This window comes from Pseudomonas sp. LRF_L74 (genome assembly GCF_965644255.1).
GTDB lineage: Bacteria > Pseudomonadota > Gammaproteobacteria > Pseudomonadales > Pseudomonadaceae > Aquipseudomonas.
Map to the genome: position 1 here is coordinate 173,015 of NZ_CBFFRH010000010.1, position 45,344 is coordinate 218,358.

Annotated in this window: 31 protein-coding genes, 7 pseudogenes and 1 other annotated feature; of the genes and pseudogenes, 17 read left to right on the forward strand and 21 right to left on the reverse strand. The window is 56.2% G+C overall.

Annotated elements, in window-relative coordinates; all coding sequences use genetic code 11:
* Positions 1-132 precede the first annotated feature (132 nt).
* Positions 133-1,455, reverse strand: a complete 1,323-nt coding sequence (locus tag ACSZPK_RS22675; RefSeq protein ID WP_437883860.1) for an LLM class flavin-dependent oxidoreductase — start codon at positions 1,453-1,455, stop codon at positions 133-135.
* A gap of 176 nt (positions 1,456-1,631) precedes the next feature.
* Positions 1,632-3,227, reverse strand: a complete 1,596-nt coding sequence (locus tag ACSZPK_RS22680) for an inorganic phosphate transporter (RefSeq protein WP_437883861.1) — start codon at positions 3,225-3,227, stop codon at positions 1,632-1,634.
* Between the two features lie 162 nt (positions 3,228-3,389).
* Here ACSZPK_RS22680 and ACSZPK_RS22685 point away from each other — a divergent pair, with 162 nt between their 5' ends.
* Complete coding sequence (locus ACSZPK_RS22685) at positions 3,390-4,598, forward strand: MFS transporter (protein ID WP_437883862.1); 1,209 nt, start codon at positions 3,390-3,392, stop codon at positions 4,596-4,598.
* On the opposite strand, the gene ACSZPK_RS22690 is transcribed toward ACSZPK_RS22685, so the two are convergent.
* Positions 4,595-5,512, reverse strand: coding sequence for a LysR substrate-binding domain-containing protein (locus ACSZPK_RS22690; protein WP_437883863.1), 918 nt, complete (start codon positions 5,510-5,512; stop codon positions 4,595-4,597). The two genes, ACSZPK_RS22685 and ACSZPK_RS22690, sit on opposite strands and share 4 nt — an antisense overlap.
* Before the next feature lie 126 nt (positions 5,513-5,638).
* Between ACSZPK_RS22690 and ACSZPK_RS22695 the strand changes: the two genes are divergently transcribed.
* Complete coding sequence (locus ACSZPK_RS22695; RefSeq protein ID WP_437883864.1) at positions 5,639-6,031, forward strand: RidA family protein; 393 nt, start codon at positions 5,639-5,641, stop codon at positions 6,029-6,031.
* Positions 6,032-6,090: 59 nt separating this feature from the next.
* Here the strand turns inward: ACSZPK_RS22695 and ACSZPK_RS22700 are convergent, their stop codons facing one another.
* The 4 genes from ACSZPK_RS22700 to ACSZPK_RS22715 all read right to left on the reverse strand — a co-directional run bounded on the left by ACSZPK_RS22700 (position 6,091) and on the right by ACSZPK_RS22715 (position 11,851).
* Positions 6,091-7,485: a nucleotide disphospho-sugar-binding domain-containing protein gene (locus tag ACSZPK_RS22700; RefSeq protein WP_437883865.1), complete on the reverse strand. Its 1,395-nt coding sequence runs from the start codon at positions 7,483-7,485 to the stop codon at positions 6,091-6,093.
* A gap of 3 nt (positions 7,486-7,488) precedes the next feature.
* Positions 7,489-8,919 carry a nucleotide disphospho-sugar-binding domain-containing protein gene (locus ACSZPK_RS22705; RefSeq protein ID WP_437883866.1) on the reverse strand — a complete coding sequence of 477 codons (1,431 nt, stop codon included), beginning with the start codon at positions 8,917-8,919 and terminating at the stop codon, positions 7,489-7,491.
* Between the two features lie 75 nt (positions 8,920-8,994).
* Positions 8,995-11,226 carry a bifunctional acylase PvdQ gene (gene pvdQ / locus ACSZPK_RS22710; protein WP_437883867.1) on the reverse strand — a complete coding sequence of 744 codons (2,232 nt, stop codon included), beginning with the start codon at positions 11,224-11,226 and terminating at the stop codon, positions 8,995-8,997.
* Positions 11,227-11,302: 76 nt separating this feature from the next.
* Positions 11,303-11,851 (reverse strand): sigma-70 family RNA polymerase sigma factor, encoded by a 549-nt coding sequence (locus ACSZPK_RS22715; protein ID WP_437883868.1) that lies wholly within the window; start codon positions 11,849-11,851, stop codon positions 11,303-11,305.
* Positions 11,852-12,007: 156 nt separating this feature from the next.
* On the opposite strand from ACSZPK_RS22715, the pseudogene ACSZPK_RS22720 reads away from it, so the two are divergent.
* Both ACSZPK_RS22720 and ACSZPK_RS22725 read left to right on the forward strand, forming a co-directional pair.
* Positions 12,008-13,004: pseudogene (locus ACSZPK_RS22720) on the forward strand (FecR family protein).
* A gap of 84 nt (positions 13,005-13,088) precedes the next feature.
* The gene (locus tag ACSZPK_RS22725) at positions 13,089-14,747 is read left to right on the forward strand and encodes a cyclic peptide export ABC transporter (RefSeq protein WP_437883869.1); all 1,659 of its coding nucleotides are present in this window, start codon (positions 13,089-13,091) and stop codon (positions 14,745-14,747) included.
* A gap of 230 nt (positions 14,748-14,977) precedes the next feature.
* Here the strand turns inward: ACSZPK_RS22725 and ACSZPK_RS22730 are convergent, their stop codons facing one another.
* The 4 genes from ACSZPK_RS22730 to ACSZPK_RS22745 all read right to left on the reverse strand — a co-directional run bounded on the left by ACSZPK_RS22730 (position 14,978) and on the right by ACSZPK_RS22745 (position 21,042).
* Positions 14,978-16,120: a cupin-like domain-containing protein gene (locus tag ACSZPK_RS22730; RefSeq protein ID WP_437883870.1), complete on the reverse strand. Its 1,143-nt coding sequence runs from the start codon at positions 16,118-16,120 to the stop codon at positions 14,978-14,980.
* Positions 16,121-16,137: 17 nt separating this feature from the next.
* Positions 16,138-17,748: a pyoverdine maturation tyrosinase PvdP gene (gene pvdP, locus ACSZPK_RS22735; RefSeq protein ID WP_437883871.1), complete on the reverse strand. Its 1,611-nt coding sequence runs from the start codon at positions 17,746-17,748 to the stop codon at positions 16,138-16,140.
* Between the two features lie 157 nt (positions 17,749-17,905).
* Complete coding sequence (locus tag ACSZPK_RS22740; protein ID WP_437883872.1) at positions 17,906-19,864, reverse strand: ABC transporter permease; 1,959 nt, start codon at positions 19,862-19,864, stop codon at positions 17,906-17,908.
* Positions 19,861-21,042 carry an efflux RND transporter periplasmic adaptor subunit gene (locus ACSZPK_RS22745; protein WP_437883873.1) on the reverse strand — a complete coding sequence of 394 codons (1,182 nt, stop codon included), beginning with the start codon at positions 21,040-21,042 and terminating at the stop codon, positions 19,861-19,863. Before ACSZPK_RS22745 ends, ACSZPK_RS22740 begins: the two co-directional genes overlap by 4 nt.
* Positions 21,043-21,251: 209 nt before the next feature.
* On the opposite strand from ACSZPK_RS22745, the gene ACSZPK_RS22750 reads away from it, so the two are divergent.
* The 10 genes from ACSZPK_RS22750 (at position 21,252) to rfbD (ending at position 31,871) form a co-directional block, all read left to right on the forward strand.
* On the forward strand, positions 21,252-22,589 hold the full coding sequence (locus ACSZPK_RS22750; RefSeq protein WP_437883874.1) for a dipeptidase: 1,338 nt from the start codon (positions 21,252-21,254) through the stop codon (positions 22,587-22,589).
* Positions 22,590-22,622: 33 nt separating this feature from the next.
* Positions 22,623-23,726 carry a pyoverdine biosynthesis transaminase PtaA gene (ptaA, locus tag ACSZPK_RS22755; protein WP_437883875.1) on the forward strand — a complete coding sequence of 368 codons (1,104 nt, stop codon included), beginning with the start codon at positions 22,623-22,625 and terminating at the stop codon, positions 23,724-23,726.
* Positions 23,727-23,815: 89 nt separating this feature from the next.
* A complete protein-coding gene (locus ACSZPK_RS22760) occupies positions 23,816-25,003 on the forward strand; it encodes a hypothetical protein (RefSeq protein ID WP_437883876.1) in 1,188 nt (395 codons plus the stop codon).
* Positions 25,004-25,035: 32 nt separating this feature from the next.
* Positions 25,036-25,884 carry a dihydropyoverdine dehydrogenase gene (gene pvdO / locus ACSZPK_RS22765; protein WP_437883877.1) on the forward strand — a complete coding sequence of 283 codons (849 nt, stop codon included), beginning with the start codon at positions 25,036-25,038 and terminating at the stop codon, positions 25,882-25,884.
* 30 nt (positions 25,885-25,914) lie between these two features.
* Positions 25,915-26,772: a N(5)-hydroxyornithine transformylase PvdF gene (locus ACSZPK_RS22770; RefSeq protein WP_437883878.1), complete on the forward strand. Its 858-nt coding sequence runs from the start codon at positions 25,915-25,917 to the stop codon at positions 26,770-26,772.
* Positions 26,773-26,947: 175 nt separating this feature from the next.
* Positions 26,948-28,273: a lysine N(6)-hydroxylase/L-ornithine N(5)-oxygenase family protein gene (locus ACSZPK_RS22775; RefSeq protein WP_437883879.1), complete on the forward strand. Its 1,326-nt coding sequence runs from the start codon at positions 26,948-26,950 to the stop codon at positions 28,271-28,273.
* Positions 28,274-28,502: 229 nt separating this feature from the next.
* Entirely contained in the window at positions 28,503-29,579 is a 1,077-nt protein-coding gene (gene rfbB, locus ACSZPK_RS22780) for a dTDP-glucose 4,6-dehydratase (RefSeq protein ID WP_437883880.1), read from the forward strand.
* Positions 29,576-30,448: a glucose-1-phosphate thymidylyltransferase RfbA gene (gene rfbA, locus ACSZPK_RS22785; RefSeq protein WP_437883881.1), complete on the forward strand. Its 873-nt coding sequence runs from the start codon at positions 29,576-29,578 to the stop codon at positions 30,446-30,448. Before rfbB ends, rfbA begins: the two co-directional genes overlap by 4 nt.
* The gene (rfbC, locus tag ACSZPK_RS22790) at positions 30,445-30,990 is read left to right on the forward strand and encodes a dTDP-4-dehydrorhamnose 3,5-epimerase (protein WP_437879420.1); all 546 of its coding nucleotides are present in this window, start codon (positions 30,445-30,447) and stop codon (positions 30,988-30,990) included. The genes rfbA and rfbC overlap by 4 nt, the downstream gene beginning before the upstream one ends.
* The gene (gene rfbD / locus ACSZPK_RS22795; protein ID WP_437883882.1) at positions 30,987-31,871 is read left to right on the forward strand and encodes a dTDP-4-dehydrorhamnose reductase; all 885 of its coding nucleotides are present in this window, start codon (positions 30,987-30,989) and stop codon (positions 31,869-31,871) included. The genes rfbC and rfbD overlap by 4 nt, the downstream gene beginning before the upstream one ends.
* Before the next feature lie 32 nt (positions 31,872-31,903).
* Here rfbD and ACSZPK_RS22800 read toward each other — a convergent pair whose 3' ends face one another.
* A complete protein-coding gene (locus ACSZPK_RS22800; RefSeq protein WP_437883883.1) occupies positions 31,904-33,094 on the reverse strand; it encodes an ISL3 family transposase in 1,191 nt (396 codons plus the stop codon).
* Between the two features lie 199 nt (positions 33,095-33,293).
* A complete protein-coding gene (locus tag ACSZPK_RS22805; RefSeq protein ID WP_437883884.1) occupies positions 33,294-34,112 on the reverse strand; it encodes a glycosyltransferase family 2 protein in 819 nt (272 codons plus the stop codon).
* Positions 34,113-34,849: 737 nt separating this feature from the next.
* Between ACSZPK_RS22805 and ACSZPK_RS22810 the strand changes: the two genes are divergently transcribed.
* Positions 34,850-35,773 (forward strand): glycosyltransferase, encoded by a 924-nt coding sequence (locus tag ACSZPK_RS22810; protein WP_437883885.1) that lies wholly within the window; start codon positions 34,850-34,852, stop codon positions 35,771-35,773.
* 72 nt (positions 35,774-35,845) lie between these two features.
* On the opposite strand, the pseudogene ACSZPK_RS22815 reads toward ACSZPK_RS22810, so the two are convergent.
* From ACSZPK_RS22815 to ACSZPK_RS22830, 4 genes and pseudogenes are all read right to left on the reverse strand, one after another.
* Positions 35,846-36,343 (reverse strand): annotated as a pseudogene (locus tag ACSZPK_RS22815) (IS3 family transposase); the annotation flags it as partial.
* Between the two features lie 67 nt (positions 36,344-36,410).
* On the reverse strand, positions 36,411-37,652 hold the full coding sequence (gene ltrA, locus ACSZPK_RS22820; RefSeq protein ID WP_437883886.1) for a group II intron reverse transcriptase/maturase: 1,242 nt from the start codon (positions 37,650-37,652) through the stop codon (positions 36,411-36,413).
* Positions 37,653-38,144: 492 nt separating this feature from the next.
* A complete protein-coding gene (locus ACSZPK_RS22825; RefSeq protein WP_437883889.1) occupies positions 38,145-38,426 on the reverse strand; it encodes an IS3 family transposase in 282 nt (93 codons plus the stop codon).
* Between the two features lie 81 nt (positions 38,427-38,507).
* Positions 38,508-38,624: a sequence feature (AL1L pseudoknot), on the reverse strand.
* A gap of 80 nt (positions 38,625-38,704) precedes the next feature.
* Positions 38,705-38,890: pseudogene (locus tag ACSZPK_RS22830) on the reverse strand (IS3 family transposase); the annotation flags it as partial.
* A 56-nt stretch (positions 38,891-38,946) separates the two neighbouring features.
* On the opposite strand from ACSZPK_RS22830, the pseudogene ACSZPK_RS22835 reads away from it, so the two are divergent.
* Positions 38,947-39,300, forward strand: a pseudogene (locus ACSZPK_RS22835) (IS3 family transposase); the annotation flags it as partial.
* Positions 39,301-39,317: 17 nt separating this feature from the next.
* Positions 39,318-39,491, forward strand: a pseudogene (locus ACSZPK_RS22840) (IS3 family transposase); the annotation flags it as partial.
* Positions 39,492-39,709: 218 nt separating this feature from the next.
* Here the strand turns inward: ACSZPK_RS22840 and ACSZPK_RS22845 are convergent.
* The 4 genes and pseudogenes from ACSZPK_RS22845 to ACSZPK_RS22860 form a co-directional block, all read right to left on the reverse strand.
* Complete coding sequence (locus tag ACSZPK_RS22845) at positions 39,710-42,184, reverse strand: TonB-dependent siderophore receptor (RefSeq protein ID WP_437883887.1); 2,475 nt, start codon at positions 42,182-42,184, stop codon at positions 39,710-39,712.
* Positions 42,185-42,360: 176 nt separating this feature from the next.
* A pseudogene (locus ACSZPK_RS22850) lies at positions 42,361-42,816 on the reverse strand (IS3 family transposase); the annotation flags it as partial.
* 287 nt (positions 42,817-43,103) lie between these two features.
* Positions 43,104-43,779 (reverse strand): annotated as a pseudogene (locus tag ACSZPK_RS22855) (IS3 family transposase); the annotation flags it as partial.
* 532 nt (positions 43,780-44,311) lie between these two features.
* The gene (locus tag ACSZPK_RS22860; RefSeq protein ID WP_437883890.1) at positions 44,312-45,310 is read right to left on the reverse strand and encodes a thioesterase domain-containing protein; all 999 of its coding nucleotides are present in this window, start codon (positions 45,308-45,310) and stop codon (positions 44,312-44,314) included.
* Between the last annotated feature and the right edge of the window lie 34 nt (positions 45,311-45,344).

Below are 45,344 nucleotides of genomic sequence, written 5' to 3' on the forward strand. Positions count from 1 at the left end.
CGAGTGCCCGCCTATGCTGAGCCTATTCGCCGACCAGGAATGCGAAGCGGAACTCGATGGATTGGGCGATCTGCCAGGGTCTATTGCCGCTTCGTCGCACGCTGCGCTGCCGCGACGAAACGGCAACGAATCCTAGAAAAAACGGTTGCCCGGACGCGGCAGGCCAAGGTGTTCGCGCAGCGTAGTACCCTCGTACTCGCGGCGGAACAGTCCACGTCGCTGCAGCTCGGGCACGACCCGCTCGGTAAAGGCATACAGCCCGCCAGGCAACCAGGGGAACATGATGTTGAAGCCGTCGCTGCCGTCCTCGTACAGCCACTGCTCCATCTCATCGGCGATGCTCTGCGCGGTACCGACGAACGCCAGGCCGGCGTAGCCACCCAGGCGCTGGGCCAGCTGGCGCACGGTGAGCTTCTCGCGCTCGGCAATGCCCAAGACCCGCTCGCGCGACGACTTGCTCTGGTTGGTATCCGGCACCTCGGGCAGGAAGCCATCCGGGTCGAAGCGACTGGCATCCACACCCAGGGCGATGCTCAGGGAGGCAATGGCGCTCTCGTAGTGCACCAGGCTGTCGAGGCGCGCGCGAATGCGCCTGGCCTCTTCCAGCGTATCGCCGACCACGACGAAGGCGCCCGGCAGGATCTTCAGATGCTCGGGATTGCGTCCCAGGCGCTGCATCCGGCCCTTCACGTCGGCAAAAAACGCCTTGCCCTCGTCCAGCGTCGTGTGGCCGGCGAACACCACCTCGGCGGTTTCCGCCGCGAGTTGGCGGCCTGGCTCGGAAGCGCCAGCCTGGACGATCACCGGCCAGCCCTGGGGCGGCCGGGCGATATGCAGCGGACCGCGCACCGACAGGTACTCGCCCTTGTGATCCAGGGTATGCAGCTTGTCCGGGTCGAAATACGTGCCGCTGTCGACGTCGCGCACGAACGCATCATCGGCCCAACTGTCCCACAGGCCGGTGACCACCTCATAGAACTCCCGGGCCCGCGCATAGCGCTGGCCGTGATCGAGATGTTCTTCGAGGCCGAAATTCAGCGCCGCATCGGGGTTGGCGGTGGTCACGATATTCCAGCCCGCACGCCCTTCGCTGAGATGATCCAGCGAAGCGAAACGCCGGGCGATATGGAACGGATCGTCGAAGCTGGTGGACGCCGTCGCCACCAGGCCGATGCGTTCGGTGGCCTGGCTCAGGGCGGAAAGCAGCGTGAAGGGTTCGAACGAAGTGGCGGTGTGGCTACGCTTGAGCGCCTCGCGCGGCATGTTCAGCAGCGCCAGGTGGTCGGCCATGAAGAAGGCATCGAACTTCGCCGCCTCCAGTGCCTGGGCCAGGGTGCGGATGTGACGGAAATTGAAGTTGGCGTCTGGCCAGGCGCCCGGGTAACGCCAGGCACCGGTATGAATGCTGATCGGGCGCATGAAGGCGCCGAGCTTGAGCTGCCGTTGGGTACTCATGACGAACCTTGCTTGACCAGGGAGCGCTCAAGCATCGGCCTTGCCGGCTCGCGGTACAAATAACCTTGGGTTATGCCTTATGCCGTTTCGGATGCGGTGCATCCCCGTTAGAGACTGAACGTCTGGCAGGCACGTTAAAGCCTGAAGGTACATCCAGGCTTTAACGTTTTTACCTCTCAAGCCAACCGCGAGAACAGCCAATAGAGAATCGCCGACAGCACGATGGCCACCGGCAGCGTCAGCACCCAGGCCATGACCAGGTTACGGATGGTGCGCATCTGCAGGCCAGAGCCATTGGCCGCCATGGTCCCGGCCACCCCGGACGACAGTACGTGCGTGGTCGAGACCGGCAGGCCATAGACATCCGCCGCACCGATGGTGGCCATGGCGACCAATTCAGCCGAAGCGCCTTGGGCATAAGTCAGGTGCGTCTTGCCGATGCGCTCGCCAACGGTCACCACGATCCGCCGCCAACCGACCATGGTGCCCAGGCCAAGAGCGATGGCCACGATGACTTTCACCCAGGTCGGAATGAAGCGCGTCGCATCGTCGAGGTACCCCTTGAAGGCTTGCAGCCGAGCCGTGGTCTCTTCGTTGAAGTTGCCAACGCCCTGCTTGCCCATCATCCGAATCGTCTCGGCGGTCAGGTACATATCGTTGCGTACGTTGCGCATCGCCTCGGCCGGCACCCGAGACAGCGAGCCATAGCCGCCGACGTCATCCGCCAGGCTCCCCGCCATGGCCGCCAGGGCAGGAACCAGCTCAGGCGTAGCCTCTTGCGAGGACAGGAAGCCCGCGAGCACCGCACGCGGATCGGCGGGTGCCGCCTGGGGCGCAATCGCAGCCAGGGATTGCTGGGTCACCTGGGCCACCGCGATGAACTGCTGGGTCTGCGACTCGGGAATGGCCCGGTTCAGCGAGTAGGCCATCGGCAAGGTGCCGATCAGGATCAGCATGATCAGGCCCATGCCCTTCTGCCCGTCGTTGGAACCGTGGGCGAACGAGACCCCGGTGCAGGTCATGATCAGCAGGCTGCGAATCCAGAACGGCGGCGGCGCGTCGCCCTTCGGCGCGGAGTAGAGTTCGCGGTTCTTCACCAGCGCCCTCAGGGCGAGCAGCAGCAAGGCGGCGCAGATAAAACCGATCAGCGGCGACAGCAGCAAGGCGTAGCCGACCTTGAGGACTTGCGACCAGTCCACGCCGCTGGTGCCGTCGTGTCCGGTCATCAATGCGTTGGCGATACCAACGCCGATGATCGAGCCGATCAGGGTATGCGAGGACGAGGCCGGCAAGCCCAGCCACCAGGTACCAAGGTTCCAGAGGATGGCGGAAATCAGCAGGGCGAAGACCATGGCAAAGCCATTGGTCGACCCCACCTGCAGGATCAACTCCACCGGTAACAAAGCGATGATGCCGAATGCCACCGCTCCGCTCGACAGCAGCACACCGAGGAAGTTGAAGGCACCGGACCAGACCACCGCGACGTGAGCCGGCAGCGAGTGGGTATAGATGACCGTGGCCACCGCGTTGGCGGTGTCATGGAAACCGTTGACGAACTCGAAGCCCAGGGCGATCAGCAAAGCGACGCCCAGCAGCAGGAACGGTGTCCAGGTCGTCGTCGCAGTCGGGCTGGTATCCACGTCATGGGCCAGGTTCCAGATGGCATAGGTGAAGCCAGCAGCGATGATGCAGAAAAACACCAGCCGGGACAGCCGGCCAGACTTGCGATCCAGCGCCGGCCTGCTGGCGACATCGAGTGTGTCGGTAATCATGCGGGAAACTCCGTTTACAGAGGCGTCCCGTCATCATCCCGGTCATTTGTTACAAAAGTATTCTCAGGGTGGATATTTCCCCATGGCTTTCATGGTGGCATCGCTCATCCCTGGCCCCATCATGGTGCATAATCCGTTTCTTTTTGTGTCCGGATGATCCTGATGTCCAGCAGTACCACCGCTTCGGCGCCCGTCAGCGCGCCAACCGTCAGCCCCCTGGTCATGCGCGTGATCGGCGCTTGCGCCCTGGCTCACCTGATCAATGATCTGATCCAGTCGGTCCTGCCTTCGATCTACCCGATGCTCAAGACCAACTATGGCCTGAGCTTCACTCAAGTCGGTCTGATCACCCTGACCTTCCAGCTCACCGCCTCGCTGCTACAGCCGTGGGTCGGCTTTTATACCGACCGTCACCCCAAACCCTGGCTGCTGCCGGCGGGCATGGTCTGCACGTTGATCGGTATTCTCCTGCTCGCCTTCGTCGGCAGCTTTCCCTCGCTGCTGCTGGCTTCGGCGCTGGTGGGCATCGGCTCGTCGACCTTCCACCCGGAAACGTCCCGCGTCGCGCGACTGGCCTCAGGCGGGCGCTACGGTCTGGCACAATCGACCTTCCAGGTCGGCGGCAATGCCGGCACCGCATTCGGCCCCCTGCTGGCGGCGGCCATCATCATCCCTTACGGCCAAGCCAACGTGGCCTGGTTCGGCCTGTTCGCGGTATTCGCCATCGGTGTGCTGTACGGACTGAGCCGCTGGTACCGCAACCACCTCAACCTGTTCAAGCTCAAGGCCGGCGGCAAAGCCACCCACGGCCTGTCCAAGCGGCGTGTGACCTTTGCGCTGGTCGTGCTGGCCCTGCTGGTATTCGGCAAGTACTTCTACATGGCCAGCTTCCTTAGCTACTTCACCTTCTACCTGATGGAAAAGTTCGACCTCTCGGTGGCCAGCTCGCAGATGCACCTGTTCCTGTTCCTCGGCGCCGTCGCCGCCGGTACCTTCTTCGGCGGCCCCATCGGCGACAAGATCGGGCGCAAGGCAGTGATCTGGTTCTCGATCCTCGGCGTCGCGCCGTTCACATTGGCCCTACCCTACGTCGACCTGTTCTGGACCGGCGTACTGAGCGTGATCATCGGCTTCATCCTCGCCTCGGCCTTCTCGGCCATCGTGGTCTTCGCCCAGGAACTGGTGCCGGGCAACGTCGGCATGATCGCTGGCGTGTTCTTCGGCCTGATGTTCGGCTTCGGCGGTATCGGCGCCGCGCTGCTCGGCCACTTGGCGGACATCCATGGTATCGAAGAGGTCTACCGACTCTGCTCGTACCTGCCGCTGTTCGGCCTGCTGACCATCCTGCTGCCACGTATCAAGACCCGCTAACGCGCCAGCACAGGGACGTGCTTCGCCATCAACGCCACCACCCAATCGATGAACACCCGCAGCTTGGCACTGACATGCCGGTTCGGCGGGTAGGCCAGATAAAGTGGCATCGGCTCCAGTTCCCAATCCTCGAACAGTTGCTGCAGCTCGCCGTTCTGCACATGAGCCCGCGCCATGTACTCGGGTGACCACAACACGCCAAGCCCGGCAACACCCGCCGCCAGATAGGCGTTACCGTCATCCACGGCGATAACGTGACGCCCATGCAAGTTGACACTCTCGTTGCCACGCCGCATGGCATAGGGCATCGCCTTGCGACTGCGCGACCAGAGGAAACCGACGATCCGATGATGGCTGTCCTCCAGCTCAAGCGGATGCGCAGGTACTCCAACACTCCGCAGATAAGCCGGCGCCGCATAGATGCCTGAGCGCAGATCGCCGATATGCCGAGCCACCAGCGACTGGTCGGTGATCGTACCGCCACGGATCACGCAGTCGACGTTCTCGTCGATCAGATCGACCATGCGATCACTGACGCCCATGTCGATCTGGATATCCGGATAACGCTGGTGAAAGTCCGCCAAGGCCGGAATCAGGATCACCCGCGCCAGCGGGCTAGGCACGTCCACCCGCAAGCGCCCGCGCGGCAACACGGTGGCATCGGACAAACTGGTCTCGGCGTCATCCAGGTCCGCCAGCAGCCGAGTCACCCGCTCGTAGTAGACAAGGCCATCGGCGGTCACCTGGACCTTGCGCGTGGTTCGGTTGAACAAGCGCACACGCAGGCGAGCCTCCAGTTGCTGCACCAGTTGCGTAACGCTGGTCTTGCTCATGTGCAGGGTCTCGGCAGCCTTGGTGAAACTGCCGGTTTCCACCACACGGACGAATGCCTGCATCGCATCGAAACGGTCCATCACGGCTCCAGGGGTCAAGGATTGTTTGAATTCTACAAACAGTCCTGATCAATGTTGCGCGTTTATCGCAACGACGCCCCGCCCTAGCCTGCCTCCATCGCCACAACATGCTTATGGAGACAGTTGATGACTACCCGTGACGTCGTCTTCCCCGCAGGCCGCCAGGCACTCTACGAACGCAATCGCTATTCACCAGCGGTTCGCGCCAATGGCTTGCTGTTCGTTTCCGGCCAGGTCGGCAGCCGCGAAGACGGCTCGCCGGAGCCGGAACTGGAGCAACAAGTCCGTCGTGCCTTCGAAAACCTCAACGCCGTACTGGCTGCCGCCGGCTGCACCTTCGCCGATGTACAGGACGTCACCGTGTTCATCGTCGATGCTGAAAAGAACTTCGAAAGGATCTGGCAAGTCGTGCCCGAGTATTGGGGCGAATCACCTTTCCCGACTGTAACCGCCGTCGGCGTGACCTGGCTCTATGGTTTCCAGTTCGAGATCAAGGTGATTGCCAGGTTGCCGGAGTGAAGTGCATTTGCACTGTCGTTTGCCCATATTGCAGCGTGAGCCAAACGGCAATGCCTGACTCAAGCCGATGGCAATACCTGAAATTGCGTAGTCCAGGCGCTGCGCTGCGCCTGACTTTGCAAGGAGGCATCCTCCGCTAGGAAACGCTCGATGAAGTCCAGACCTGCCTGGCAGTCCGCTTGTTGCCGGAAGTGAGCCTGCATGCGCTTGGCCGCAACTTTGTAGCGATCCTGCCGAACCTTGTCCAGCATTTGCAAGATGGTTTCCGGTGTTGCCTGGGCGAAGTCTCCGTGCACACCAAGACCATGATATTGCACACGAGCAGCATTGCCCGGCTGATCGAGGAAATACGGAAACACAATCATCGGGACCCCGAAATAGCAGGCTTCACGCGTGGAACTGAAGCCCCCATGGGTGATGAATATATCCGCCCGCTCTAGAACTTTGAGTTGTGGCACACGCTTGACCAGACGAATGCGCTCGGGCAGTTCACCGAAGCTATCCAGCTCCGCGACATTGCCGACTTGTACGATGGCCTGCAGGTCGTCACGCTGACGTAAGGCCTCGATCACCGCTTCGAAAACTCCACGACCATTGCGAAACCATTGGCTGTAGGTGCCCAGGGAGCAATAGACCAGCGGTTTGTCTTCCTGCAACCAACTGAAATCGTACTCGCCATCGTCGCGCAATAGGTCGACGCTGCTACCGGCGTATATACGCGGCCGCGAAGAGATGGTTTGCGGCAGATCAATCTCTTTGGCGGAAAGAACGAACTCTGGCACCGTCAGGCATGGCCCGTATTCGCCCCAGCGTACACCGCCGCCAAGGCGTTTGACCCTCCTAACCAGGCTGCTCCGAGGTGCCAGGCCAAAGGCCAGTGGTACCAGATTGTCCTCGAAGAAGCGCTGGGACCATGTACTCCATAGGCAGCGCGCCCAGTCCTTGGTGAAACGCAGACGATCGGAGAAACGTGGACGTTCGGCAGGTTGCAGAAGGCCAAAAGCGGATGGGATCCGACTATCGAAGGTCGAAGCGATGGTCGTGTTCAAAGCGATAGTCGGGATCTTGCACAGCAGTGGCAATAAAGACTGATGCTTGATCAAGGGGTCAATCAACAACAACACCGGACCTTCACGTAACAAAGACTGGCGTGCCTCCTCCAACTGCACTTCGATCTGGGCGAAGACTGTTTGCAATTGTCGACGTTGAAACAAGAAACGGCGCCAGCGTCCCTCGGGTCGCTGCTCATCTCTCAACGTCTCAGGCAGATGCAGCGGCTCCACTTCATGAAAATCGAACCCCTGTTTCAATAGAAACTCTTTCCATTCCAGAGGGGCAGCATAGACCATGCGATAGCCACGCTCGCGCAGTCCTCTGGCCAGGGAAAAACTGGCATTGAAAGAACTCTGCTCTGGACACAGAAGCAGGAAGATGCTGCCTTTGCTCTCGCTCATCGCTCAAGCTCCCAGTGCATTGTCTGGAACCAACTGGCTGGTTTGCTCCTGCCCGTTGGATCGTTTACGCAGGAATGACTCGATGAAGTCGATGCCAGCCTGCGGTCCTTCTTCACGCTGGAAGGCTGCCTGCATACGCTGCAGATTCCCCTGCCAGTCACCCTGCTCAAGCCCTTCCAGCAAACGGGCCAGTCCCAGAGCATCTATCTGTGCAATATCACCTCTCACGCCAAGCCCGTGATAAACCACGCGCGCGGCGTTTCCTGGCTGCTCCATCCAGCAGGGCAACACCATCATCGGCACGGCAAACATGATCGCCTCGCGCACCGAACTCAGCCCGCCGTGGGTAATGAAAAACCGGGTACGCTGCAACAACAGCAACTGTGGTACTTCCTTCAACAGGCGGACGTTGTCCGGCACCTCATTGAAATCGGTAACCTCCATCGCGGTACCGATTTGCACCACGAATTGGTACTCGGGACGCTTGCACGCCAACTCGACCACCGCACGAAACAGGCGTTGGCCATGGTCATAGACATGGCTATAGGTGCCGAGAGAGCAATAGACCAACGGTTTTTGCTCGTCGATGCCTTGCCAATCGAACTCGACATCCTGGCGTTGCTGATCCACGCACGTGCCAAGGTAAGTGCGGTCGTTGCTACTGAGCATCTGCGGAAAGTCGAACGCTGAAGGAGCAGCGACCAACTCCGGTAACTTCAAACGCGGGCCATATTCGCTCCAGCAGATACGAGCGCCCAACCTGCGCAGCGGCCGAAATAAGCTACCTCGCGGCCACAGCAATAGACGCAGGCTGAACAAAGGCGGCAGTAGCGTATAGAGCAACCAATACTTCAAGGTCATCCGGCTCCAAGCCAGACCGTTGCGCAGCCGCGACGCCAAAGTTTCCGGCTCGACCGGCAGCAGGTTGCAGAAGGCAGGCGGCACATGCCAATTGAAGGACGAGGCCAATGAGGTGTTGAAGGAAATCAGCGGCACGCCACACTCAAGCGGCAAACGTGCGTAGGCCCAAACTAACGGGTCGAGCAGGGCAACGAGTGGATTAAGCTGGTGGAAGCGTTTCAACGTCCGCCCTCGCAGTTCGAACTCAGCCCAGCGCTCGAAAGCCACGAAACTACGCATACGCCACCAGCCACGAATCCCGGAGAAATCGATCTCCGTCACAGGTATACCATCACGCAGTTCCGGCTCCTCGGGATGCCGCGCATATTCGAACACTTCATATTCGAACCCTTGATTGACGACGTGCTGGCGGCAACGATCCGGACCTATGTAGAGGACTCGATAGCCCTTGTCACGAAGGCCGCGGGCCAATACGAAACTGGCATTGAAAGCGCTGCGCTCCGGTGTAAGGATGAACACGATATAACGCCCACTCTCGCCAACCTGTGCAGATATAACCTCTGTTGCCGTCATGTCGCCTCCCTCCGAAATGTTCCAGGCCAACAACCAATGGAGCAGTGACGAGCGGATCGCGCTGGAAATTAAGTGTCATTCTGAAAGCCGCAAAATGCGCAACTCTGGATCAGCATTAATCTGCGCGCGGGTGAACGGCAATGCAGGCCATTGCTGCTGTCGAGAGAACAGTTCTGTCTGATCGTGGCGGTGGAGCGAACCCGGTTCGCTGGATTGAGAGAATGCGAGCACGCCTTTAGCGACCGGTCCGTTGTCATCGAAGCTGACCAACTGGACGTAGCTACTGCCGCTATGCACTTCCAGATGGCCATCCTGCGCCGGGCTACTTTCAATCGCGTTGTACACACCCAACTTGCCGTTGCCACCCGGAATCGGAATATGTCTGGAGCTCTGCAATTGTCCCCATTGCACCGGCAAGGATGGGGTTTGGGCAGCGATTTCTCGTAATGAAGCTTCCAGCTTCGCCGCCACTACTGGGTCTTGCCAGCCAATACCGCGTGGCGTGTTGACCGGATCGGTCGGATCGAACGGCTCGCGCCAGGCATCGGCTTTCTGCAATACCGACATCAGTTGCTGGAAGTAGATGAAACCGGCCGCATCACTTTGCAGGTTGGCGGTACGATCCCAGACAGCCAGACGCTCGCAAACCTTTTTCGCAGCCGCTGCCAGTATTCGGCTGGCACAGAACGCCTTCAGGTCATCGAGCGTCTGCTCAGCCAGATAGACGCGATTGCCTGTCACCAGCGTCTGTAGGAAATCCTCGGTCAGCGGAGTGCTCTGCCCCGCCAACTCGGCCAAGGCAAAGCGCGCCCGCGCACCAAGCTGCTTGCCCTCACGACTGACCAAGGGCGAATAGCCCATCAACGGCGTGGCCGGATTGCTCAGCCAGGCACTGTCGTTGGAGTTCTGCACGAAGCTGCGATTGAGCAGGACAGGCAGATGTGTCCCTGCGACAATACCGTTCTGAGCAGCGCCCTCATCCATCTGCCAGTCACAAAAGCGTCGGCTGCCATCCAGCCCCGGCAACCCCTGCTCAACGAGGCGCTGATCGGCACACTGGGCAAGGCGCTCCAATGGCACATGAGGAATGACGCCGCCATTGAGATAAAGCGCATCGCCCTTGTCATCAGCCGCCAGGGTGTTGACCCAGGGAATACCCTGGATATGGCGAATGCTTTCGCGCAAGGCCGCCACATCCGTCGCCTGGTTCATCGCGTACCATTGCTGCAGCACGCGGTCGTTATGCAGGTTGGCGTCCTTGAGCGCGTAGGCGTGCTGCTTGTCCCAGTCAAGCATGCCCGGCCAGTTCACCAGCGGGCCGAACTCGGTTTCGTAGATGTCCTTGCTGACAGTGGAAAGCTTGCCGTCGGCTCCCAGCACCTCGACCGTTACGCTAAGCCTGCGCATCGGTTGTGCGACGCCATCGACAACATAACGCGTCGGGTCCACCGGGTCGAGTTGCAGGCGATGCAGGGTGAAGTGGCTGGAGCTGTCGACCGTATGGGTCCAGGCAAGGTGCTGGTTAAAGCCAATATTGACTACCGGCAGGCCGGGCAACGAGGCGCCCATCACGTCCAGCTTACCGGGAATGGTCAGGTGCATCTGATAGAAACGCAGCGCACCAGCCCACGGAAAATGCGGGTTGGCCAGCAAACGTCCCCTGCCATTCTCGGTGCGCTCGCCGCCAACGGCAATCGCATTGCTGCCATGATTGGCAGCGAAGTCTTTCATCGGGTCGTCAACCTGCGCGACGGGCTTACGATCAGTCGCAGAGGGTGGCGCGGCAGCCAGCAGCGCTTCTGGGAAGCGTCCGATCCCGCCTTCGACCAGCAGGCGGCGAATCAGCCTGACCATGTCCTCTTTAGTGATCGGCTGGACCCAGACTGCGCTACGGCAACAGGGCGATGGGCCTTTATCGGCCAGATAGCGATTGAACCCCGCAACATAACCACTCAACAGCGCCTGGATGTCCGCCGGCTGAGCTGCCCAGAATGCCGAAACGGCCTCATCGGTGTTGAGCCAACGGAAGAAAAGATCAGAGGGCAAATTGCCAAGATCAGCCGAAGACTCGCCGTCCTTGCCCAAGTAGCGAGAGCGCTCGCCCCGTGCGGTGAGGATTTCATCCTCCAGCAGGCAAAGATTATCGCGCGCGTAGGCATAACCGATGCCATACCCCAGGCCTTGCTCATCAGTGGCCTGAATGTGCGGGATGCCGAAAGAAGTCCAACGGATTTCGGCCTGGTTATCAGCGAAAGCCCCAAAGGAGACGGCAGCCAGCAAGGCGGCGCCCGATAGCATCCTGAACATACGCTCTCCTCATCCGCCAATGTAATAGCGGATGAAACGCATGGTCAGCGCGGTAATTTAGCTACCGGTGAACACGTCAGTCTCTTGTCAGAGAGAAAGATCGGGAGGACTTGAAGCGCTTGGCAGCATCATCCGGATCGGCTTTGGAGTATTCCATCTCCCGGACCCGCACACGACAATGCTTCATCGCATTGACGATATGCTTTTCTACCATGTCCTTGGAAATACCCATGCGCTTGGCAATCTCGGGATGCGCCATGCCATCGAGCTTGCGCAACAGGAAGGCGGTGCGACACGGCTCGGAGAGCTCGCTCAACGCATGCTCGACTAGCTTGACCTGCTCCGAGATATATAACGAAGCATGAGGCGTTTCGTCGGCTTTCCCTTCATGTGCTTCGATATCCTCGATAGAGTCGGCGAAGCGCACGGCACCTCGGCGATGCAGATCGATGATAACATTGGTCGCCGTGCGATAGAGATAGGCCTGCGGATACTCGAGCACGCTTCCACGCAGGGAGCCCTCGAGAACACGCAGATAGGCATCATGCGCAACGTCGGACGCCAATTGTCGATCCCGCAGTTTGATAGTCAGATAACGGACTAGCTGATGGTAATACTTTTCCATGATCACTCCGCCCCGAGGCATCGTATCTGCCTTGAGCCCACACGCACCGCAACCTATACTATAAAGCTTCTAAATTATAATTATTCTCATCATTAATAAACCCCCTTGCCACAGAAAAATACGTCCTCAATCCAAATTCGTGATGTCTTCAGCCCTATGAATCAGCCCTCCTCTGCTTCCAACGACACCGTCACCGACGAGGCCGCCTATTGGTGCATGAGGCTGCATGCCGAAGACTGCACGCTCGAAGAGCGTGAGTCATTTACCCGGTGGCTCGCTCAGGATCCGGCTCACGGCCTAGAGTTCGAGGCGATGCAAGGTATCTGGGATATCAGCGATAATCTGCCGCGCCAAACCCTGCCACAAGCGGCCCAAAGCGCGCAACCAAAGCACCGTAGCCGTTTTGCCGCGGCCGCTGCCATCCTGCTGGCGATACCGCTGACCGGCCTGCTGGGCTGGCACCAGGCCTGGTTGCCCGATAGCTATCACCGCTACGAGTCGCAGTCGTCGCCCAGCATGGTACAGCTATCCGACGGTTCGGAAGTGCTGCTCAACCTGAACTCGTCGATTACCTTCAGCAATTACCGCGACAGACGCCAGGTCGACCTGCGTGAAGGCGAAGCTTTCTTCAAGGTCCAGCACGACGCCAGCCATCCCTTTGTGGTACGCGCAGGAAAAGGTAGTGTCACCGTAACCGGTACCCAGTTCAACGTTTGGAAATATCAGGATCAGGTCATCGTTACCCTGACCGAGGGCTCGGTGAAGGTGCTCAGCGATGTCAGTCGTACCGACCAAGTCGCTTACCTGATCCCTGGCCTGCAGGCACGTTATGCCGATGGTTCGAACCTGGCCGAGATATCCAGTGCCGATATCCAGTGCCGATGCCGAAAAGGCCCTGGCCTGGCGTGACGGCAAGTTGATCCTCGATGACCTTCCGCTATCCGAAGCCCTGCCGCGAATCAACCGCTACCTGGACAAACCCGTACTGCTCGCTGATCAGGCGACTGCCAACATTCGCATCGGTGGCATCTACAACACGCGCAATGCCCAGGACTTGGTACAGATGCTACCCAAGGTGCTGCCAGTGGTCCTGAGCAAGAACAGCAACGGCTCAACCGTCATCCACAGCAAACGCACCTATCGCGGACTTTAAATCTTCGTACTCACCTCTCGTTTCAACACTTCCAGGCCTGCTCTGCCACGAGCCAGGCCAGCCGCTGTCGAACGAGAGAGTTTCATGACTGCACAAGCCGATAGTCTCGCCCGGGAAACCTTCCGACTCCTGCGTCCCTTCTGGCTACAGATCCTTGTTTCGAGCCTACTCGGCATCGTTGGAGGCTTGGGCATTACCACCCTGCTCGCCACGGTCAACCGCGCCATGAGCGCAGATACCAGCGAATTATCGGGGCTAGCCTGGCTGTTCGCCGGACTCTGCCTGGGAACATTAGCCTGCTCGACCCTGTCGCACCTGCTGACCAACTGGATCGGTCAGCGCGTCATCCTTGGACTCAGGCGAGATATGGCCGCACGCATCGCCGTTGCCCCCATTGAGCAGTTGGAGCGTTACCGCGTGCATAGGTTGATTCCGATCCTGCTCAACGATGTCGGCACCGTCAGCACCTTCGCGCTGTCACTGGCGCCGCTGATGATCGCCTTCACCATTACCCTTGGCTGCCTGGCCTATCTGGCTTCGCTGTCCTGGGCAATCTTCCTGTTGACCCTCATCACCATCTCGATCGGCATCGGCGCTCAATACTTGTCCTACGTGATCGGCACACGCAGCCTGGAAGTCGCTCGCGATGGCGACGACGAGTTGCAGCGGCACTATCAAGCATTATCGGTAGGCGCCAAGGAACTGCGCATCCATCGGCAGCGTCGACACCATCTGCTGCACAACCAGTTCCACGATGCTACCCAGCGCGTATGCAACGCCAACATACGCGCCGCCAACATTTTCGTCGGTGCCGAGACCTTCGGCTCGATGCTATTTTTCGCTGTTATTGGTATGGCCATCGCCTTCCAGGCCCTCTGGCCAGACATGGAAAAATCCGTGCTCGCTGGCTTCGTACTGGTGATGCTGTACCTGAAGGGCCCCCTGGAGCGCCTGATCGACGGCCTGCCGAGCGTTGGGCGGACCAAGGTCGCCTTCAAACGCATCGCCGAACTGTCGCGGCGCTTCAGCAATCCCGAAACCAGCCTGCTCGATACCCAGGCAGCGCCAGCGAACCAGCTCGGCCCGCAACGTATAGAACTGCGCCAGGTACGTTATGAATACCCTGCCGTCGCAGGTAGCGAGAAGTTTGGCCTCGGCCCCATCGACCTGAGCATCGAGCGCGGCGATATCCTGTTCATCGTCGGCGAAAACGGCGGTGGCAAGACCACCCTGATCAAGCTGCTGCTTGGCCTCTATACCCCGCAACACGGCGAGGTCCTGCTCGACGGCCAACCACTCACGGCTGAAGGCCGCGACGATTATCGTCAATTGTTCACCACGATATTCGCCGACTACTACCTGTTCGACGATCCGCTACCTGGCCAGACGGGCCTGCCCGTCGATGCCGAAAAGTATCTGCAGCGCCTGAATATCGAACACAAGGTCAGGATCGAAAACGGTGTGTTCACCACTACAGATCTGTCCACCGGCCAGCGCAAACGCTTGGCGCTAATCAATGCCTGGCTCGATGAGCGACCAATATTGGTGTTCGACGAGTGGGCCGCCGACCAAGACCCATTCTTCCGCCGGGTGTTCTACCGAGAACTTCTGCCCGAACTGAAGGCCATGGGCAAAACGCTGATCGTAATCTCCCACGACGACCGCTACTTCGACGTCGCCGATCAGGTCATCCAGATGCGTGGCGGACGCGCAATCAGCGAGCGGAAGGTCGAAACGGCATAGGAGACGCGCACTGAAGCTGGACAAGAGGTAGATCAGGGTCGGACGAATAATTAGCCTGCTGACGTTCAGATCTACTTCGCACACATGGTGCTCTCTCACGGAGTAGGAAAGCATACCGTCTTCGCGGGAGTGCGCCATGAGCGCGAAGCGGTGTATATGTCCTAAAATCTGAAGGGAGTCGCTCTCACATTGCTCAACTGTTCAGCCTCCAGCGCCCTTATCGAACGCCCTTATACTGACCAGCCACGCCCACAATTGGCCCAGAAGTTGACCGACAGAGAAGTGGACACCGACTCAACCTGATGGAACCAACCATCAGGGATGAACAGAATCTCACCCGCCTCGACCACAACCCGGTAGAACGTTACCTCACGCGCCGCCGGGAACGCCTCGTAATCTGGTGCATCCGGATTGAACGAACAGCCCTCCAATCCACCGTCCGGCGAGGTCGACCAGGTACCCAGGGCCTCACGGTGATGGGGCGCAGCCAGGATGAAAGATTTGCGCCCCCAGACCTGGGCGAAGAAGTTGTCCGAGTCATCCCGATGCAGCGGAGTCAGCGTACCCTTCGGTCCGATCCAGATTCGCGGTTTTATATACAGCGACTCCTCGAAGTAATCGGGGAAACGGATCAGCTCCATCAACTGCGCCGGCACTGCATTGTTGCCCATGTAGGCTGGGCGTGCTCCAACGCTCGATTCTGGAGCTTCGTCATCCATGGAGGAAATGAAATCGGCCATCGACCCCGAACGAAAATCGCGCTCGGCAGAGAAGGTCTTGCTCACATAATCACCATGGCGTGTGATGCCCTGCAACTCACCGAAACAGGCCGCCGACTCCTCCCGCGACATGTTGAACAACGGCCAGTCGTTCAGCGCACCGGTGATGATCAGCGGCTTGCCGACTGGCAAGTATTCCTCGCGAAAACGCACGATGCTCAGTTGCTCACGCGGACAACGCTCAACCGCTTCGAGAATCGGCTGATCCCGCGAAACCCGATCCGCCTCACGCTCCGGTGCTGGGAAGCGTTCGTCCTTGGTCCGCGTCTGGCTGGGCGGCTCCGCACCACGCATGGCGATACCGATCATCTGCGGCAGCAACGTAGCAAGGCCCACTTGCCCGGTGATTTTCAGCCGACCGTTGGCGAACAGCTCTTCGACATCCTGCCCGCCTTCAAGAATGGCGGCGAAATCCGCTTCGTCGAGCTCAATGGTCACATCCGCGGCAGGGTGAGTGCCCGATTCGAGGGCAAGCTCATTGCCCACTTCGGCCCAGATTGCCGAATCGGCAGAAAAGATGAATTGAAAAACGCCTTGTGCGCCGACCGCCTGCGCACCGGTGAACAAACGGGACAGTACCGCGTGTATCTCCATGACTTTATCTCCAATGCCTACGAATGGGCCGGGCCAGGCGTGAGGTGGCGTCCAAACCAGGGACGACCAGGGAAACGCCCTTGCAAACGTTGTAACTCCTCGTCGCCAGCGAAGATGGCGCGCAGCGCCAGCTTCATGGTCTCGATATCGAACTCGCCAGCCTCGGTCAGGTTGCCACGCCCCCAGGCGCCACAGCCCTGCTCCGAAGGCCCCAGCCAGGGCTCGGCAACACGCACCCAGCGCCCAGGCGCGAACCAGGGCACGCCGCTGACCTCTACACGCCGAACCTGGCCGGGATGAGACCACTCATGGGCCAGGAACCAGTCTTCGATGCGATCGTCGATCCAGCCATGAAAGCGCCAGAACACCGGATTGACGTGAGAGGAGAACGGATCGCCCAAGTAATCGTTCTGTGGCTCGAACCAGCGCTCGGCGAAGTCGTCCGGTCTGCGCGCATAAACCACCGGCAAACCACTGTTGGGGTCACGCGGCAAAGATGCCCAGCGCATGTGCAGCCAATCATGGATACCTAGCTCGATGCGTGAGCCCAGCTCGCCCAGGCACAAAGTCGCCAGGTATTCCGGATCACGGTACTGCGCTTCCCAGAGTTCGAAGTTGGCGTGGTGACCCTCACTGCTTTTGATGTAGTGCACCCACTGACTGAATTGATCATCTCCCGATGCCTCCCAGGCGGGCGGAACGGAGATACCCGTGCGATTCTCGTGGTAGTCGACGAAGGCTTGAATGCCATTGGCGAGGTAAGGTCGAGGCGCGGGCAAATTCGGCCACGACGGCAGATCCTGCAGGCTGCGAGCCTGCTGCAACATATGCCGGTGCATGAACAGGAAGTCCTCACCGGAGCCGTTCTCGTGACGATCCTTGCCGCGTGCACCGCGCTCCTTGCCCAACGGTCCGGTTTGCCAACCGAGGGCGCGGACGGCCTGGCGCCGCTCTTCATCAATCTTGTGCCAGCGATCGCGGCTGGCATGCCAGAGCTGATGGAACAAGCGCATGCCAGGAGATACCAGGCGCGCATGCAACTCAGGCGAGAACAGTAAACGCTCACGGGCAACCACGAAGGGCCGGCGCGTTGCCGCGAACGCGAGCGTGGGCGTCGAGTGACCGGGTTGCTGACCTGCCTGGCGAATCTGCCCACTCAAGGTATTGGCGCCACCGCCCGTACTCCACTCGCCCCAAATCTCGTCGAAGATCGCATTGGCGACGAAACGCTCGCCAGAGGCATCCTGCAAGGTCAAAACGACATGAGGCTCCTTGGCACTCGACAGCTCGCCGAATACGCTCACGGTCGCATCATCGCCGGCACGCCCCAGGTAACCACGCAAGGCTCGACCGCCAGGGCCGACATCGATCAACAGTCGTGCTCCATCCAGCGCAAGGCTGGGAAAGTGCGCCTGGCCCGCGACGAAACGCAGGTCCCAGATACCCGTCAGACGATTGGCCAGCAAGGCATCGGCAAGCTCAGGGACAGGCGTTGCGGGCTCATCGGAAGAAAGCTCGGCGGCCTCTTCTTCCTCTCGTTTGCGCTGAACATACACTCCCGTTGAAACGGCAGGTACGGCCACTGCCAATGCCAGTCCAGCCACGAACCCCCTGCGCGAAAACTTCATCGATATGCCTGTGTTGCGCCATCTGTGATTGCAGAAAAAACGAACGGTCAGAGGGGGAATTTATCGTGAGGGCACGCTTGCAGAGGAAGGCTGAACGACAAGCATCCAGCAATCGCTTGTATCGCTCAGCCTTCAGCGTGGTGAATCGAGGAGTTGTTCAGGCCAACGCCACCACCGGATCCAATCTCGCTGCGGTACGTGCCGGCATGTAGCCGAACAGCAGGCCGGTCGCCACCGAACAAGCAAAGGCACCGAGCAATGCCCGGACGGAAAACACCAGCGGCACGCCGGTCATCACCAGTCCGGCGCCCACAGCCATGCCAATGGCAAGACCGATCAGGCCACCGGTCATGGTCACCAACGAGGCTTCGCAAAGAAACTGGCGCAGGATGTCGCGCTGACGCGCGCCAGTAGCAACCCGGATGCCAATTTCCTTGGTCCGCTCCTGGACCGTCATCAGCATCACGTTCATCACGCCGATCCCCCCCACCAGTAACGATACGGCGGCGATCAAGCTGAGCATCAGGGTCATCGAATCCTTGGTCCGTAATTCGGCTTGCAGGCTCGCAGCGGCGTTAGCCACATAGAAATCCTTGCGTCCATGCCGCCCCAGCAAGAGCGACTCGATTTCCGCCTGGGCCGCCAACACTCGCTCCGAGGAGCGTACCTGCACCTGCACGTAATGCGGATCGAAACTGCGGCCATTGGAAAACACCCGGAAGATGCCGGATCTGAACGGCACGAATACCGCGGCATCCTGGTCGCCGCCGCCAACCGCCGAGCCCTTCTCGGCCATCACGCCGATGACCATGAACGGCGTATTGCCGATCAATAGACGCTGCCCCAGCGGGTGATCCAGATCGCCGAAGAAACGCCGCTTAACGGTCTGCCCAATCACTACCACCGCAGCCATGTCATAGTCCTCTGCACGGCTGAAGAAGCGCCCCTGAGCGACGGGCCACTGGTTGATCGCTGGCCAGTCATCGGTAGCAGCGATGGTATCCACCTGCTGGGCCACGTTACCGAAACGCACCATGCTTTCATCCCGCGCCACCGGCATGACCCTGGCCACATCTGGCAGCGCTTCCACCGCCTGCAAATCGTCCATGCTCAACACACCACGCGGGCCACCATCTTCAGGGCTTCTGCCATTGATGAACATGGTGGTGGCGCCCATGGTGCCGACCTGATCCATGACACTCTGCTTGGCCCCTTCACCCACACCAAGCATGACGATCACCGAGGCCACGCCGATGACGATGCCCAGTAAGGTCAGCGCCGTGCGTGAGCTATTGGCACACATGCCGCGCCAGGCCGCGCGTAGCGCCTCGCCGATGTCCGCGCGAAACGCCCCCGCCTGTTTATCTGCTGCCGCTTCCACCATCGACAACGCAACCGGATCGACCTGTCGCGTAGTCGGGGCGCTCGTCCGTGAATCGGCAACCACCTCGCCATCGAGCACCTCGACCACCCGATCCGCCTGCGCTGCCACCTGCCGATCATGGGTGATGAGAATGATCGTATGCCCCGCTTCGGACAGCTCACGCAGCAGCTTCATCACCTCGGTACCGCTGGTGCTGTCGAGTGCTCCGGTCGGTTCATCGGCCAGGATGATGCGTCCGCCGTTCATCAGCGCCCGCGCGATGGACACGCGCTGCTGCTGACCGCCCGACATTTGCCCCGGCCGGTTGTGCTGCTTTTCCGCCAAGCCCAGGCGCGACAGCAATTGCGCTGCGCGCTGCTGACGCTCGCGCCGATTCTTGCCGGCATAGATGGCTGGCATCTCGACGTTTTCCCGCGCCGACTCCGAAGGGATCAGGTGATAACCCTGGAATACAAAACCAAATGCTTCGCGACGCAGCCAAGCCAGCTCATCGGCATTGAAATCGGCAACGTCGCGACCATTGAACAGATAGGCGCCATCACTCGGGCGGTCCAGACAGCCAAGTATGTTCATCAAGGTCGACTTGCCCGAGCCGGAGGCACCAACGATTGCCATGAACTCGCCCGCGTGGATCTGCAGGTCGATACCATGTAGCACCTCGACTTCCGGGACGCCACCGCTGCCGCCGTAGCGCTTGCGCACCGCGCGCAGTTCGATCAAGGGCGCACTCACCAGATGAACCTCCGCTGCTGCTCCTCAGAAGCCGCCGTACCCAGGATCACGTGCTCGCCGCCATCGACTCCCTCCAGCACTTCGACAGCCAATCGGTCACGACTGCCCAGACGCACACGTCGCTCGACCGGCTTGTCGTTTTCCAGCACTCGCGTCTCGAACAGATCATGGCTGTCGCTGACCGCCCTGAATGCCTCGAGCGGAGCGACCAACACATCCTTGCGCGAAGCTGCGACGAAGGTCACTTGAGCAGTCATCTGTGGCATCAGTTCGCGGTCTGGGTTTTCCACGTCGAACAGCACCGTGTATTGCACAGCCTTGGAGCTATCCATGGCCGATGCGCTACTGCTTTCAGTGGATGCAGATGGATCGGCAACCTGCGGCGCGGGCAGGACTTGCCGCACTTTACTACTCCAGCGCCGACGATCGCCGCCCAAGGTGGTGAAGTAGACGTCCATGCCCGAACGCACCCGGCGGATATCCGCCTCCGAGACCTCGGTCCAGACCGTCATCCGACTGAGATCGGCGATGCGCATCACCGTCGGCGTCTGGTAGGTGGCGTTGAGAGTCTGCCCCTCCTTCACATCCACGCTGGTCACGGTGCCGCTCATAGGCGCATAGATCCGCGCGTAACCGAGACGTGCATCATCGGCACGCAGACTCGAACTGGTTTTGTCGATCTGCGCCTCGATCTGCCGCACCTGCGCGGCGGCCGATTTAAGATTGGCCTCGGCGGTCTGCACATCTTCTAGGCGAGTCGAACCATCCTTGGCCATCTGCCGCTGCCGGCGGTCCTGCAAATCCGCCAGTTGATGCTGGGCCCGCGCGTCGTCCAGTTGCGCGCGTAACCCCCTCAGTTCGGAGCGTCCTGCCTCCACCGTGGCTTCCAGCACGCTGGCATCTATCTCAGCCAGCAACTGCCCCTTCTCCACCACATCACCTGGCTCGACGTGCAGTTGAGTGATCTGCCCCGACACCTGGGCGCCGACATCGACCGAACGTAGTGGACGCAGGGTTCCCACGGCCGCCACGCTGGCTTCAATGTCACCACGTTCTACCTCGGCGGTACGCCAAGTCGCCTGTACCGGTCGCTGGCTCCACAGTATCAACAACAGGAGAAGCAGCACCCCGCTGCCGAAAAGGAAGGGGCGAGAAAAAATACGTGCGGCAGACGGCATCGAGAACCTCGCTCAACAGGCATTCAGCCATGGCGGACAGGAACGGAAACGCAGCAGGGCAGTACTCACTTCCGGTTTCCCCGAACCTCTATGACGCAGATCTGCTCAATAAACTTACCAAATGACGCGTCGTCGCCCTGCGCCAACTTTAAATTGCGTGTGTATTGGCTCGTTCTCCCATGGAATCAGTCTCCACCCCTGGGAACCTCATGAGCACGCGTCGTAATAGCTGGAGACGGCTACTTTTTTGCATCCTGCCGTTGATCGTCGTCGCCATGGTCGCCGTGCTGGCCTGGTGGTTCTTCTATCCCCACGGCAAGGCCTATCCCTCAGAAATCACCCGCCGCGCGAACGAGTTGCAAGAAAGAATCCTTTCCCTCGACGCCCATCTAGACGTGCCGCTGGATTACGGCAGCGAAGGCATGGAAGCGAATGTCGACGGCCCGACTCAGTTCGATCTGGTCAAAGCCAATCGTGGGCGCTTGAGTGGCGCCTCGATCGCCATCTGGTCCTGGCCCGAATTTTGGTCTGGCGTGCATTGGCCACATCGCCCAACCCCCGGTTTCATGGACGCGATGAACAACGAGCTGGAAGTGCGATACCGGGTCATCACTGCCATTGCCAAGGATTATCCCAACCAGGCCGGCATCGCTTACACACCGGCAGACTTCAGACGCCTGGCCCACGAGGGCAAATTCGCCATCGTCCTCAGCATGCTCAATGCCTACCCGTTGGGTGACGATATCGACAAACTCGATCAGTGGGCTGCGCGTGGCGTGCGCATCTTCGGCCCCGGCTATGTCGGTAACAACAGTTGGGCCGACTCCGCCCGACCTCTACCGTTCCTTGGCGATACTCAGGATGACCTGGGGGGTCTGTCCGCTATCGGTCGCCGCGCGATCACACGTCTCAACGACCTTGGCGTGGTCATCGATGTCTCGCAGATGTCCAGCAATTCCGTACGCCAGACTGCCGAACTCACGCGCGCGCCGATCATCGCCTCACACAGCGGTGTACGCGGGATCATGGACGTACGCCGCAACCTGAGCGACGAAGACCTGCGCCTGATCCGCGACACCGGCGGCGTGGTGAATATCGTTGGCTATTCCGCCCTGCTCAAACCTTATTCCCGCGAAACCATCGCCAAGCTCAACCAGTTCCGTGCCGGCTACGGCCTGCCAGATATCCAGAACATGAGTCAGGTGAATACCACAACCGACCCGGTGTTCTCGATCTGGTCAGAAAAGAAGTTCGGTGAATTCCTCGAGCCCTTCTACGACATCCTCCGCGAAGAACCCAAAGCCACGCTGGAGCAGTACGTCGACTCCATCGACTATGCGGTGAAAAAAATCGGTATCGACCATGTCGGAATCAGCTCCGACTTCAACGATGGCGGTGGCGTGGTCGGCTGGGACAGCGTCGCCGACATCCGCAACATCACCGCAGAACTGATCCAGCGCGGCTACTCGGATGAAGACATCGCCAAGCTCTGGGGAGGCAACTTCCTGAGGGCCTGGGAGCAGGTACAACACGCAGCCAAGCAGTAGCAGTCACCGATAAAAACCTACAAGGACAGGCCCATGACTTCACTCAATCGCCGCTCATTCGTCAGCCTTGCCGCCGTCGCCTCAGCCATCCCGCTGCTGGCGTCCAGCACCTTGAGCCAAGCACATTCCTATGTCGAACCCGGCTACGACGACATCATTCGCCTCAACTACAACGAAAGCCCGTTCGGGCCGTGCAAGGATGCGCGTGAGGCGATGAAAGAGGCCGTGGACCTCAGCGGCCGCTATCGCTACGGTGAACAAGTTCGCTTCATCAAGCTGTTCGCCAAACTGCATGGAGTACCGAGCGATTACGTCAATGTCTTCTGTGGCTCCCGCGAACCGCTGCAGCATGCACTATCCGCTTTCACCGCATCTCGTGGCCTGGTACTGGCTTCGCCGACCTACGATGCCCCAGTCAACGCCGCTCGGGCCAAAGGCATCACGGTGCACGAAGTGCCGCTGACTGTCGATCATGCCCATGACCTGCCCGCCATGCTGGCTGCCGACCGTAACGCCGGTCTGCTGTACATCTGCAACCCGAACAATCCCACCGGCACTCTGACCCCGCGTCAGGCAATCGAGCAGGCGCTTGAGGAGAAGGCCAAGGACACCATCGTCGTTATCGATGAGGCCTACATCCACTTCTCAGAGGAACGGAGCTGCGTAGACCTGGCAGCCAAGCGCAACGATGTCATCGTTCTGCACACCTTCTCCAAGATCTACGGCATGGCCGGCGCTCGCCTAGGCGTCGCCATCGGTCATCCGGATCTCCTGGATCGGCTGCAACTGTTCGGCGGCCGGAACTTCATCCCCCTCGCTGCATCGCTGGGCGGCCAGGCTAGCCTGGAAGACAAACAGGTCATCGCTGATCGCCAGCGCATCAACAACGCTATACGCAACGACTCCATCGCTTGGTTCGCCAAGCAAGGCTTCACCTCCACCCAGTCCCACAGCAACTGCTTCATGGTCAATCTGCGCAAACCCGCCGCCCCGGTCATCGAAGCCTTGGAAAAACACAAGATTCTCGTCGGGCGCACCTGGCAGGAGTGGCCGAACTGGGTACGCGTCAGCGTCGGTACTCGTGAGGAGATGGCCACGCTGCACAAAGCTTTCGAGCAGGTAATCAAAACCGCGTGAGCGTTGCGACGGCCAGCCCTGCTGGCCTTCCTCTCATGACCATCGCGTCAACGACAATCAGGTGAATGATGGAAAAAAACACAGTTGTCTTGGACTGGGTAACCCAGGAACGTTCCAGTTCTACACGTGAGAAATATTGGGTGCTGGGCATTCTGGTGTTCATCGTCGCCATCGCTTCGGCCAACAACTTCGACGAATGGGCTTATACCCATTGGCTGTTCAACTACGACTTCGGCCTGATCAAGCGCGCCCTGATCGGCGAGATTCTCAGCCTTACGCCACTACCGCGTAGCTATGTCAGCGTCAACCTGATAGCCCTGGCATTGGCGGTCATTCTCTCGCTGCTGTACCTGCAGATATTCCGTAATCCAATCAAAGCCGACTGCAGTTCCTCAGGCGCCTGGCTGTTCTGCTTCTTCTGGGTGACCTATCCATCGACCATCGCCCATGCCCTGCATGACGTTGGCCGGCTCGACACCATCGGCATGCTGGCCAGCATCATCGGCATGCTGGTTATCCTCAAATACAATCGATACGTTTCGCTGCTGGCGGTGCTGCTGATCGGCAGCTTCCAGTCCCTTGTGCACGAAGCCAATTTCATGATGTTCGTACCTGGCCTGTGCATGTTCTGGATCTATCGCAACAGACAATCGCCAAGTGTTGTACCGTGGATTCTATTCCTGCTCGTGGCAGCGTTCCTTCTGGCCCTGGAAAGCTATATCGGCTCGAAAAGCTCGATTCCCGGCATGAATGCCGATCAGTACTTCGAGTACCTGAAAACGCTGTCGCCGCAAGCCGATGACAATGCGGTGCTGGTCCTATTCAGAACCGTGGACGACAACCTCGACTACAGCTACCTGGACATCATCAGCGGCAAAAGCCTGGCACGAATGATCCCCTTCCTGATCGGCCTGGCGCCTTCGTTCTATTTGATCTTCCAGCTCCTGAAAGCGCTTTACGCACCGCTCAAACCACGCCTGATCGATATTTTGGTGTTCGGCGCTACCCTGTCGCCACTGCTGTTGCAACTCATAGCGGTCGATCACTACCGCTGGTGGTCAGCGGCACTAAGCAACCTGGGCATCATGCTGGTGCTGGTCGCCATCGAGCGCAAGCGTCTCGCAGAGCTGTCGGCCTGCGCCTTCCGTTTTCGCGGCCTGATCTTCCTGTGCATCGTGCTGAATTTATTCCTCGGTCCTCTGCCGGTCTACCAAGGCTTCCATGTCTTCAACCAATTCCGTGAGGTGATGGGCACAACCTTCGGGCCGGTGCTCTAAACGTTCATTTCACTTCAGCAAGCGAGTCGACTATGAAAGTTTCACGTTTCCTCTATGCAGCAATGCTGCTTCTGCCCGCCGGCATGGCCCACGCTGCCAACGAACCGGGCACGGTCTTCAAGGATTGCAAAGATTGCCCGGAAATGGTGGTGATCCCAGCCGGTAGCTTCAGTATGGGCACCCCGGACAATGAAGTGGGCCGCCAACCCGATGAAGGCCCGCTGCATGAGGTCACCTTTGCCAAGCCCTTCGCCATCAGCCGATTCCATGTCACCACCGCCGAGTTGCAGGTGTACCTGAAAGAAACCGGCACCCACCTGAAAGATGGCGATACACGCCCAGGCCGCGAATGCATCGCCGGCAAACCTCGCTATCCACAGACGCCACGACATCCCGCCGTATGCGTAGATTTCGCCGATGTGAAAGCCTATATCTTCTGGCTAGCCAAGAAGACCGGCAAGCCCTACCGAATGCTCAGCGAATCCGAGCGGGAATACGCCGCCCGCTCCGGCAGTACCGGCCCCTTCCCCTTCCCGTTCGATGACGAAGCGACCTACGACATCTCGTCCCACGCCAACACCTACGGCCCCAAGGATGGTTTCAGCTACGCCGCGCCCGTGGGCAGCTTCCCGCCCAACGCCTTCGGCGTCTATGACATGCACGGCAACACCTACGAATGGCTGGAAGATTGCCTGCACGACAGCTACGTCAACGCCCCTACCGATGGCAGCGCCTGGTTCGAAGGCAAGTGCGAAGAACGCCACGTACGCGGTAATGACTGGATTGAGCCGCCGATTTTCTCCCGCTCCGGTAACCGCAACAGCAAGGATCCCGAACTGCGTGGCGACTGGCTAAGCTTCCGCGTCGCCCGCCCACTCTGACCTCTTCACCATCCAACCCAGGTTTGCGTCATGAAAAAGAAGAAACTCGTCTACATCTGGTCCCTAAGAAACGCAGCCGCAGACCTAGCCGGCCAGTTCATCGACTACAAAGGCGAAAAGCGCTACATGAAATCGCCATTGGAGTATCTGGCCGAATCGCTGAACGGAACCGAACTGGGCGAGCGCTACAACCTCGAAGCCATCATCTACGACGACGATCCCGAATCTCTTCGCGACCAAGAAAAGATCAAGGACTACGGCTTCACCTTCTCGCCGGAACGAAACTGGTTCTACCCACCGAAACTGAAAGCCCAGGGCCGACCGCTCAACGACCTGCTCATTTCCATTCCATCCAGTTATCGACAACATCCCAGCGACGCCCCCGCACGCCTGCTCGGCAAAAGCCTGTTCGAGCGGCAATTGCTCAACAAACTGCTGGAACTGAAAGCCGATGTCGTACTGCTGGATGGACTCCTGGTAATCCTTGATGAACTGGTGCGCCCCGGCAGCCCGTATCACCGCAAGATCGCCAACATTCACCCCGGCATCACCCGCCTCGAATCCCCCTACGAACGCCGCGGCGCCTACGCCACCCTCGACGCTCTTTACGGCGCTCGCGGGCAGAAAGTCGTCGATTGGAACACGATGCAGACCCAAGCCATCGATCCCGTACGGCTCACCGGTGCCTCGTTCCATTACGTGGACAACGGAATCGACTCCGGCGAGGTGATCGTCGACGCCTTGGAAACCGCCATCGATCCGGCGGACACCATCCTTGAGCTGCGCTGGAACAACTTCAATAGAAGCCTTTTTCTAGCCATGTACGAGGGGTTGATGGTATTGGCGAAAGAGAGAACAGAGGCAGGTACGGTTGCCTTGGAAATCTGAAGTTGCATCGCCCCAACCTTGCCTCAGCAGCGCTAAATCCACTTGTTTCTACTTCGTTTGACCTCCATAGGCCAAGCGAGAATTTAATCTCCAGTAGCTCTTATGTGAACAGTGCTCGACGCCAAGAAGTGGGTCGAATGTTCGCCATACCCCGACCTTCAGAGGAATCGATGCAATGACTCCGACCACGGCTCCGATCCACGACATTATTGGCGTAGGCTTCGGCCCTTCGAATATAGCGCTAGCCATAGCTCTTGAGGAAATATCAAAAGAAAAAGGCAAGCCTATTAATTCATTATTTCTAGAAAAGCAGGAAGACTATTGGTGGCACGGAGATACCTTGGCCAGTGGAAGTGAAATGCAGATTTCATTTTTAAAGGATCTGGTTTCACTACGAAACCCTACCAGCCCTTATAGCTTTGTTAACTATTTGCACCAACAAAACAGACTTATTGACTTCATTAACCTGTCAACATTCTATCCATGCCGAATGGAGTTTAATGATTATCTGCGCTGGGTAGCCAAACATTTTTCCGACCAAGCATTTTATGGGCAAGAAGTCTTCCGTATCGAACCAGAGATACATGACGGGGCTATAGACCACCTTCGTGTACTATCTCGCGACAACACAGGTAGAGAACAACTTCGTCGGGCTCGATCAATAGTGATAGGGACAGGAGGAACCCCGAACATACCACGCGTGTTTAAAAACCTCCAAGAAGACCCGAGGATTTTTCATCACTCTCGCTACATATCCGGACTTAAACAAATATCTGCAAATAAAGGGCCACGTATTGCCATCATAGGATCCGGCCAAAGTGCCGCTGAGGCCTTCATAGACATTCATGAAAACATTCCTAATTCGAACATCGACATGATCATGCGATCGTCGGCATTGAAGCCGGCAGATGACAGTCCATTTGTTAACGAAATTTTCGCTCCCGCGACCACCGACCTTATTTTCAACTTATCTACAGAAAATCAAGAGCAGCTACTTGACGAATATAAAAATACAAATTACTCCGTAGTGGATCTTGCTTTAATAGAAAATATTTACGGCGTATTGTACAGACAAAAAGTTTCAAAAAAAGTTCGCCACGAACTCGTCGTCCGCAGTGAAGTGCACAGCGTAAAATCGACACCAAGCAGCATTGAAATTAAAACAAAAAACCTCACAAACAGAAGTGAAACCATAAAAGATTACGACATAGTAATTCTCGCCACCGGATATAAAAGAAAAGTTACAAGCACTCTACTAAGCCCGCTCAAAGAGCATTTAAGAGAACATATAGTTGAGCGTGACTATCGAATAATATCCTCACCTGAAATGAAAGCATCAATATATCTGCAAGGATTCTGCGAAAGTACTCACGGATTAAGTGACACCTTATTATCTGTATTACCTATACGCGCAGATGAAATAGGTAGATCACTTTATAAAACACTATATAAAACCAGCAGCACCCCCCCCAAACACAATGTAAAAGCGACCCCCGCCTAATAATTAGCATGAGTGCAAATAGACCGACGCATTAAAATACCTTATAAGATCCAGACCATTTATGCATCCTTCCCTACAGCAGGCGGCTAGTAAATCCAGAAGCCCAAAAATACAATTGGGCTTCCTTTTCCGCATAATTAATCACTGCACTGCTTTTTCGTTAATTAACGAAAGTTCGTTTTTTACCTTATCCCTGAATACTATCAACGACCCATAGGCAAACCAGACAATGCGCATCCTGATCACCGGCGGTGCCGGCTTCATCGGCTCGGCCCTGATTCGACACCTGATCGGCCATACCGAACACAGCGTGCTCAACGTCGACAAGCTCACCTACGCCGGCAACCTGGAATCACTGGCCAGCGTCGCCGACGATCCGCACTACCGTTTCCTCCAGGCCGATATCGCCGACCAGGACGTGATCGGCAAGGCCCTCGCCGAATTCCAGCCCGACGCGGTGATGCACCTGGCCGCCGAGTCCCACGTCGACCGTTCCATCGACGGCCCGGCCGACTTCATCCAGACCAACATCGTCGGCACCTACGCCCTGCTGGAAAGCGTGCGCGCCTATTGGTCGAAGCTGCCGGAAGCGCAGCGCCAGGCCTTCCGCTTCCACCATATTTCCACCGACGAGGTGTACGGCGACCTGCATGGCGCGGACGACCTGTTCCGCGAGGACACCCCCTACGCCCCCAGCTCGCCCTATTCGGCGAGCAAGGCGGCCTCCGACCACCTGGTCCGCGCCTGGCACCGCACCTATGGGCTGCCGGTGCTGGTCAGCAATTGCTCGAACAACTACGGCCCCTATCACTTCCCCGAGAAGCTGATCCCGCTGGTGATCCTCAACGCCCTCGAAGGCAAGCCGCTGCCGGTCTATGGCGACGGCTCCCAGGTGCGCGACTGGCTGTTCGTCGAGGACCACGCCCGCGCCCTGCTCGAAGTGGTGACACGTGGAGCGGTCGGCGAGACCTACAATATCGGCGGTCACAACGAGCAGAAGAACATCGACGTGGTGCGCGCCATCTGTGCCCTGCTCGACGAACTGGCGCCGCACAAACCCGCCGGCCTGAGCCGCTACGACGCGTTGATCACCTTCGTCAGCGACCGCCCCGGGCATGACCGCCGCTACGCCATCGACGCCGGCAAGATCGAGCGCGACCTCGGTTGGAAGCCCGCGGAAACCTTCGCCAGCGGCCTGCGCAAGACCGTACGCTGGTACCTCGACAACCTCGACTGGTGCCGCCACGTGCAGGACGGCAGCTACCAGCGCGAACGCCTCGGCGCGATCAAGGAGCAACACGCATGAAAGGCATCGTTCTCGCCGGCGGTTCCGGCACACGCCTGCACCCCATCACCCTGGGCATCTCCAAGCAGTTGCTGCCGATCTACGACAAGCCGATGGTGTATTACCCGATCTCGGTGCTGATGCTCGCCGGCATCCGCGAGATCCTGATCATCTCCACGCCCCACGACCTGCCGCACTTCCAGAAGATGCTCGGTGACGGCAGCCAGTTCGGCGTGCATTTCGAGTACGCCGAGCAGCCCTCGCCGGACGGCCTGGCCCAGGCCTTCCTGATCAGCGAAGCGTTCATTGGCAACGACCCGGTGTGCCTGATCCTCGGCGACAACATCTTCCACGGCCAGCACTTCACCGAACAGTTGCAGCGAGCCGCCTCGCACCCGCACGGCGCCACCGTGTTCGGCTACTGGGTCAAGGACCCGCAGCGCTTCGGCGTGGTCGAGTTCGACGAGCATGGCCGAGCCGTTTCCATCGAAGAGAAGCCAGCCCAACCGAAATCGCCCTACGCGGTCACCGGCCTGTACTTATACGACAACGCGGTGATCGAGGTCGCTCGCTCGATCAAGCCTTCGCCACGCGGCGAACTGGAGATCACCGACGTCAACAACGTCTACCTGCAACGCGGCGCGCTGCGGGTGGAGAAGCTCGGCCGTGGTTTCGCCTGGCTCGACACCGGCACCCACGACAGCCTGCTCGAAGCCTCGCAATACGTGCAGACCATCGAACATCGCCAGGGCCTGAAGGTCGCCTGCCTGGAAGAGATCGCCTTCCAGCAGGGCTGGATCGACCACGAACGCCTGCTGGCCCAGGCCAAGGCCTTCGGCAAGACCGGCTACGGCCAATACCTGGCGCAACTGGCGGGAGAATCGGCATGAAGCTGACCGAGACCGCCATCCCCGGCGTGCTGATCCTCGAACCCAAGGTGTTCGGCGACGAGCGCGGTTTCTTCTACGAGAGTTTCAACGCGCGGGCCTTCGCCGACGCCACCGGCATCGCCGCGACCTTCGTCCAGGACAACCACTCGCGCTCCCAGCGCGGCGTGCTGCGCGGGCTGCACTACCAGGTGCGACAGGCCCAGGGCAAGCTGGTGCGGGTGGTCGCCGGCGAAGTGCTGGATATCGCCGTGGACATCCGCCGTGCCTCGCCGACCTTCGGCAACTGGGTCGGCGTGCGCCTGTCGGCCGAGAACAAGCGCCAGTTCTGGGTCCCGGAAGGTTTCGCCCACGGTTTCGTGGTGCTCAGCGAATCCGCCGAATTCCTCTACAAGACCACCGACTACTATGCGCCCGAGCACGAGCGCTGCATTCGCTGGGACGACCCGAGCCTGGCCATCGACTGGGAGTTGGAACAGGCGCCGACGCTATCGACCAAGGACCAGGCCGGCCTGAGCCTGGCCGACGCGGAGCTGTTCCCATGAGCATCCTGCTGATCGGCCGCAACGGCCAGGTGGCCCGCGAACTGCAACTGTGCCTTCGCGACCAGCCGCTGGTGGTACTCGGCCAGCAGCAACTGGACCTCGGCGACGCCGCCGCCATCCGCCGCCAGGTGCGCGAGCTGCGCCCGCAACTGATCATCAACGCCGCCGCCTATACCGCCGTCGACCAGGCCGAGCAGGACGCCGACAACGCCTTCGCGATCAATGCCAGCGCGCCTGGCGTACTCGCGGAGGAAGCCGCTGGACTCGGCGCGCCGCTGATCCATTACTCCACCGACTATGTGTTCGACGGCAGCAAGAGCGCCCCCTACGTCGAGACGGACGAAACCGCGCCGCTCAACGTCTATGGCCGCAGCAAGCTGGCGGGCGAGCAGGCGATCCGCGCGGTCGGCGGCGAACACCTGATCCTGCGCACCAGTTGGGTCTATGCCAGCCACGGGCGCAATTTCCTGCTGACCATGCAGCGCCTGCTGCAGGAGCGCGAGGAGTTGAAGGTGGTCGACGACCAGATCGGCGCGCCGACCTGGGCCGGCACCATCGCCGCGACCACCCTGCGCCTGGTCGAGCATTGGCAGAACGGCAATGCCGGGCCATGGGGCGTCTATCATTTGAGCGGCCTGGGCGAAACCTCGTGGTTCGGTTTCGCCGGTGCCATCGGCGAACGCCTGCGCGCCGCCGGCAAGCCCTGTGCCCGGTTGCTGCCGATCCCGGCCAGCGCCTACCCGACGCCGGCGCAGCGCCCCGCCAACTCACGTCTGGATGGCAGTCGGCTGCAGAGAGAATGGCAAGTAATATTACCTCGCTGGCAGACCGCATTCGATGAAGCAATGAAGAGCAATTACGCCAGTGTTGAGGTCCCCTGAGAAACCTTCACAACCAAGTAAAATACGGTTCTTCACGGATTGCCGGGAAAGTCATTTTTTATTTTCATGAAAAAGAATTCGCTGTCCCGGTAGCCGTAAGCCATCCGCTTGATCACCTTGATCCGGTTGTTGATACCTTCCAACTGACCCGTGTGCATCGACCACCGCACCCTGCTCAGGATGCCGCGCCAGTATCCCTTCAGGCGTTTAGCGAACTGCTTCAGCGCAGGTATCGCGCTTTCATCAGCCAGGCGTAGCCACTGCTTCCAGGCTGATCGCCAGCCCCAGGCGGTGGTGGGCGACCACAGGGCTTTGAGTTCTGCCTTCATCAAATAAACCGTCATCAGCGATTGGTTAGCCGCAAGCAGATCCTTCAGATGTACCTGCTGATCTTCTCGCTTGAGATTTTCTGGATTACGCAGCAGTAGCCATCGCGCTTGCTTGATCACCTTGCGGGCGGGCTTGTCATGGCGCAGGCGGTTGGCTTCATCGACCCGCACCCGGTCAATCACTTCTCGCCCATACTTGGCGACTACATGAAGCAGGTCATAGACCACACGTGCCTGAGGGCAGTGTTGGCGTACCTCCAGGTCAAATGCGGTGTTCATGTCCATTGCCACTGCTTCGATCCGTGCACAGCCCTCCGGGCCCAGATCTTCAAAAAAGGGGCTGACAGCGGCTCGGCTACGCCCTTCGCCAATCCACAGCACCCGGCGGGTATCGGCATCCAGCACCACGCTGGCGTACCGATGCCCTTTGAACAAAGCGAACTCATCCATCACCAAGCGTCTAGGCTGGGCCTTTGGCAGCTTCTCCAGTGCGGCTTGTAGCTCCCGTCGTTCCAGCAAGCGCACGCTGTCCCAATGCAAACCAAACAGCTCGGCGACGTGCAGAGTGGGCAGCATTTGGCTGGCCTTGATCACCGCTTCAGCAAAGCGCTTGGTCATCCGCGAATAGCGGTCAAGCCAACGGACTGATTCCATTCGCTTGCCACATGCGCTACACCCGACACGTCGTAGTTCCACATTCAATCGCACCGCGCGGCCAAGAATGGGCAGGTCACGGATTGAGCGTTGGCAGTATTCATGGATGGTGGTGCAGCGCTGATGACAGCCGCTGCAGGTAGGGAATCTGGCGGGCTGCGCAATCAGGTCGATCAGCAGGCCGTCGCCGTCAGGCCGGATCGCAGTGACTGAAAAGCCCTCCCAAAAGGGCAGATACATATTAATATCGTGCACAAGAACGCCGGTTTGTAGATGTGTTTGCTCGCACGAACATCATCCATCAAACCGGCGTTCTTGTTTCTGTCTTTCCCGGGATTCCGTGAAGAACCTAAAATACGCCCCTCCGATATATATTCTAATACGATTTTTTGAACGTTAAATAAGGCGACGACATGCGAATGGCCTTTACCGTCCATACTCAACCGTCATCATCTTCCTCCAAGACATCCTTCCTCCTTATATATTTATAGATAAAAAAGTCCACATACATATATATACCCCCTAGAAAAACACTTAGAGACGTTCTCCCCTTCCATTTCTGCTCATATACAGCCCTAGACTTAAACGTCAAGTGGAATTTTTTAAAATCGTCCTGTTTCTTAAGAGTTCTCTTATCAAGATGCCTAACATGAGAGGACGTCAACAACGCATGCTTAACTTGGTATTTCTCTAAAGTTCTCGCATAGTCATCATCGGCAAACCAAAAATAAAAACGTTCATCCAAATAACCTGTAATCTCTAACATTTCTCGCTTAAATACAAGACACCACCCAGCTACTTCCTTCCATACCCGGTGCCCCAAATAAATACCGCTATCCAATGGAAACCCTTGTTTAGGATGATGATCTGGGCATGCTGGACTTATACTATAAACATCTGGATTTTCATCGAAAGCCTTCTGTATTTCGACCATCCAATTTTTTGAAAAAACAAGATCATTATTACATAAAGCAACATACTTACTCTGCGTTATAGAAATCCCGTAATTCATATACTTATTGAAATTAAAAGGAGGATCTAAATATACAGTTTTAACATTCTCCTGCTGATAAGGAGGAGTCTTTCTATTACTTTCCACAACAACTATTTGAGTATTTTCTGGAAGACAGGATTCATTTAAAGTATTTATCGCATTATTTGTCATGCACTTTAGTGACTCATCCTGCGCATAGCTTAGAATTACTATTGCCAGACTATCATCACTAGACCCGCCATACATTTCACTTACTGTATCCACTTAGCCTCCTTAATAGCTACATCTCAGACCAACCCTCAACCACACATCCCATCAGAAGCCCAAAAACCGGCATAACAAATCAAAACCACACAAAACCATATATACCATAACTCTTCAAACTGCTCAGAAAAGCGCCACCAACATAAAGCTCACTTAAAATCAAACGATACAGACGTCAAACAATTTAGTAATACCACAAAGAGAACTTACAACACACCCATATATTAACACTACCATTATAGCCATCTGAGACCAAGCGACTTCCCCCAACCACAATTGAAAATATTCTCAGGTATATTTCTCAGTTTGACGCTACCGCCATCATCTGAAATGAGCGCTTACTTTCCTCTAACTTCTTGTGCGCGGACAAGCAGACTATACGGTGATAGTTCGAAACAAACCGTTAAATCTACAATAACAAACTAGAAAAATATAATTATCTTCATAAATTTCATAACACTCATGACCAAAAGCGCCCCTGACGGCTTGCACTCATCAGTCGCTAGGATACACACAAGAAAAACCATACCTACCAAATAAAACTCAAAACCAATTAACGGCTAATACAAATCTTTTAATCACTAGCGGCAAACTAGTAAAAAGCAAACATCATCCCCAGATCAATAGAAAGAATAATTCAGAAAAATAACGGCTACCCCCTACACTAAATCCAGTTATCACAAATACGTTTAGACTAATAACCAATCTTTCTCACCTTAAGACCAAGTGAACGCCAAGTGATCTCAATAATAATTTGCTCAATAAACCCACAGAACTTACAACTAGTAAAAGAAAGCATACGCAAAACGATCGGAGTGCCTCATGAAGTCATAAGCCACGATAATAGAAAGCACAATCACGGAATCTGTCAAGTATACAATGAATGTGCAAACCGAGCATCATTCCCAATACTTTGCTTTATGCATGAAGACTTATTATTTCCAGAAAAAAACTGGGGGCATAAAGTTATTTCTCATTTCGAGAAAAATAAAAAAATAGGCCTAATAGGCTTGGGAGGCTCTCGGTACAAAAGCAAAATACCTAGTGGCTGGAGCACTGGAATACAAGAATATGATCTTGTCAACATACAGCACAAAGGGAACTTAAATAATCTAGGTTATCGCTTTTATTCAAAACCCAAAGGAAATACAGAGCAACTCGTTGAAGCCTGCGTTTTAGATGGCGTATGGATATGTACCAAAGCAGAGATATGGGAAAAGATAAAATTCAACAATAAAATCAAAGGATTCCATTTCTATGATATAGATTTCAGCCTAAGGGCAAGTGCAATATGCAAGATTGGAGTTGCTTACGACATTGAGGCCATACATTTTTCAGAAGGAAATTTTAACAATACATGGATGGCTGCCTGCCTTGAGTATCATAAAATATTAGCACCGAAGAATTTGCCTATCTCGAGTCAAAGTAGTACAGAAAACTCTGACTTTCTTTGCATGAGTTTTTTATTAGACTTCCTAAAAAAAAGTGATATAAGCAGGAAGCTACGATTAGAGTGGGTAAAACAATCTGAAGCCTGGAAAAAACCAAATCTGCTCTGGCCGTGCATAAAATTTATATTATATAATAGTCCAGTTCTCTCCATTCCTAGATCAGGAATTGAATATGCTTACGAAAAAATCTATAGTTTTTTAAAGATTTAAAACACTACTAAATTTTAATTTGTAGCAGTCCGATGAACCGCCCCGGGTATCGCGGAGGCCATTGTGTTTGAGTCAGGCAGCGATAGGGGGGGCTGCCTGACTCTGTTCGTATAGTGCCTCAAACTCAGCGGGTAGAATATTTCCAATCGGCTCCAACAAGCGCTGCAGGTTGAACCAGGTCACCCATTTCAGCGTTTCCCACTCCAGACTTTCTACGCTTTTCCATGGCCCTCGCTTGTGGATCAGTTCGGTCTTGTAGAGGCCATTGATGGTTTCTGCCAGCGCGTTGTCGTAGCTGTCACCGGTGTTGCCAACCGATGGCTCGATGCCGGCCTCACCCAGCCGTTCGCTGTAGCGAATCGACAGATATTGCGAGCCTCTGTCGCTGTGGTGAACCAGCCGGTGAGGCTCTGGTCGGCGGGCGTGAAGCGCCTGCTCAAGCGCATCCAGGACAAACTCCGTGCGCATGTGTCGGCTGACCCGCCAGCCAACGATGAACCGTGAATAGACATCCACGATGAACGCGACATAGGCAAATCCCTGCCAGGTTGAAACGAACGGGTAAGTAGACCGGGGGAATTTCACCCCCAGCCTCTCGCAGAACCGGACGTGAGCCTCTCGACTCATCCGGCTCCCATCATCCAACCGCAGGAAGACATCCCTGGCGCCAATGCACGAAGGCTGTCGGAAAGCGCCGCGCAAGATGCCCGAGGGCGTGTCTCGCCCGCCTTTTATGGCGAGCGAGAGTCTTGTGCTTGCGCATCATCCAACGCACCAGATAGTCATTCATGTGTTTCCAGATCACCGACATCGCCGAGCCATGGAAGCGGCCATAGTACTGCTGCCATCCTCTTAGGATCGGATTGAACATCGCAGCCAAATCACCCAACTCACGGTCGCACATCAGTTGCAGATGCCAACTCCTAATAGTCTGTCGCATCACCTTGAGTGCATCGCGACTGACCGCAGGGGCAAAGTTCACGTAGGTCCGCTGATACTTGTCCACCGCTTTGCGCGGCCGAAAGGTGTACCCCAGAAAGGTGAACTGCACAGCAGCATGCGCTTCCCGCCGATTGATGTCCTGGCAGTAGACGATCTTTGTCTTGTCCGGATGCAATTCAAGTCCGCACTCGCGAAACCACTCGCCTATCTTTCTCAGAGCCAGCTTGGCCTGAGCCTGACTCCTGCAATGGACCACTCCGTCGTCGGCATAGCGACAGAACCGCACGCTTCCGAGATTGCGAGTAACCCATACATCAAAGGCATAGTGCAGGAACAGGTTGGCCAGCAACGGACTCACGACTCCACCCTGCGGGGTTCCGCGCGTCCGTTCCAGAAGTATCCCATCCGCAGTCTGCATTGACGCTTTCAGCCAGCGCTCTACATACAGGAGAATCCATGGGTTCTGACAGTGCTTCTTGAGCGCACGCATGAGTAGATCATGGTCGATATTGTCAAAAAGACCCTTGATATCAAACTCCACAACCCAGTCGTACTCCCAGCTTCGCCGCCTCACCATGGCAATCGCGTCATGGGCCGAGCGCCCAGGCTGATAACCATAAGAGTTTGGATGGAACTTAGGGTCGATCTGTGGCTCCAGCAGGAGCTTGACCGCCGTTTGCGCCACCCGATCGGCAACCGTCGGTACGCCCAACACGCGTATACCACCTGACTTCTTCGGTATCGGCACACCTTTGACCGGCGGCGGAAAATAACTGCCGGAACAGAGCCGATTCCATAACCTGTACAGGTTGTCGCCCAAGCGATTCTCGAATTGCTCGATAGACTCACGGTCAACGCCAGCAGCGCCACCATTCGCCTTGACACACTTGAATGCCTCCCAGATTAACACCTTGGGAATGTCAAACGGTTTGGTCATTCGGACGGGTTCCTCCTGCCTGAGCAGTTGACCCGACGAAAGACCGGGATGACGCAGCCCCTTCGCTCCACCACCATTACAGCGGCTTCAACACTACTACGAGCTGCTCCGCCCCTTGGTAGCGCATCGCTACTGTCGGCCTCGCCTTTCGAGCTTGTGCCTTTCGCTTGGCATCGCCACCGAAGGTTCCCGCAGTTCAACGTAAGAGCCTGAAACAGGCTGACGCTGCCTCTATGCCGGACACCGCCTGGCCCGTAAGCAGGTAACGGCCAGACTAATCGCGGGGCAACATCACTCCCCGGTTTTGATGTCATCTGAGCGCTTTCGACACTTGAACGGCCGTTCACGGTTGTTCGTCTTCCTGATTCATACCTGACGTCTTTACGACGCCTTTTCCATGACGCTCACGACCGGGGCTTTTGACCCTAGCCGCTCATGGTGGTTTGCCACCCGCTCCTGCAAGCCGATGGCGAGGGGCCATACTCTCATCTCCTACGCCGCTTGCTGCGGCACACTGAAATCAGCGACCCAGAGCTGGTTGGGCCTCTCTGCGGTGAACTGTCGCTTCACCAGGTCTCTGGGATTGGCATTGCCTGGATCGGCTTGCGTGGTCTTCACCGATTTGCCACGTGTCGCACCGCATAGCCCCATCTCACGCATCAATCGCTCCACTGTGCAGCGCGCCACGCCCTGGTGTTCGCGATGCATCTGTCGCCAGACCTTCCTGGCCCCATAGACCTCGTAGTTTTCTTGCCAGACACGGCGGATCTGCACGGCAAGCGTCTCGTCACGGATCGCCCGAACTGAGCGTCGTGAGCGATCGCGTAAACGTGCGGTATGGCGTCGGTAAGCCGATGGAGACACGTGCAGCACGCGGCACAGTGGCTCGACCCCGAAGGCTTTGCGGGGCTCGTCGATGAGTGACCAGATCACTTCAAACGGCGGTCGAGTTCCGCCTGGGCGAAAAAAGCACTGGCAATCTTGAGGATCTCGTTGGCTCGCTTGAGCTCCCGAATCTCGCGCTCCATCGCTTTGATCCGGGGATCCTCCAGCGCATTGGTCTTGGCAGGAGAAGACGCATTGCGAATCCAGTTGCTCAAGGTCTGAGCGGTGCAACCGATCTTGCTGGACACGGCCTCAATGGCTACCCACTGAGAATCATGCGACTCGCGGACTTCGTAGACCATCCGCACGGCACGCTCGCGGACTTCAGTGGAAAACTTGGGTGGCTTTGGCATAGTGGCTCCAGTTTCTCAAAAGATGGAGCCTCCGCGATACCCGGGGCGGTTCAGACTTGGTCTGCGATGCCTTGCACATGGCGCTGTGGCGACGCAGGCAGCCCAAGGGAGTAATCGTGCATAGCGACCGCGGCAGCCAGTACTGCTCAGCGGCTTATCAGGAACTGATCCGCGTCCATCACTTGCGATGCAGCATGAGCGCCAAAGGCAACTGCTACGACAATACCTGTGCAGAGAGCTTCTTCCACAGCCTAAAGGTCAAGTGCATCCACGGCGAGCGCTTCACGAGCCGCGCCCAGATGCGTGAAACCGTGTTTGAATACGTCGAAACCGATTACAACCGCCAGCGGCGACACAGCACGCCGGGGCACATCAGCCCGGAGGCCTTCGAGGCCCGGATGAGTGCTTAAACCCGTGTCCACAACTGCTGGGCAAGATCAAACTGATTCACAAACGAAGGCCATGGAAAAGCGTAGAAAGACTGGAATGGATGACCTGGTTCAACCATCAGCACCTGTTGGAACCGATTGGAAATAGGCCGCCAGCCGAGTTTGAGGAACTATACGAACAGAGTCAAGCTGCAATATCAGTTGCAGCCTGACTCAAACAAAACAACCTCCGCGATACTCGGGGCGGTTCATGGATACATCCCCACCTTTAAGGAGCGGGGAGGGAGAGTTCTAAAAAACAGACAGCTTAATTATTTCCATTTGAATAAATTAAAAACCAAGCCCTCCAAATCACATAACTAAAAGTATAATTTTAACACATCCAAAGAACTATATGATAAACAAATAAAGTATGCAACCACATCAAGGCTTAATACGTATACCTAAAACTAGCTGTTAAATTTCTTGGTTCGCCCCAAGTATAATACTCTCCCCACCCAGTCATAGTAGCTACTCCTGCAAAATATTTTTTATCAAATAAGTTGTTAATATTCACTCCGACGGTCATTTTTTGACTAATCTTATAGCGAGCCATCGCATCGGCAATCCAATAAGAACTCTGTTCTAAATTGGCATAGGTATATGTATTTATTTTACTTTGCCAACGAACACCTGCGCCCAAAGATAATTTTTCGAAGGAGCCTGACAAGTCATAGTTTGCATTTATCTTAAACTGATGCTTAGGGTTGGTCTTTGAAGTTTCACTATTGTTCATTACATAACTCCCCTGGGCTTGTAACCTAGGAGCTAATTCACCAGAAACTTCAAGCTCATATCCATGCTCCATCACCCCGCTGATATTGCGATATGCCTCGCCCCCCGTCGGAGTTAGACCACCAGAAAGCTCGTAGGTATTCTCCCAACGCTTCCAGAAATAAGCGAAGCTTGCATTCAAACGCCCATCAAAAAACTCTGCTTTCGAACCCAACTCATAGGTAACACCCTCTTGTGGTTTAAGTGTGCTACCTTGCTCGTCTTGAACAAGAACGGGTTGAAATACGCTAGCATAGCTTGCATATAATGAGTAAATATTATTTATATCGTACACCAAGCCTGTATAAGGAGTGATCACTCCCGTTTCGGTAATACTCTCATCTGTCAACAGATCATTGGACCCTAAATAAACATTTCTCTCTGTATTTTTATAAAAATAATCAGAAACCCTACCACCTACTATTAAATTAATACCATCGTACAAATTGAATCGAGTTGTGAGATATGCGCCTCGGCGGATGCTGTTATTACGAAAAAGATAGCGTATATCCCACTCACCCTCTGGCTTAGGATAATATCTACCTCCATCATTTGCATACACTTCTGGATCAGATGTAATGTTCTGATAGTCAATTAATGTGGTCGACCTATAATTTGCGGGGCCTCGCCACTGATCCATCTTGTAATTATTTCTGATATAATCTACGCCAAAAAGCAGATCATGAGTTCTGCCAAGAAAATCAAAATCCCCTTTTACATCTATCTTTATGTTTTTTGTATCATCCTTCATGTCTTTATAGCGACTTAACTCTGCTGCTCCTGGCAAATAGATACTTGCATTAATCCAATCTGGCGTTTCATTCCTCTCAGCACTGAGAAGAAGTTTAGCTTTCCATCTATTTGAAAAATTATGTTCAAGGGAGGAAAATATAGAAATTGAATTCTGATCGTAGCCAGACCATGGAGCTGCTGCATTACGAGATCGTGCAGTCCAGCCTTGAAAATTACCTGCAGTATCATAGGCTCTTGATGAGTTATACCCAGAATTACCTCTGTTACTCCTCTCCTTATAATCAAGCCCCAAGTTAATTGTTGTATCTGAGCTCAAGTCAAAGTCAAAAGTCCCATAAAACATTGAGTTTCTATTTTTCACACTATCTCGATAGGAGTTTGCGTCCTTATATGCAAGTACCGCGCGACCACGAACATTACCATCTTCTGTAATAGGCCCACTGACATCTATGTCTGCACGATATGCGTCCCATGTTCCCGCGCTTGCGCCGACGTTAGCTTGGAATATCTTCGTGGGCTTTTTCCTTATCATGTTAACCGTTGCAGTCGGATATCCATCACCTTGTAGCAAGCCAGCAGACCCCTTCAAAATCTCAATGCGATCAATATCGGCCATATCATCAGATATTAAGTTGTGGGATATAATCGCACCGTTCGATCTGGTTCCCGTTGCACTTCTAGATCCATCAGTTTGAAAGTTATTGATGGCTGCGCCTCTGGCGAAAAAAGTAACCAAGTCACCCTGCTTATCAACAAAAACACCAGGAGTTGCTTCAAGAACATCTTTAAGTGTCTGCTGGTTGAAATCATCCATCTTTTTTCGAGTAACCACTGTAATAGACTGTGGCGTCTCACGGAGGGTTAGGTCTAATCCAGTTGCTGTACTACTAGATCCAGTTTGAGTATAACTCCCAGTACCTTCTGTGATAGAAGAATCCTCGGTAGACCTCCCCGTCACACTTGTCTCTCCCAAATTTACTGCTGAGCCCGATGATCCCGATGATCGTAGAAGGATTGAGCCATCAACGATACTAAACTCCACGCCAGTATTACTAAGCAATAATAAAATCGCATGTTCTGGGCTGTACCTACCATGAATAGGACTACTATATTTCCCATCCAAATCTTCCAATCCGTATAAGACCTGCATCTCGGCTTGCTTACTATAAGATTGGATTGCATTTTTTAAAGGCTGAGAAGGCAGATCGAAATAAAACTCCTGAGCTTGTGCTGTAACAGGGATACTTAACGCCAGACTGACAACTGGAAGTCTTATCTTTAATGCGTAATTTGAAAATAATTTTCTCACAAACATGGATTGAATATTTATCAATATCATTATATTTCCTATTTAATTTTTGGCTTAGATCTAATAAGACGAATTTTTTCCGAATTCCGGAAAAATTATCATTTGCAACTATGTGATTTCCTTCACTTTAAACCGCCCCGGGTATGAACGCGCGCCCAGATCCGTAGCGCGTCACTTGATCTTGCCCAGCAGTCGTGGACACGGGTTTAAGCACTCATCCGGGCCTCGAAGGCCTCCTGGCTGATATGCCCCAGCGTGCTGTGTCGCCGCTGGCGGTTGTAATCGGTTTCGACATATTCAAACACGGTTTCACGCATCTGGGCGCGGCTCGCGAAGCGCTCGCCGTGGATGCACTCGACCTTCAGACTGTGGAAGAAGCTCTCTGCACAGGCATTGTCGTAGCAGTTGCCTTTGGCGCTCATGCTGCATCGCAAGTGATGGGCGCGGATCAGCTCCTGGTAAGCCGCTGAGCAGTACTGGCTACCGCGGTCGCTATGCACGATCACGCCCTTGGGCTGCCTGCGTCGCCACAGCGCCATGTGCAAGGCATCGCAGACCAAGTCGGCCGCCATGCGTTCGCTCATGGCCCAGCCGATCACCATCCGTGAATACAGATCGATGACCACTGCCAGATACAGCCAGCCTTCCTCCGTATGCAGGTAGGGGTAAGTAGACCGGGGGAATTTCACCCCCAGCCTCTCGCAGAACCGGACGTGAGCCTCTCGACTCATCCGGCTCCCATCATCCAACCGCAGGAAGACATCCCTGGCGCCAATGCACGAAGGCTGTTCGTCTTCCTGATTCATACCTGACGTCTTTACGACGCCTTTTCCATGACGCTCACGACCGGGGCTTTTGACCCTAGCCGCTCATGGTGGTTTGCCACCCGCTCCTGCAAGCCGATGGCGAGGGGCCATACTCTCATCTCCTACGCCGCTTGCTGCGGCACACTGATGTCACCCACCCATTTCTGATTCGGCGATGCCGTGAAATTCTGCTTGAGCAGGTTCTCTGCCACTGGCAGCGAGTGCTGGGAATTGGTCGTGGCCTTGAACTTCTTGGCAGCCTTGGCACGCAGTCCTTGCCGTTGCATCGAGGTGGCTACCGTCTTGCGATTGCAGGGTAGCCCGGCCTCCCGCAAGTCGTGACACAGCCGTGGCGCCCCGCTGCGGCCCTTGCGTGTGCTGTATGCCTGAACGACCTGCCGATCCAGTTCGGCTCTTCGCCGGTGGCGCATTGACGTCCCGCGAGAGCACCAGACGTAGTAGCCGCTGCAGGCAACGCCCAACACGCGGCACATAGCCTGGATCGAGAAGTGCGCGGTATGAGTCCTCATGAAGGCGTACTTTACTTGAGGCTCTTGGCAAAGTACGCGGCGGCTTTTTTACGATGACCAGCTCCTCGGCTTGCTCGGCCAGCAGCCGCTTGAGGCGGGCGTTCTCGTCGGCCAGCGACTGCTCGCGCTCGCTGCTGATCTGGGTCTGTTGCTTTTTGCTCCGCCAGCCGTAGAGCTGAGAAGCATGCAGGCCGAGCTGTTCGGCAGCCTTGCTGACGCCGATTCGCTCGGCCAAAGCCAGCGCTTCGTCCTTGTAGGCTTGGGAATGGCGGGTGCGGGTCTGTTTCATCAGGGGGGCGCTGATGCGGCTATGGCATGAGCCAAATGGCTCAGCCACGTGGTTGGAGGTTATTTCAACTACCACGCGGTGCCTGGCAACCTGCTCCGCCTTGACAGTTTTCGGGTAGCTGTCTGCCGCCTATGGCGGTAAGCCCTCAAGCGGCGCAGCCAGCGTAATCGGCTCCAGTGGTCACGCTTTGGTCGTCTCGCAGATATTTACATACCGAAGCCCAGAACTGCACATCTGTATCCGGAGGAACGTTTCGCGTCACGTACCTGAGGCAGGAGACATATGAGGTAGTTCCGCACGTACGGATCGGTGCGGGGGCAGGTAACTTACATTCCTACCGCGACCGGTTATGGAACACTTAAAATTTATCAGGCTAACTGGTAAAAGCACGGTCTTTCTGACGGCTGGCCGTTACCGGCCCACACAAGAAATCTGAAAGTCCCGGGATTGATAATTACTCGCACTACCAAACCGATAGTCCCGTTATCTTTCATGACGGATGTCATGATCAGACATGAGATCTTCTACATAATTATTTACGTCCACCTTCAGCCGTCAAACACCGAGAAAGAGCAACGTCCACCTCATCAATAAAAGAGCTTTCGCTTAGAATACTATAGTGATCAACATCAATAACATTTTCAAAACTTGGAAATCCACCAATATTTCCATATAAATACTCTGCTTCAGCCTCTCGCCCTTTTATCCACCAGAAACTTGTATCAGAGGATATCTTTTCAAACCCTGGGAAATTTCTTGCCAACTTAGCCAGAACTCTAGAAGACCGAAAAGACTTGGCAAGATCCTCTGCAGAAAAGTCCATATATACAGAGCGACCAACCATTAGCTCCACTACCGCCCTTAGTATATTTTCATAACTTTCTACACCGTCAAATAAAACCTCACGAGCCCCCTCATAATTTTTACTAACGGTAACCAAATCAACAAACTCATAAAGCTCATCCATCCAGCATGAATAAAAACCACCAATAGCTGATCTTACAAAACCGTCTACAATTCCGACAAATCGCACCTCACATCCTTGCGACTCTAACTCCGATGTAATCAATAAGCATAACGCCCCCCCAAGAGACCACCCCATCAGATAATATGGTCCTTCAGGCTGCATCTTTCTAATTTCTCCAGCATAGGATTTTGCCATTGCAACTAATGACCTATCTTCCCATGTCAAATCAAACAACATCTTTGACTGCACCCCTACAACTTTCCATCTTTGGTCCAATCTCCGTGCCAAAGGCAAATAATCGAAAACCGTGCCAAATCCTCCATGAATGCAGAACAACCTTGGAAGCTTTCTGGCACTATGAGTCAAAGACAATAAACATCTATCACCCCACTTTTCAAAAACCAACTCTTCAATACTAGAACTTTGCATTAACTTAGAAAGATTTAAATCAAAACCATATGCTTTCAGTTCATTTGATCGTGCTACAACCTGCATACTAAGAATAGAGTCCCCTCCTAACGCGAAGAAGTTGTCCGTCAGCCCCACCTTCTCAAGCTTCAGCACATCCGCCCAGATCGCCGCGATCCTCTGCTCAAGC

Excerpts from the sequence above, each read along its gene's own strand:
- ACSZPK_RS22695 (WP_437883864.1), top strand. The coding sequence starts at position 5,639 with ATGACTACCCGTGACGTCGTCTTCCCCGCAGGCCGCCAGGCACTCTAC.
- rfbC (WP_437879420.1), top strand. The coding sequence starts at position 30,445 with ATGAAGCTGACCGAGACCGCCATCCCCGGCGTGCTGATCCTCGAACCC.
- ACSZPK_RS22775 (WP_437883879.1), top strand. The coding sequence starts at position 26,948 with ATGACTCCGACCACGGCTCCGATCCACGACATTATTGGCGTAGGCTTC.
- ACSZPK_RS22745 (WP_437883873.1), bottom strand. The coding sequence starts at position 21,042 with ATGCCGTCTGCCGCACGTATTTTTTCTCGCCCCTTCCTTTTCGGCAGC.
- ACSZPK_RS22705 (WP_437883866.1), bottom strand. The coding sequence starts at position 8,919 with ATGACGGCAACAGAGGTTATATCTGCACAGGTTGGCGAGAGTGGGCGT.
- ptaA (WP_437883875.1), top strand. The coding sequence starts at position 22,623 with ATGACTTCACTCAATCGCCGCTCATTCGTCAGCCTTGCCGCCGTCGCC.
- ACSZPK_RS22725 (WP_437883869.1), top strand. The coding sequence starts at position 13,089 with ATGACTGCACAAGCCGATAGTCTCGCCCGGGAAACCTTCCGACTCCTG.
- ACSZPK_RS22680 (WP_437883861.1), bottom strand. The coding sequence starts at position 3,227 with ATGATTACCGACACACTCGATGTCGCCAGCAGGCCGGCGCTGGATCGC.
- ACSZPK_RS22845 (WP_437883887.1), bottom strand. The coding sequence starts at position 42,184 with ATGATATTGATAAATATTCAATCCATGTTTGTGAGAAAATTATTTTCA.
- ACSZPK_RS22800 (WP_437883883.1), bottom strand. The coding sequence starts at position 33,094 with ATGTATCTGCCCTTTTGGGAGGGCTTTTCAGTCACTGCGATCCGGCCT.
- ACSZPK_RS22690 (WP_437883863.1), bottom strand. The coding sequence starts at position 5,512 with ATGGACCGTTTCGATGCGATGCAGGCATTCGTCCGTGTGGTGGAAACC.
- ACSZPK_RS22750 (WP_437883874.1), top strand. The coding sequence starts at position 21,252 with ATGAGCACGCGTCGTAATAGCTGGAGACGGCTACTTTTTTGCATCCTG.
- ACSZPK_RS22675 (WP_437883860.1), bottom strand. The coding sequence starts at position 1,455 with ATGAGTACCCAACGGCAGCTCAAGCTCGGCGCCTTCATGCGCCCGATC.
- pvdQ (WP_437883867.1), bottom strand. The coding sequence starts at position 11,226 with ATGTTCAGGATGCTATCGGGCGCCGCCTTGCTGGCTGCCGTCTCCTTT.
- pvdP (WP_437883871.1), bottom strand. The coding sequence starts at position 17,748 with ATGAAGTTTTCGCGCAGGGGGTTCGTGGCTGGACTGGCATTGGCAGTG.
- ACSZPK_RS22770 (WP_437883878.1), top strand. The coding sequence starts at position 25,915 with ATGAAAAAGAAGAAACTCGTCTACATCTGGTCCCTAAGAAACGCAGCC.
- ltrA (WP_437883886.1), bottom strand. The coding sequence starts at position 37,652 with ATGACCAAACCGTTTGACATTCCCAAGGTGTTAATCTGGGAGGCATTC.
- pvdO (WP_437883877.1), top strand. The coding sequence starts at position 25,036 with ATGAAAGTTTCACGTTTCCTCTATGCAGCAATGCTGCTTCTGCCCGCC.
- rfbD (WP_437883882.1), top strand. The coding sequence starts at position 30,987 with ATGAGCATCCTGCTGATCGGCCGCAACGGCCAGGTGGCCCGCGAACTG.
- rfbA (WP_437883881.1), top strand. The coding sequence starts at position 29,576 with ATGAAAGGCATCGTTCTCGCCGGCGGTTCCGGCACACGCCTGCACCCC.
- ACSZPK_RS22715 (WP_437883868.1), bottom strand. The coding sequence starts at position 11,851 with ATGGAAAAGTATTACCATCAGCTAGTCCGTTATCTGACTATCAAACTG.
- ACSZPK_RS22700 (WP_437883865.1), bottom strand. The coding sequence starts at position 7,485 with ATGAGCGAGAGCAAAGGCAGCATCTTCCTGCTTCTGTGTCCAGAGCAG.
- ACSZPK_RS22730 (WP_437883870.1), bottom strand. The coding sequence starts at position 16,120 with ATGGAGATACACGCGGTACTGTCCCGTTTGTTCACCGGTGCGCAGGCG.
- rfbB (WP_437883880.1), top strand. The coding sequence starts at position 28,503 with ATGCGCATCCTGATCACCGGCGGTGCCGGCTTCATCGGCTCGGCCCTG.
- ACSZPK_RS22685 (WP_437883862.1), top strand. The coding sequence starts at position 3,390 with ATGTCCAGCAGTACCACCGCTTCGGCGCCCGTCAGCGCGCCAACCGTC.